Raw genomic sequence first — 57,671 nt, 5'->3', positions numbered from 1 at the left:
ATCAGGCTGAAGTTTTTCAGCAAACTGGTGAAGATTGGAATAATGTTAAACTGCGATTTTCAAATGCTGAACCGAATCAAAATAAAGATGTACCAGAATTGGAAACTTGGTATTTAGATTATGCTCGTTTCACTCAATTTAAAGAAAATGATATCTCTAACTTAGGGGTGAATCGCAATTCAGTTAAAGGTAGTGTAGTAGATGCTGAAACAGGAGAACCTCTACCTGGAGTTAATGTAATTGTTCAAGGAACTTCAATTGGAACTACTACAGATTTACAAGGTAACTATTCAGTAACCGTTCCAAGAGGATCTAATCAACTTGTTTTCAGTTATATCGGTATGAAAAATAAAACAGTTGGTATTAATTCTTCTATTATTAATGTTGGATTAGAAACAGATGTTCAGGAATTATCAGAAGTTGTTGTAACAGCTTACGGTTATGCTTCAAGAGGTGAAAGATTATCCAAATCAAAAAGAGTGCAAGATAAAGTAGCAGGAGTGAATATAAATAGTGCTGAAAAAATGACCTCAACAGTTGTTAAAAAACAAACCAATATTGAGTTTGAGGTTGAAGATGCATATACTATAAAATCGGGTAGTCCTCAAATGTTTATTGATTTGAAGGAATACGAGGTAAAGGCAGATTATCATTATGTAGCTATACCAAAACTTGATAAAAATGCTTATTTAGTAGCCGCTATTTCTAATTGGGACCAATATAATTTAATGGAAGGAGAGGCTAAATTATTTTTTGAAGGTGCTTTTGTTGGAACCACTATATTAAATGCGAATGCTACAATTGATACTTTACAATTATCATTAGGCAATGATAAAGGTATAGTAATTGAGAGAGATAAAATTGATGATTTTAGTACCCGAAATTTTATAGGACTTAATCAAAGTAAGAAAGTAGGCTTTGAAATAAAGTTAAGAAATACTAAATCTCAGCCTATAAAACTGAATTTATATGATCAAATACCGGTGTCATTAAGAGAACAGATAGAGGTGAACTTAGAGGAAAAATCTAAAGCGAAGTATATTGAGAAAACGGGAGAGTTAAAATGGGAATTGAATCTAAATAGTAATGAGTCAGTTAGCAAGAAATTTATTTATGAAGTAAAATACCCAAAAGGGGAGAAGGTTATATTGGAATAAAATTATTGATTTAAATGAATAAACCACTTTAATCCTTCTTTATGATTTTTAAAAACTTTTGTTACAAAAGCAGCTTCATCGTCATCTGACTCATATTCTTCCACTTTATTAGAGGCTACTTTGGTTGCTGGAGCTATTACAGCTTGATGAGTAAAACCAAGTTGTTCATATTGTGGATTTATATCACTTTCCAACCAATTAATTTCCTCCGCTCTAATGATTTCTAATTCAGTCACATCTGCAAAAAGTAAAAATTTAGATTGACCAGTTACTTTATGTTTCTTTATTTCTTCTGCATAAATAGACAGGGAAGTATCGATTAAATCTCGAAAAACTTCTGGGTTAAAAACTCCTCTCCAAACCTCTTTTATGTACGGGATATTATTAATTTCCTCTACTGTAATTCTCAATTTGGGATGAGTAAATAATCTCATAAAACTGTGTTTGTTCAGAACTTAATTTAAGCAATTATTTGAAATAAATAATTTTTTCTAAAATTAGTTTTTCTTATTGATAGTACTGATGTATCAATTCAGTAGAACTTTTACAGCCTGATTTTTTAAGGATATTACTTCGGTGTTTTGAGACCGTTTGAGTACTTATAAATAAGATATTCGCTATTTCTGAACTTGTTTTACCAGCCGCCAATAATTTGATGATTTCAACTTCACGAGTCGTAAAATTATTTAAGAAGTCTTTATTTACTTCAGTATGATTTTCTTTATAAAACTTTTGAAGAGCTACATTAATGGCAACATCTAAACTTCTTTCATTATAGGGCTTTACCAAGTATCCATAAGATTCCGTATCTGCTGTTCTGCTAACTAAGTTATGATCAGAATAGGCTGAAAGATATATGGTAGGGGTCTTTTTGATATTATTTAATTCTAATACTGTTTCAATACCGTCTTTTTCTCCTTCGATATTGATGTCACATAAAATCAGATGGACATCATTAGTATTGAATAATAGCATTGCTCTTTCATAATTCTTTGCAATGCCAATACAATTATAGCCCAAATCTTGTAGCAAATAGGAGAGATCCTGCGCGATTAATGATTCATCCTCAATGACTAAGATATTTTTATAATCATTCATTTCTTAATCGTTTTCCTTACTAATAAATTCTAATTTAAAATGAGGTCCATCTTTACAGCCCACACTTAACCTACCATCAATTTGATCAACTAATGACTTTATCATACTGATACCAAAAGAGCTACTTTGCTCAAAATGTTCTTGAGTTATACCGTCTCCATTATCTTTTAAATTGATCATTATTTTATCAGCGTTTGTTTTTGCAAGGAGTTCAATTTTCAATTCTTCTTTTCCGCTGTGCTTGAGTGAATTAGTGACAAGTTCATTCAAAATTAATCCAAGCGGAACAGCTTGATCTAGATTGAGTTTAAAATCGTCTATATCAAGGATAAACTCCACATTAGAATAGTTGCTTTTAAAGGCGATGGATAAATAGTCTAGAAGTTCTTTAATATAATCCTTACAGTTTACCTCGGTATACTTTTCGGTCATGTATAACTTTTGGTGTAATAATGATAGAGCTTGCATTCTTAACTTACCTTCAGTTAGAGCCATTTTTGCATCAATATTATCCGTACTTCTACTATGAAGATTAAGAATGCTTGATACCAATTGAAGATTATTTTTAATTCTATGATTTAATTCTCTTAATAGAAGTTCAATTCGGTTATTTCTGGAAAGTAATTTATCATTTTGGCTTTCAATTTCTTCCTTTTGAGCCAATACTTCTTCAGTTCTGTTCTTAACCAAACCTTCAAGTTTTCTATTTGTGCTCTTAATAATATTAAAGCGCCACTGAATGATTAAACCTATAATTAGGATTAATGAAAATGCAAGAATTGTTCTAAACCACCAGGATTCATACCAATAGGGTAATACAGTAATGGCTAAGGAGGCCTCCTCTTTGCTCCAGATATTTTCATCATTTACAGCAATTAATCTTAACTTATAATCACCAGCTGGTAAATTACTGAAACTTACATTTTTTTTAAGAGATGGAGACCGCCATTCAGTGTCTAAGCCTTCCATTTTTAGAGAATATTTATTTTTTTGGCCGTTTATGAGGTTTAGGGCATCGAAGTTGAAATTTAGTAAGAGATCGGTGGGCTGAAAGCTTAATAAACTAGATTCTGATAAAGTAGAATTCAATAAATCAGGTCTACTTGCCATGTTCACAACTGAATTATTAATAGATAATTGATCAAAATATGGCTTGGGTGGCATTTTATTATATTCTAATTCATCAGGATTAAAATGCACAATCTCTCTTGAAGTTCCGAAGTATAAATGATTATCCTCACTTTTAAATGCAGAACCAAAAATGAAATATTCTTCTCTTAAACCATCACTACCATCATATATTGAAAATTGCTTTTCATCATTCATTTTAGCAAGTCCAGAGGCTGTTGCTACCCAAAGATTTCCATTATCATCTTCTAATGTTCCACTAATAACATTGGATGGGAGACCATCTTTTTTATAGTAGCTGGTAAAAGTATTAGTTGTAAAACTGAAAAAATTTAATCCTAATTCAGTGCTGATCCATAAGCCATTTTTTGAACTATTAGCAATATGGTTAATATTTCCATTGCTTAAATCTCCTTTTTTTCTGGAAGGTGAAAATTTCTCAAACACGCCATCCTTTAATAAGTGAAGACCATCAGCAGTGCCAACCCATAACCTTTTATTATTATCTTCTGTTATATATTTAATATATTCATCACCACTATTTTCAAGATTTGATAAATCGCTTACGAAGTAAGGGTTTAATTTTTGCTTTTCTAGATCGTATTGATATAATCCTTTGAGGCTATTACCCAACCAAATGGTATTATTATGATCTACATAAATTCTTAAATTGAAATTTAAATTTGAGTCTCCAGAATCGTTTCTAAGCTTAGTAAGTTTCCTTTTATGATGATCCCAATGGTAAATGAAATTACCCCAAACGGATATTAGATACTCATTTTCATTATATCGAGTGATTTGAGACATTCTATTTACACTACCTTGGTCACCATTATTCATTTTAAAGATTTGATGAGAATTGTCTTTTTGATTCCATACGATTAGGCCAGAATAAGAAGTTATGAGTAATTCGTCATTACTATGTTGGATGTAGCTAGTATATCTGTTAAGGTATTTATCAGTATTAGCGGGAAGAAAATTATGATACTTAAATTTATTGAATGAAGGATGCGATTGATATACTCCTCCATTATTTACAGCGGCCCAAACCCCACCCAAATTATCTTCAAAAACATTATAAATGCTATTTCCACCTATATTGTCCACATCCTTTTGATGCGCTTCTACCCAAAAAAATCGTTCTTTCTTTTTATTGTAATAGTTTATTCCATTCATGGTTCCAAACCATATGATATCAGAGTTTTTGGGACTTTTATATATTGAAAAGCATACATTATGACTCAGGCCTTTACCATTTTCAGGATTAGCTGAAATATGTTTTACTTTGAATGATCGTAGATCAATTATTTCTAATCCTCCACCAGTACCAACCCATAGTTGACCATCATATTCAAGTAAATCGTAAACATAGGTATACCTCAGACCAGGTATACTATCGTTTTCCTTTCCTATGGTTTTAAATTTTTCAGTTTGGAGATCAAGTATGTTTACACCATTTCCAGTTGCAATAAATAGTTGTGAGTTATCCTTTGAGAGCTTGATAGTCCTTACTGTTAAATCAGCCAGTCCATCTTGAAGTCCGAAGTGTTGAAATTTCCCAGTTTCGGGATTCAGTTTGTCAAGTCCTTCATTAGTTCCAATCCATATATTTCCATCCGAATCTTCAGCTATCCCTCTAACTTTGTTGTCACTTAAAGAATTGGAATCTCCAGTAATATGAGCGTAGTTTGAAAATTGATCCAGTTTAGGATTATATTTTGATAGACCACCACCGTAAGTACAAGCCCAAATATTACCCTTACTATCCTCGAACAATTTCCATACAAAATCATACACCAATGAGTTTGGATCAGATATTATATGATGGTAATGTTTATATTCACTTCCGCTGTATCTCCAAAGTCCATTTTCTCCTCCAATCCAGATGAAACCACTATTGTCTTGAATAATGCTGTAAGGAAAAGGTTGATCCAAACCTGAAGCTTTATCATGATGTCTGAATTCTATGGAAACATCCTGAGCCAGAAGTATAAACTGCATAAATATAAAAAGAGCAGTAAAAAGGTACTTAATCATATAACAATAATTTGAATAATTAAATTATAAAACAATACCTATAAATCTGTATTTTTCGGATAGAATTAATCTATTATTATGATATGAAGTTCTAAAAAAGAATTTGTAGAAAATATTAGAAGTAGATGAATATAAAAAAAGGTGAGCTTTTCACTCACCTTTCAATATTTACAGGAATCAAAGAATGTTATTTCTTTTTACCTTTTGATTTTCCTTTTTTCGCTTCCTCACTTGCCTTCATTGCCTCTTGTAATCTTTGCTGAAATTTAGAAGTCTTTTTGTTAGCATTCTTTTTCTTGTTCTCTTCTAAAATCTTAATGATTTTATCCTCATCAATCATTCTTCTGATTAAAGTTTGCTGACCAAATGTGATAAGGTTTGCGATTAAATAATAGAAACTTAATGCTGCAGGGAAACTATTTAATACGAACATAAAAATGATTGGCATTAAATATTGAATGTTTTTCATTGGTCCTTGTACTGAGCTCACTTGACCTTGCGACCAAGTAATCAGTAGGGTAGATGCAGTCATTAAAATAGTGAATAAACTCACGTGATCTCCATAGAATGGTATTTCAAAGGGTAAGTTTACTATACTATCATAAGTTGATAAATCGCTCGCCCATAAGAATGCTTCTTGTCTCAATTCAATTGAACTCGGGAAGAAGTAGAACATGGCAAATAAAATAGGCATCTGTAATAGGAGAGGTATACAACCTGAAAGTGGATTTACCCCTACTTTTCTATAGAGCTCCATCTGATCTGCCTGAGCTTTTTGCATGTCACCTCCATGCTTTTCCTTAATCTCATCTAATTGAGGTTTCAATACCTTGGTTTTGGCCATTGAAACATATGATTTATAAGAAAGTGGCGATAATGCTAGTTTGATTAATAAAACTAGTATAATAATAATTACACCATAATTACTGATGTATTTCTCTAAAACATAAAATACGTTAATGATAACGTACTTATTAACTAAACTAATTGGGAACCATCCTAAGTAAACGTTTTCCTCAAAATCAGGAGCCACCTTTTGTAAGGCCTTGTAATTATTAGGACCAAAATAATATTTGAATTCAGCAGCTTTATTCTGAAACTCGCTATATGCGATCTCAACTTTTGCAGTACCTCTTTTAACATAATCATCTGAAAGATCTTCAATGTTAGTGCTAAATTCAGCTCTGTTCATCGGAATGTCAGTGATGATAGCCTCCATGAAGAAGTTTTGCTTGAATGAGAACCATTTTACAGCTTCAGTCAATTGTTCACTATCATCTTCAGATCTCTCACTTAAACCATCCATTCCTTCAGTTTCAGAATAATAGTTTACAGTGGCTTTAACTCTACTTTGCTCAAGGTCTTTTTCAAACTTGCGCATTTTTTTATTCCATCTTAGCGTAAGTTGATCGCCTAAAATTTCATTAGTAAAGCCATTGAAGGCAACAGCATAGCCTACTTCATATTGATTTCCTGAAAGTGTATAGATTTGCTCTATGCTTTTATTAGCGTCAATCTGAGCAACATATTTAAATTGAATAGTATCACCATCAGTAATTTGTCTTTTAGGTGCATCTACTAATTCAAAATAAAGATCGTACAAGTTTACAGGACCAGTAGCCGTATTAAAAATTAACTCTTTTTCTTCATCAGCTTGTTGCGTTATGGTAATTGGTTTTCCATCAAAAGTTTCAAAATCTTTTAGCTCAACTGAGTTGATTCTACCTCCTTTAGTATCAAAAGATATTTGAAGCTTATCTGTATTAAAGGTTGTGATTTCAGATTCACCTTTAGCCACAGTAGCAAAAGCACCATATTGGTTAATTAATTCTTGATTTACAGTAGAATCATTTTTAAATTCTTTGACTTCTGGAGTCCTTGTTGTTTCAATTTGACTTTCATCGATTTGTTCTATTTTAGTATCCTCACCATTTTCAGGTATTTTTGGTTCTTCTGCAAAAAACCAAAAATAAGCTATCATTAAAATAGAAATCAGGATAAGTCCTGTTGCTTGATTTTTGTCCATTTAAATTTTAATTATTCGATTCTGATAATATTTTATGTTCTAAACTAGCTTTTACAAATCGCACAAATAATGGATGTGGATTTAATACAGTACTCTTAAGCTCAGGATGAAATTGTGTTCCTACAAACCATGGATGATCTGGTATTTCTACAATTTCCACTAAATTTCTTTTTGGGTTTTTACCTGTGGCAATCATTCCCGCAGCTTCAATTTCCTGCAAATATCTATTATTAAATTCGTATCTGTGCCTATGTCGTTCAGTAATTTTTGTTTTTCCGTAAGCTTGATAGGCTTTTGTGTTCTTTTTGATTTCACATTCGTAAGAACCAAGTCGCATAGTACCTCCTTTTTGAGTAATGCTATGCTGTTCTTCCATTAAATCAATAATTGGATTTTTTGTTTTCTCATCAATCTCAGTAGAAGAGGCATCTTTCAGGCCTAATACATTTCTAGCAAATTCAACAACCGCACACTGCATTCCTAAACAAATACCAAAGAATGGTAATTTCTCTTCTCTACAATATTTAATGGTTTGAATTTTCCCTTCAATTCCTCTTTCACCAAAGCCTGGAGCTACTAATACACCATGAACGCCTTTCAAAATTGAGGCTACATTTTCTTCATTGATTTCTTCCGAGTGAATCCATTTTACATTTACTTTAGTCTCATTTTCTGCTCCCGCATGTATGAAAGCTTCAGTAATTGATTTATAGGCATCAGGTAGTTCTATATACTTACCCACTAATGCAATACTGATTTCAGATATTGGATTCTTTAATTTACCAAGGAAATTTTTCCATTGTGTTAATTCTGGTTCCAGTTTATGAGAAAGCTTTAATTTAGCTAAAACCCTTTCATCAAGTTTTTCTTTTCTCATTAGTAATGGAACATCATAGATTGAATCAGCATCCATCGCTTCTATAACAGAATTAATATTTACGTTACAGAATAAAGCTAATTTCTTTCTAATTTCTTGAGGTAACTTATGTTCAGTTCGGCATACTAAAATATCAGGTTGGATACCTGACTCTAATAACTGCTTTACAGCATGTTGTGTCGGTTTAGTTTTTAATTCGCCAGCAGCACTTAAATAGGGAATTAAGGTAAGATTGATAACTAGAAAATTGTTAGGTCCAACATCCCATTTTACTTGTCTTACGGCTTCAATAAAAGGTAGTGATTCGATATCCCCTACACAACCACCTATTTCAGTGATTACAAGATCATAATCATTTTTCTCGGCTACTGAATATATATTTCTTTTTATCTCGTCCGTAATGTGTGGAATAACCTGTACAGTTTTTCCTAAGTAAGCGCCTTCTCTTTCTTTGGTAATTACATTATAGTATATTCTTCCGGTAGTTACATTGTTTTCTTGAGAAGTATTTATGTTCAGAAAACGCTCGTAATGTCCTAAATCTAAATCAGTTTCAGCACCATCTTCTGTAACAAAACATTCTCCATGCTCATAAGGATTTAATGTGCCTGGGTCAACATTTATATAAGGATCTAGTTTTTGGATGGTAACTGAAAACCCTCTTGCTTGAAGTAATTTAGCTAAAGAGGCTGCAATAATTCCTTTACCTAAAGAGGAAGTTACACCACCAGTAACAAAGATGAATTTAGTATTTTTTCGAGATGCCATAAGTTAATTTTGAAATGCCTGCTATACTTATGGGATACAAAGGTAGTATAAGCATTTTAAATAATTCATCTATTTTGGATAATAATATAAATTTTTCTGATATGAATTCAGAAAGCTTTCATAGTTAATAGGTTAATCTAACTTAATACGATTATTGGATGATATTAATTTGATTATTCTCAATTTAAAACCTCAAATTCTTTAAGATTTGGATACATATTTAAAGAAGGCCATGTATTAAGTTCTGATATATTTATGGTCATTACACTTTCATGTGAAGTAGCAATCTTGGCACCTTCTGGCGTAGTATTCCAATCATCCCAAGTGAATTTCATTCCACCAATTGGAATTATTTGAACCCACATTTTAACGTATTCAGCTAAAGCCGTTTTTTTGTCAACCACCCAAAGATAAGAATCGCCCGGTGTAACACCTCCAGTTTGATAAGTTACCAATAAGCCTTCTTTATTTTCATCGGTTTGAGGGACATATTTTCTAATCGTTCCGTTATCTTTTATTTTTGTAATGGGATTTAACCAAAATGAATCATTTGCCCAAATACCATAAGCTTCATCTAGCAGTTTATTAGATACTTCTTCTCTTTCTATTTTTTTCTCTTTTGCAAATGCTACACCTTCTTTGGTTCCAAGTTTTATAAATACATCATAGTTATCCCATGATACTTTTGCCCGATGATTTACTTTGTCCCAAACTAAGTGACGCTGACCAGTAAAATTCCATTCTACTACTGCGATAGCATGCCAGGCGGAATCATTAACTGCCTCAAGCATTCTATTAGCTAATTCTTCAGCTTTTGGACCTTCTTCCCCTGTAGGTAAATCTTCATCTACTATTAGATAGGCGAAATAACCAATGAGTCCTAAGCTTAATAATATGATGATAATCCACTTTAAAACTTTCATATATAAATATAGTTTAGAATGGGACGAATATGATTTTTTTAGTATCAAAGAATTCTTCTTCGAAATAATCCGATATAGACACTTCTTGATACATTCTTTTAATTTCAGACATTTCTTCCTCTAAATCTCCACCTTTTAAGGCAATTACGCCACAATTATCTTCAGGCTTGTTTGAATAAATCTTTTGATTAACCCAATGTAAGAATGGCTTCATTCTGGTTACAGCTCGACTTATTACAAAATTAAATTTACCTTTTGTCTTTTCCGCTCTTTGATGAAATGCTTCAACATTTTCTAATCCCAATGCTTCAATTACTGCATTTACAACTTTAATTTTTTTGCCAATGGAGTCCACTAAAGTGAATTCTGCATCGGGAAATAAAATTGCTAAAGGGATTCCAGGAAAACCACCTCCAGTTCCAACATCTAAGATTTTTTTTTCAGATAAATCTTGAAATTTAGCTATTGCTAAAGCATGGAGTATATGCTTTTCATAAATGTTTTCAATATCCTTTCTTGAAACTACATTTATTTTGTCGTTCCATTCAGCATATAAACTTCCTAATTCTTTAAATTGGGCTTTTTGTTGCTCACTTAAATCAATAAAGTATTTTTCTATAATCGCACTACTATCCATCTTAGAATCTATTCTCTTTTCCTTCAATTAATTCTCTCATTAATTCTCTGGATCTATGTAATTGTGCTTTTATAGTTCCTAAAGGGGCTTCTAATTCAGTTGCAATTTCCTCATAAGATAGTTCTTGAAAATATCTTAGCTTCACTAATCGCTGATATTTTGCAGGAAGTTTATCAACGAACATTCTCATTAATTCAATTCGCTGTTCTTTAATAGCTTTATCTTGAGGGGTTAAATTCCCTTTATCTTCTACATCAATCTCTACAGCATCACCATTATCATCTTTATAAGACGAATGAATGCTAATGGTTCTTAATTTCTTTTTTCTAATAAAATCAATAGCATTATTGGTGGCAATTCTGAAAAGCCAGGTACTAAATGTATAATCTTTTTTAAATCTATGTAAACTTTTGAAAGCTTTTGAAAAAGCTTCTATAGTAAGGTCCTCTGCATCATCAACATTACGAACCATTTTTAAAACCATGTGATAAACTGGTTTTTTATATCTTTTCATTAACTCAGCATAGGCCATTTGGTCTTTGGCAATTACTGCTTGATCTATTAGTCTGAAATCTTTTAACGCCTTCTCTGAGAAATTTCTATTTTTATTTATTTCCATTTATGATGCTTAGTTAGTGAAGCATATACTCCCCATATCCAATAAAACCCTACAAAAAAGAATTCTGTGATAGGTAAAAAGTAATGCCTAAAAAGTATTCCAAAATTAATGCTAAGCTTGTAAAACACGACATATTGTCCTATCAACCTTAGTAAAAAAGTTAAACTTAAAATTAAAAATTCAGTACGACTTCCCAAGATTAAACTAAATATTAATAAAATCCATATTAATGTTTGGCTAAAATGAAATAGTCCGAGTTTAAACTTGTCTTTATTTTTATAATATTTCCCTACTGATAAATGTCTTTTCTTCTGATTTAAATATTCCTTCCAGTTCGATTTGGGAGTTGAAAAAGTAATCGCATCAGGCGAAATGCAAATTTCAGTATTATCTTTATTCGCATTTTTATTAACCCATAAATCATCATCTCCCCCCATTATTTCTTGGAAACCATCAAATCCATTTGTTTTTAAGAAAAATGATTTTCTATACCCAATATTTCTTCCTACCCCCATATAGGGAGAATTTTTATAGGCAAATGATAAATATAATAAAGCAGTTTGAAGCGTTTCAAAATTTATAAATTGACTTAAAAAGCCAGAACCCTTATGGTATAATGAAACGCCTAAAACGATATCTATTTTATTTGTAAATAAAGATGACATTCTGTCAATCCAATTTGAAGAAGATGGCTTACAATCAGCATCACTCAATAGCAAAATTTCATTATTTGCTTCTTTTACGCCAATTGTGATTGCATATTTTTTAGGATTATAATGATTTGGTACTTTGTCTATATCAATAACTTTAAGTTTTCGGTTTTGTAATTGAACCTTATTTAACCACTCTTTTGTGCCATCTTTTGAACGATCATTGACTAAAATAACTTCATAATCCTCATAATGTTGGTTTAAAAAGGAGATTAAATTGGTTTTCAGGTTTTTTAACTCATTATGAGCACAGATTATTACAGATACGGGCTTTTTTGATGACTTATTGAAATCATGATCTGACTTATGAAAAATAAAAGGTATAAAGTATTTTGACTGAAAGTATAATTGAATCAGAAATGAGAAAATAAATGCAATACCTAGTAAGCTCATTTCAGTCATTTTATAAATTGATTTTGCATTTCAACAAAGATATTAGAAAATAAAAACTATAAATTCTTCAGAAGCTATATTTTTGCAATCTTATGCAATTTACTATTTCAAATAAAGATAAAAACTCAAGTGCTAGGGCAGGAGAACTGACAACAGCACATGGAACTATAAAGACACCGATATTTATGCCGGTGGGTACGGCTGGATCTGTGAAGGCAGTGCATCAGCGTGAATTAAAGGATGATATTCAAGCACAGATTATATTAGGAAATACGTATCACCTTTATTTAAGACCGGGATTGGATGTTTTACAAAAAGCAGGGGGGCTTCATAAATTTAATGGTTGGGATAAACCAATTTTAACTGATAGTGGTGGTTATCAGGTTTATAGTCTTTCTGGCACTAGAAAAATTAAGGAAGAAGGAGTAACTTTTAAATCTCATATCGATGGTTCTAAGCATATCTTTAGCCCTGAAGGAGTTATGGATATTCAGCGAAAAATAGGCGCTGATATCATTATGGCCTTTGATGAGTGTACACCTTATCCATGTGATTATGAGTATGCTCGAAAATCTATGGATATGACTCATAGATGGTTGGATAGATGTATTCAGCAATTTGACAATTCAGAAGGCCTATATGGTTATGAACAATCTCTATTTCCTATTGTACAAGGAAGTACCTATAAAGATTTAAGAAAGCGTTCAGCGGAAGAAATTGCTTCAAAGAATAGAGCAGGAAATGCAATCGGAGGTTTATCAGTTGGTGAACCTGCTGAAGATATGTACGAAATGACTGAATTGGTTTGTGATATTCTCCCGCAGGATAAACCGAGGTATTTAATGGGAGTAGGTACTCCTGCTAATATATTAGAATGTATAGCACTGGGTGTTGATATGTTTGATTGCGTAATGCCAACCAGAAATGCAAGAAATGGAATGTTATTTACGACAGAGGGTATCATCAATATTAGAAATAAAAAGTGGGAAGATGATTTTTCTCCGATCGATCCTAATCTTGGTACTTATGTGGATACATTTTATACAAAAGCGTATTTAAGACATTTAATTCATTCTAAAGAAATACTTGGAGCTCAAATTGCGAGTATTCATAATTTAACTTTTTACCTTTGGCTAGTGGGTGAAGCTAGAGAACAGATTATCTCTGGCACATTTTATGATTGGAAGGAGAAAATGGTCAAAAAATTAATGACTCGTCTTTAAGAATCAATATGAAGTTATTAGACAAATACATACTTAAAAAATTCTTGTCAACATTCATTTTCGTGGTTTTAATCATCTTGGCAATCGTGACAGTGATTGATTATACAGAAAAGAATGATGATTTCATGGAGCATAATCTATCATTATTGGAAATACTACCCTATTATGGAGCCTTCATACCATGGATCGGAAACTTGATTACTCCAATTACCATTTTTATTGCTGCTGTATTTGTTACTTCTAAAATGGCTGGGCATACTGAAATCGTAGCCATGCTGGCTAGCGGTATGAGCTTCAGACGTTTTTTATTTCCTTACATGCTGGGAGCTGGTATTGTAGGATTAGCTAGTTTTTTCTTAAACGCCTACATCATTCCAGATGCTAATAAAACCCGAATTGCTTTTGAAACTGCATATGTAAAAAAACCATTCTATTTTACTGATCGAGATATACACCTCAAAATAGCCCCTAATACTTATGCATATATGGAAAGCTACAATAATCAAAGAGATGTTGGTTATAGGTTTACATTAGAACTAATAGAAGATAAAATATTAAAAGAAAAGCTAAGTGCTAGAAGAATTGAGTGGGACTCTGCCCAAAGTAAATGGAAAGTGAGAGATTGGGATTTAAGAAAGTTCAATGGAATGGAAGAAATAGTTGAAAAGGGTCGAGAAATGGATACCGTTTTGAATATCACTCCAAAAGATTTCGGTAACACTTATGGACTTCAGGAAACACTGACCCTAAGTGAGTTAAATGATTATATTAGCTTATTGAAAGAACGGGGTGCAGATAATGTGAAAATTTACCTAATTGAGCGCTATATTAGATTTATGGCTCCATTTGCGGCCATTATTTTAACATTTATTGGAGTAGTAGTTTCATCAAAAAAGAAAAGAGGGGGGACGGGGTTTCAAATAGCCCTAGGATTTGTGATTGCTTTTGTATTTATCATATTCTTCATTTTAAGTAAAGCAATAGCTGAAAACTCTTCTATGAACCCAATATTAGCGGTATGGCTACCGAATATTACTTTTTCTATTGTAGGCCTAATACTTTATAAATTCGTACCACGATGACAGAAGAATTAAAAAACTATCTACAGCTTCATTTTGTAGTTTTAATTTGGGGATTAACAGCTATTTTAGGATTGCTTATTAATGTTTCAGCTGTTGCGGTAGTTTTTTATAGGACGCTCTTTTCTACGATAATTCTTTTAGGGTTATTACTTCTTTGGAAAAAAAGTTTTAAGGTTGAATTTAAAGAGTTTTTCAAGATAATCGGGGTTGGGTTAATAATTGGATTGCATTGGATATTATTTTTTGCTGCTGCTAGAGTCTCTACGGCTTCCGTTTGCCTTGTGGGTATTGCTACATGTTCATTCTGGACTAGTTTAATAGAACCACTCATGAGTAGTAGAAAAATTAAAATCTATGAATTGTTATTAGGGATATTAGTTGTTCTTGGATTGTATATAATCTTCAGATTAGAATTTCAATATATCGAAGGTTTAATAATGGCAATTCTGGCTGCAATGTTAGCTAGTGTTTTTACTGTGCTAAATGGAAAACTAACTCATAAGCACAATCATTATGTTATAACTTTTTATGAAATGATGGGGGCATGCTTATCTTCACTTTTATTTATCCCTTTGTATCTCTATTATTTCGATACTGAAATTGTAAACTTCATTCCAAATCAATTGGACTGGGTATATCTTTTATTATTGGCTGGTATTTGCACAGTATTAGCATTTTCAATGTCAGTAAAAATACAAAAAGTTTTAAGTGCTTTTGTAGTAAACCTTACAGTCAACCTTGAACCTGTTTATGGAATTGTATTAGCTTTTGCTATTTTTGGTGAGAAAGAAAAAATGAGTGCTGGATTTTATTTAGGTACTGCCATTATTTTACTTTCTGTACTAAGCTACCCTCTAATTAATAGAGTAGTGAAAAGAAGAGCTTTACAAAGTGACATAATTAGGTGATTATATGAGTTTTAGAAATATTTTTTTATTCCTTTTAGTAAGTTTTTTAAGTACAAATTTAATAGCCCAAAATGATATTGAATTAGAATCACCAGCACTACTTGAAGCGAAAGTAGGAGAAGGGGTTGTATTCTTAGTTAAATATGACAGACAAAATAATCAAGACCTAAAGCTTACATGGAAAAGCAGTATTTTGGATGCTAATTTTGATGATCAAGAAGGTGAATTTTATTGGAAAACTGATGCAAATGATATCGGCTTACATTCAGTTTTTTTCTACTTAAAGGATTCAGCTGACCAGATCGTATCAACTTCTAAAACTTTGATTAAAATTAATGCCTATGAATCAGTACCTACCATTGAAATGGAACCAGATTCATTAGAGAGTAGAGCTTTTATAAAACTTTTACAGGGAGAAGAATACAATTTAGAGTTTGTTGCCACCACTGCAAATAGTTCAAATGAGGATGATGTCATTCTAAATTACATTTGGAATAATAATACGGATTTAAATTCAATCGATCAGGCTGAGACACATATTATTGGAAATAGATTGCTTTTGACCTGGACGCCAAGCCAAAATCAGGCTAGTAAAAAATATTTTGATTTAGATTTGATCGCAGTAGATAATACTAATGCGGTAAATAGACGAAAATATCGTTTTCAAATAGTAAGTCAGGAGTTACCTCCTCGTTTAAGAAATAATGTAAATGATTCCTACATCATCACAGCTGATCAAAAGTTGGACATTGATTTTTCTGTAAATGATCCAAATAATGATCCTATAGTGTATTCAGTTGATATTCCTGTTAATTTGGGGGCTCCTTCAATTGACCAGAATGGTATATTTAGTTGGGAACTGAGTGCTATTGAAATGAGTAATATTAGTTCTTATTTTCCATTAAAAATTACGCTTAGAGCTGAAGAAGCTGATGACTCTAAGAATTTTGTAGAAAAAGAAGTTACTATACTTAAAAGTGATAAAAATGACCCTCCTTCTATTACAAAATTAAGTAATCTTAGTATAAGAGAGGGATATGATTTAAAGAGAAGGATTTTTATTAAAGATAATAATCATCCGATTTCTGATTTAACATTTACATTAGAAAATGAACCAGATTGGTTATATGTTCAACAACAGAATGGCAGAGTTTTCCTTATGACTGATACCATTGGGTTTGATATTGTAAAAGCTGATGGAATACCAGTTCAATTTGATGTTTTATTTACTGTAACTGATCCAGATGGGGCTTCTGATAGTAAATTCTTTACAGTTACTGTAAACGAGGGTGTAAACACGGAAAAACTCTATGAACAGCTCATTGATTATCAAAAATCAACTGATGCTTTATTAGTTGGACTTAGAAAGCAGATTAAAGAACTGGATAGTAAAGTACAAAGAAATCAACGCTTAAAGAAAGGATTATTATTCACCACTTTTTTTCTGGGTACTTTTAGTGCAACAGGTTCATTCTTTGAAGATCATACTATTGCAAACAAATCTATACCCTATGCTGGGGCATTATTAGCAGTAACAAGTAGTGTTAATGCACTTGCTTTTAATCAAGAGGGGAAAATTATTAATTTAAGAGGGAGATTAGAAGATGTTGAAAAATCTATAGTTCGAAATAAAAGTTATTTGAACACCTATTCAATCGAAGATGAAAATGATGATGAACTTCGTAATAGTGAATTAGTAAATAGAGTCCAATCATATAGGCAAGCTTTAATTGAACAAAGAATTGAATTAAGGAGATTAGAAGATGAGTATAGGGATTTGAATTACGTTCAAAGAAAAGTAAGAAAGTTTAATAAGAAGGGGAAAGTTGATAATTTAAGATGGAATTTTATTGATAAGATTTAAGAGTTCCATTCTCCTGCATTTTTTATTCAATTTGAATACCAGTGACCTTTTATCTTCAAATGAGTTTATTTTAAAACTAGATGTAATCCTGTAAATAAAACATTATCAATCATTTACTGTTTCAATTGCTTACTAAAAACAAACGAGATGAAAAAGTTATTGAAAGTAGTTGTATTAAGTGTATTTGTATTAGGATTGTCATTCTCAGTTAAAGCTCAAAACAAAAATATTGTTGAATTAGCGGTAGGTACTGAGTCCCTTTCAACATTGGTAACAGCAGTAAAAGCAGCTGGTTTAGTAGAAACATTGAGTGGAGCAGGTCCATTTACTGTTTTCGCCCCAACAAATGCAGCATTTGAGGCTCTTCCAGATGGTGTTTTGGAGTCACTACTAAAGCCCGAAAATAAAGATCAATTAGTAGCAGTTTTAACGTATCACGTTATTGGAGCAAAGGTAATGTCAACTGATTTGAAAGAAGGTCAAAAAGCTAAAACTGTACAGGGTGAGGAAGTTAGCATTAGTTTAAAAGGTGGTGCTACTGTAAGCGGAGCGAATGTTGCGAAAGCAGATATTAAGGCATCTAATGGAGTAGTACATGTTATTGATGCAGTTGTTTTACCTCCATCAATGAAATAATTTGAATAATTAGATACCATGAAAACCTCAAAAATTAATTTTGAGGTTTTTTTATGTTTATAATTTTAATATTTGATCAGCCTTGATTGATTCAACGTCCGAGTTATCATTAAATAGGCCAAAAATAGTAGAACCACTGCCGGTCATGCTTGCATAAATTGCACCCAAATCATAAAGAGATTGCTTAATTCCTTTTAATTGAGGGTGCTTTTGAAAAACTGATTCCTCAAAATCGTTTTTAAGTTTATCCTTCCAATCCTGAATAGCGAAATTGTTAATCACTTCTTTTACTGATATTTCTGGTTTTTTGGGAATAATGCCGCTGTAAGCTTCTGCTGTTCCAATATGAATTCCAGGATAAATAATTCCTAAATACATACCAGAAAGGTCTAGATTACAATCCTCAAAAATTTCTCCTCGTCCACTTACAAACTTTGGTTTGTTTTCTATAAAAAAAGGACAATCGCTACCTAATTGAAGTGCCATTTCCTCTCGTTCTGAAATGGATAAATTCAAATTAAAATAATCATTTAAGAGATTTAACATAAAAGAGCCATCAGCCGAACCTCCACCCATACCAGCTCCCATTGGTATATGTTTATGAAGAATGATTTTGACATTGGGGATGTTATAACGTTCCTTAACAGTATTAAATGCTTTGATCACTAGGTTATGCTCATAATTTCCAGGGATTTCTAAACCAGTAGTCTGAAATTCCAATTTTTCAGAAGGGATTATTTCCAAGGCATCTTTGATAGGTATAGGGTAAAAACATGATTCAATATCATGATAACCATCAGCTCTTTTGGCTGTGATGTTTAGTCCTAAATTAATTTTAGCGTTTGGAAATACGAGCATCTGGTGATTTTGAAAACCTGTCAGGTTTTGATATTGATAAAAGGCAGTAGTTTATTATACTCCGCAATCAAATATAGGGTAAACCTGACAGGTTTATGGTAAATAGAATTTATTTCATTTCGTCAATTAGCTCCTCAGAGATTCCAGTGAATGAATAACCACCATCATGGAATAAGTTCTGCATGGTAACTTTTCTCGTGAAATCAGAGAACATCATAATGACATAATCTGCACATTCTTCGGCCGTGGCATTTCCTAATGGGGACATTTTTTCAGCAAAGTTATAGAATGAATCAAATCCACTAATACCAGAGCCAGCAGTAGTAGGAGTAGGGGATTGAGAAATAGTGTTTACTCTCACATTCTTTCTTTTTCCAAAATGATAGCCATAGCTACGTGCAATTGATTCTAATAATGCTTTGGCATCAGCCATATCGTTATAGAATGGATATGTACGCTGAGCTGCGATATATGATAAACCTAAAATAGAACCGTATTCATTCATTACGTCCATTTTATCTGCTGTTTGCATCATTTTATGAAATGACACAGCTGAAATATCATAAGTCTTTTGCAACCAATCATAGTTTAAATCATTGTAGGCTTTTCCTTTTCTCACATTTGGTGACATACCAATTGAGTGAAGAAGGAAGTCAAAGTTTCCACCTAATATTTCTTTTGATTCAGTATATAATTTAGTGATATCATCAACAGAAGTTGCATCGGCAGGAATCACTTCAGTATTACATTCTTTAGCTAGTTCCTGAATGCCTCCCATTCTTAAAGCAACTGGAGCATTGGTTAAAACAAATTGTGCACCTTGTTCTTTTGCTTTTAAAGCGACTTTCCAAGCAATAGAATTTTCATCTAATGCACCTGTTATAATTCCTTTTTTTCCTGCTAATAAGTTATTTGACATAGTTTTCTGTGTTGTGTTTGAGCAAAAATATAAATTAATTATTGAGTATAATATTTAATCCAGTAAAAATGAATGCATTTATTGATTCAAATTGGGATCAAATTTTTTCTTTGCGCCTTCCTTACCCTCAGTATAGTTGTAAAACACTCTTTGAGTTGGGTAAGCAAAATCTATATCATCTTGCTTTGCAAAATTATCTAATATTGCTTCCCATACATTATTTTCTACTACTCTTCTTTTTTTAGGCTCAGATAAAAAACGAATGGTTAATTCTACCCCGCTATCCTTTACTTGTGTATACACAATAGGAGTGAGGTTACTGTAAAATATCATATATTTCTTCGAAGCTTCCAGTAACTTTCGCTTTGCAGAAAAGGATAACTCTTCTGCATGGATATTGATGATATTTTCTAAAATCTCTTTAGCTTTTCTCCAATTGCTTTCAAAGGTTACTAATACTGGTAATTCAAGCCAAATATGACTAAAACCTTGATTATAATTCGCCTGACTTACTTTAAAAACTTCACCATTTGGGACGTGAATAATTCTTCCAGTACTTTGTTCTGCAGCTACCCAATTGCCAATTTCATTAATAGTAAATTGAAAAAAACGGATATCGATCACATCTCCAGAAACACCTCCGATTTCAATTCTATCCCCAACTTCAAAAGGTTTACGAACGACAATAAAGAGCCATGCTGCTAAATTTACTATGGGGACTTGAAGTGCAATGGCTAAACCGGCACTTACTAAACCTAGAAATGTACCTATTGAATCAATCTTATCAATCCAAATATTAGCTAGCGCAATAAGTAAAATGATATAATAGGCATTTTTAACCCCATTCTTCCATTGATAGCGATCTTTTACATCTTTAAAATTCTTGAAAATTAATTGAAGAGCTAAAAACCTGATAAGCAGTAAAACAAATAAAGCTAAAAAGCTATGAAATATTTTTAATTGCAAATCAGGGCTAATTTGCCACTCATTTTCGAAATATGACATGATGTTTTCGACCATATCGCAATATAGGAAAATGCAGATTCTATTAAGAAAAGTTTAGACTTAAGCTTCTAAAAAATATTAAAACCTTTTCAATGCTAAATCACTCACATGATCCCCAATAGATAGGGAAGAGGTAGCCGCTGGAGAAGGAGCATTGCAAACATTTACAGCATTGCTTTCCTCTAGTATCAAGAAATCATCAATTAAGCCGCCATTTCTGTCACAAGCTTGCGCTCTAACACCCGCACCACCAGGAGTTAAATCACTTTCAGTAATGTCGGGCAAAAGCTTCTGAAGAGCAGTTGTAAAGGCTGATTTAGAGAATGAACGATACATCTCCCCAAAGCCAGTTTTCCAGTATTTAGCGGCTACTTTTTGAAAACCGGGCCAAGCCAATGATTCTCCTAACTCAACTAAATTGAATAATGACTTTCGGTAGCCCTCTCGTTTGAAAGCTAGTACCGCATTTGGGCCTGCTTCAATACCACCATTGATCATTCTAGTGAAATGTACACCTAAAAATGGGAAGTTAGGATCTGGAACTGGATATACTAAATTCTTAATTAAATACTGCTTTTCTGGCTTAATCATAAAATATTCCCCTCTGAAAGGAATGATTTTTAAATCAAGCTTTTCCGTAGTGAGTTTAGCAATTTTATCAGAATACAATCCAGCACAGTTCACCACTAATTTGGTTTCATAGCTATTGTTATTTGTTATAACAGTAGTCACTCCACCTTTTTCTTGAATATCAGTCACTTTTTGACTTAGGATTATTTCTCCGCCTAATTCTTGAAATTTTTCAGCATACTTTAAAGAAACAGCAGTATAATCTATTATTCCGGTTTGAGGCACATAAATACCTGCGATTCCATTTACGTAAGGCTCTCGCTCTTTTACTTCTTCTTTAGTAAGTCTTAACAAACCCGACAATCCGTTCTGATTTCCTCTTTCCTCAATCATGGATAAGGTCGGAAGTTCTGATTTATCTGTAGCCACAATTACTTTACCACATAGTTCATATGGAACTCCTTCTTCATCACAGAATTTTAATAGTTGGTTGTAGCCATCAATGCAATTTTTAGCTTTTAAACTACCAGGTTTATAATAAACACCTGAGTGAATTACTCCACTATTATTACCCGTTTGATGTTGTGCTAGCTTTTCTTCCTTCTCCAATAATAAAACGGATAACTTTGAATTCTTTTGTTTGATTTTCAAAGCTGTGGCTAAGCCTACAATACCACCACCAACTATTATAATATCTTTCATTTTTTAGATTTTAGGATCTATTTTCTAGAGACTAGATTTTAGGATTTTTACTATAAAATTTTTCAGATAAATAACACCCTTTATTAAACATCCATTACTCAAATAGTAAAAATATTTATAATTATGGATTGAACTTTCAAAAGAGCCTTTAAATTTAATTTACAATAACTAAATAGTAATTCTTTTTACCCCTTTGCACTAAAATGTATTTTCCTTGAAGCAAAGTAAAATCAACTCCCGCATTAGCATCCTGAACTTTCTCTTTATTTACACTTACTCCTCCACCTTTAATCATCTTTCTGGCTTCACCTTTAGAAGGGAAGATTGTTCCTTGCGTTAGTTCAGAAAGAAAGTCTGTTACATTTTCAGTATTGTCTAAGTCAGATTTATTAATTGTGATTTGAGGGACCCCTTCAAAAACGCTTAATAAAGTTTCTTCATCAATACTCTTTAATTCTTCAGTGGTTGATTTTCCAAATAAGATAGAAGAGGCTTTCAGAGCCATATCTAGAGCTTCTTGTGAATGAACTCTAACGGTTAATTCTTCAGCTAAAGCTTTTTGAAGAACTCTTAAATGTGGTGCTTCATTATGCTCTTTTTCTAATGCTTCAATTTCTTCTTTTCCTTTTGTACTGAAGATTCGGATGAAGTTACTCATGTCTTCATCCGAAGCATTTAACCAAAACTGATAGAATTTATATGGGGAAGTTTTTTTAGGGTCAAGCCATATATTTCCACTCTCAGTTTTACCAAACTTTGAACCATCAGCCTTTTTAATCAATGGACAAGTAACCGCAAAAGCTTCCCCTTGCTCCATCTTACGAATCATTTCAGTACCAGTAGTAATGTTTCCCCACTGATCAGAACCACCCATTTGAAGCTTGCAATTCTTTTCTCTGTATAAATGAAGGAAATCATATCCTTGCACGAGTTGATAGGTAAACTCTGTAAAGCTCATTCCTTCGCTAGATTCAGATGACAATCTTTTCTTTACAGAATCCTTCGCCATCATGTAGTTCACTGTGATATGCTTTCCTACATCGCGGATGAATCCTAGGAAACTGAAATCTTTCATCCAGTCATAGTTATTCACTAGTTCAGCTTTATTATCAGCTTCATCATCAAAAACTAAGAAGTTTTGAACTTGAGCTTTTATAGCGGCTTCATTATGTCTTAAAGTAGCTTCATCCAATAAGTTTCTCTCTTTTGATTTTCCCGATGGATCACCTATCATTCCAGTAGCACCACCTAATAAAACGAATGGTTTATGACCAGCATCTTGAAAATGCTTTAACATCATGATTCCAACTAAATGACCAATATGAAGAGAATCAGCTGTAGGGTCAATACCCACATAAGCACTGCTCATTTCTTTTGCCAATTGTTTTTCCACGCCCGGCATCATGTCGTGAATCATGCCTCTCCATTGAAGCTCTTCTATAAAATTCTTTTGCATATTTCTATTGTTGAAAGTCAGATTACTTGTAGTGGCTGCAAATATAAAAGGCTTAGTAAGGAAATAATAGTGAATTTTAAATTAGATTTTGGATTATGAGTATGGAGATGATGAAATTAGAATTCTTTACATTTGATTTCTTAATTCTAGACTATGATCAAACAATCCTATAGAACACATAAAGCAGGCTCATTTAAAAGACTAAAATTAGTAGAAGAAGAAATATTAAATCCTAGTGAAAACGAGGTGCAAGTTGCCGTAAAAGCGGTAGGATTAAACTTTGCTGATGTCTTTGCCATTTTAGGTCTCTACAGCGCGACTCCTGAAGGTAGCTTTATTCCTGGTTTAGAATATTCTGGTGAAATCATTGCAAAAGGAAGTAAAGTCAAAGATTTTGAAATAGGAGATAGAGTTATGGGAGTGACTCGTTTTGGTGCTTACACTTCTCATATTAATATTGATCAAGCCTATGTAAGTAAAATTCCAGCTAATTGGACCTTTGAAGAAGGGGCTTCCTTTTTAGTGCAAGCCCTAACTGCATATTATGGCTTGTTTCATTTAGGGAATTTGAAAAAAGGAGATACCGTTTTAATACATTCTGCAGCAGGTGGTGTAGGACTTTTAGCGAATAGAATGGCACAACAATATGGTGCTTACACGATTGGAACTGTGGGTTCAGCTGCAAAAATTGATTTATTAAAAAAGGAGGGGTATCAGAAATATATCGTTCGCTCAAGTAAATTCAAGCATGATCTGGATGAAGCATTGGCTGGAAGAGAGCTTAACGTGATTATGGAATGCATAGGAGGTAAAATTTTTAAAATCGGATATGAAATGTTAGCCCCACAAGGAAGATTGGTGAATTATGGTTCTGCAAGATATGGCAGTACTGGTAATTCACCCAATTGGCCAAAGTTGGTTTGGCAGTATTTGACAAGACCCAAAATTGATCCTCAAAAAATGATTGAAACTAATAAAGCAATTCTTGGCTTCAATTTGATCTGGCTGTACGAGAAGAAAGATCTTATGAGGCAGATTTTAGCTGAATTAGAAAATCTAAATATGGAAGCTCCATATATTGGTCATCAATTTGAGTTCTCCCAAATGCATGAAGCTTTGAAACTATTTCAATCTGGAAAAACAACAGGGAAGGTTGTTTTAACTCTTTAGAAAATAAAAGTGAACTTAAGTTAACTTATTAGTAATTATTTTGTGGCTTTAAATACCTTGTTTTTTACAAATGACCAGAATTCTTTTCTTTCTTCCGATGAGGAAATTAATGCTTTCAAAGTATTGCCAAAATTAGCTGTTCCACTAACTTTTTCTTCCTTCTTAATATTTGGAAGAGGAGTAGGTTCCGGCTTAGGCTGAGGAGCAACTTCTGGTGTTTCTTTAGCATTATTAGTTTTCATCCCGAAGTTTTTAGGATCTAATTTTTCAGCATCTTTATAGTGTTCCTCCGCTCGTTTATGGTTTCCCATTTTTCCTAAAACTAAGCCTAGATTATTATGTGAAATAGCATCCTCAGGATCAAGTTCTAATGCTTTTTGGTAGTCATCCTTAGCGCCCGCTAAATCATTCATATGATCTTTTATAAAGGCTCTGCTTGCATAGCGAAAAGGATTTTCGGGCTCCATTTCCACTGCAGTATTGAAATCTGATATTGCAGCATCCTGCTGCTTAGCCATATAATAGATTAAACCTCTTTCAGCGAAAAGCTCTGCGCTGTCAGGTTTCAGTTTAATAGCTTTGCTTAAATCAGATTGAGCAGCTTGATAATCTTTAATTTTAAAATATGCTTTTCCTCTTTGGTAAAAAGCGATTGGGTTTTGATTGTTTTTGGTAATGTATTGAGAATATAAATGAATACCTTGTTTATAGTCACCGTTCTGGCAATAATTTGAAGCTGTAGTTAATAAGATATTAATATCTTCCATTTAAATATTTTTTTATTGGGAATAATCCTAATTGTAAAATTATATAAGTAACAACTATTGAGAAAGTCTAGAGTTTCTCAAATTATCACATTTGATGCTATTACTGATTTTGATTTATAAAGTTTTCTATCCAGTCGTATGCCTGATTGTTACTATTAATAAATTGCGTAATCATGGGCACATGCTTTTTCTTTTCTTGTAAATGATAATTTGGCTTAGGCTCAATTTTTTTATACTCCTTCATGAATCTCTCAGTGCTTGAAAGAATACCAGGCAATGTTTTTCCACCCATCATAATTAATAATGGCGGATCATTTTTATCCAAATAGTAAATAGGTGAAGTTTGCTTCCAAATCTCAGAATCATTCGTAAATGTCTTCAAATAGGAAGTTCCCGCTGGGTAGTTTCTCTTTTTTAAAAAGCCATACATGTCTAAGCCAGCAGCATCGATCAGAATAGCGCCTTTTATCGGATTCTCTGTATTGAGCTCATTGAAATAATCATCTTTTAAACTGATTAGAGTGGCCAAATGTCCTCCTGCAGAGTGGCCTGATATAAATATCTGGTCTGGATTTCCACCATATTCTGAAATATTTTCCTTTACCCACTTTGTGGCAGCTGACACTGCAAGTGCCATATCCGTAACAATGTAATCTGGACTTAATGGATAGTCGATAATAACTGCAACAATACCTTTTCGAGCCAATCTTTTTCCAAAGTAATTATAAAGTTCTTTCTTTCCTGAATTCCAACTGCCACCATGCACAAATATTAAAACTGGATTATTTTGACTGTTATTTTTGGGGCTAAATATGTTAAGGTTCTTTTCTGGTAAGTTTGCAATAACATTATCCTTCATATAGGGCACCTCTTTTGTTTTGCTGACTTTACAGGCAGAACTGTAAAGAATTATGAAAAGAATAAGTATAGTTGAGGTAAAATTTGAAAATGGATTTGAATGTATTTTTAACATTTATATTTAACTGTTTTCGGTTTTATAAGTTTGACTTTAAATAAATGATTAATATTATCTTTTTAATCAGCGAATCATTAGCCATAACAGTGATTAAGTGGCTAATAATTATATGACTAATTATTTAATCAATACAAATATATAAAGTATGATACAAGCTTGGATGAGAGGGGTGTTATTAATTGCCTCAGTTTACAATACTGCATGGGCAATATTTTTGTTTTGGAGTCCGGATAGTTATATTAAGTGGATGACAAATGGAGATCAGAGTTCTAATGATTGGGTTTTCTATCAGGCTATTGGAATACTGATTGTAGGGTTTATGATGTTCCTTGGTTTCTTAAAACCTTTAAGATTTAAATGGCTTATTCTGTTATCATTTTTTGCTAAACTGATAGGAGGGATTGCAGTTTATTTTGTAATCATGAATGGTGTTTTTACAAAAAAATTCATGTTTCATTTATTAATGAATGATTTAGTTTGGCTTATTCCTTTATTATCAATTGTGATTGCAACATTTAAACCAAAAAATAGCCGCTGAAAAAGGATTGGATTGATTTCAGTTTGATAATTCTTTAAATCGTTTGAAATTTAAAATTTTTATGAGAAATATATTCGCACTGATAATATTCATTTTTACTGTTCAATTATCCAATGCCCAAGTTAAAGAGGCAGTAAGTTCATCTGAAATTCTTCATCAGATGGAAAAGCTTAAAAATACCACTCGGGTTTTATATATGGCTGCTCATCCAGATGATGAAAACACGCGCTTCATAGCCTATGTAGAAAATGGAAAAAAATTTGATGCTGGGTATTTATCCTTAACTCGTGGAGATGGAGGTCAAAATGTAATTGGACCTGAGCTCAGGGAAGGATTAGGATTAATAAGAACTCAAGAATTATTGAAAGCACGTTCAATAGATGGTGGACAGCAGTTTTTTACAAGAGCAAATGACTTTGGCTATTCAAAAAATCCTAAAGAGGCATTTAATAAATGGGGTAAGGAAAAGCTTTTATCAGATGCGGTATGGGTCATTAGAAATTTTCAACCTGATATAATTGTAACTCGCTTTAATGAAACTCCCGGTATCACACATGGTCATCATACTGCTTCGGCAATATTGGCTCATGAAGCCTTTGGAAAAGCAGGAGATAAAAATTCTTTTTCTGAGCAGCTAAAATGGGTAAATGTATGGCAGCCAAAAAAGATTTATTGGAATACTTCATCTTGGTTCTTCAGCAGAAATGGTGGCTTCGATGAAGATAAATATATTAGCGAAGATGTAGGAGGATATGATCCATTATTAGGGATTTCATATACTGAATTAGCCGCATTAAGTAGAAGTAGTCATAAATCCCAAGCTTTTGGCACTGCTGGTTCAAGAGGAGAAGAGGTAGAGTATTTCGAATATTGGGAAGGGTCTGATTCAAAGCAGAAATTATTTGCTGACATAGATAATAGTTGGTCAAAATTAAAGGGAGGGTCAGGTATTCAAAAAGAAATTGAAAAATTAATCAAGGAATTCAATCCCAAAAAGCCTGAAAACTCAATCAATCAACTTTTCACAATAAAGGATTTAATTGAGGAATTAGATGATTCTGCCATTAAAAAAGATAAATTAAAAGCCTTAGAGGAGTTAATTATCAATTGTGCTGGATTGTACAATTTGTTCTACACTAGTAATCCTTATGGTTCACCCGAAGATAAAATCTCAGCAAATCTAGAATTAGTTAACCGTTCTTCAGCTGAAGTAGAATTTATTTCAGCTAGTTTGGCTAATGTTGAAGGTGTAAATAATGAATCAGTTGCACTTGAATATAATCAGGTTGAAATTAAGAAGCTAGTATTTAATATACCACAAGACTTCCCGTATTCAAATCCTTATTGGTTGAATGAGCCATCAGATAATGGTTTATACATTGTAAAAAATCAAGAACTAATTGGTAAACCTGAAAATGATCCTTCTTTCACAGCCACTGTTGTTTTGAAAATAAATGGCAAGGATTTTAAATTTAGTTCTCCATTAAAATTTAAATCTTCGGATAGAATTAAAGGGGAGATTATCCAGCCTTTTTATGTGGTACCACCAGTTTCAATTGAGTTTTTAGAGGAAGTTTCAATTTATACTTCAAGTGGCCAAGAAAAAGAAATTTCTTTAAATATTAAATCATTGAAAGATAATGCTTCAGGTGAGTTAAGTTTAGACCTGCCAAAAGGATGGGAAATAGTAGAAAATGACAAAAAGCTAATATTTGAAAATCTTCTTAAAGACAATTCTAAGACATTTAGCATAAAAATTAAATCAGGAACTAAGCCCGGAAAATTTTCTTTAAAAGCTACTGTACAGATAGGAAATGTTGAGGTCAACAAAAATGTGCAAGAAATTCAATACGATCATATTCCAAATCAAGTAATCATACAAAATGCGGAACAGCAATTGGTATTGGCTGATGTTCAAATTGCAGGTAGCAAAATAGGGTATATTGAAGGTGCCGGAGATGCCGTAGATGAGGCCTTGAAAGCTATGGGCTATGAGGTTGAAAATATTGATATTGAATCTATTAGTCCTGAAGAGTTGAAAAAATATGATGCTATAATCGCAGGTATACGTGCTTATAATGTTAATGAAGCTTTACAGATCCATTATGGTAAAATGAAAAATTATATGGAATCTGGAGGTGTTTATATGGTTCAATACAACACTACTTACAGTCTGCCTGATACTGATTTCTGGCCTTATCCATTAATTCTTTCTAGAGATAGAATTACTGTTGAGGAAACAGAAATGGAATTCATCAACCCTAAACATGAAGTATTGAATTACCCTAATAAAATTACAAATCAAGATTTTGAAGGTTGGGTTCAAGAGCGTGGGCTTTATTTTCCAAGTAATTGGGATTCTCATTATGAACCTATTTTAGTAGGGAATGATCCGGGTGAAACTCCAAAAAGGGGATCACTTTTAGTGGCAGATTATGGCAAAGGTAAGTTTGTTTATACTGGCCTAAGTTTCTTTAGAGAGCTACCAGCAGGAGTGCCAGGTGCATATCGCTTATTAGCAAATTTATTAGCCGCCAATCCTCAGCATTGATTATTTAAGTGCCATTAATCAAGAATTTTACACGATTGGTCGATTAAACGTTTAAACACGGGAACAAAATATATACATTCGTGTTTAATGTTACAACAATACAAAATGTAACAATTTATTAAGTAGTTAAATTTAAAGGTAAGATGAAGTTAGAAGAAGAAATTAAACAGTCGAAGTTCGAGACTGAAAGGCAAAAAGCCATTTTAAATGTTATCTATACTGCCAATTGGATTGGATCTGTTCAACATAAAATATTTAAAAAACATAAATTAACAGCACCTCAATATAATGTATTAAGAATATTAAGAGGTACATTTCCTGATCCATTAACTGTTTCTTCTATACAAGAAAGAATGCTTGACAAAATGTCTAATGCATCTAGGCTTGTGGATAAATTAGTAGAAAAAGGGTTGGCAGAAAGATCAATTTGCATGTATGATAGAAGGCAAGTTGATGTTGTTATCACTACTTCAGGTCAAAAGCTATTAAAAGAAATAGAACCTGAGTTATTTAACTTCCACAATGAGGCTATGGTCTTAACTGAGGAAGATGCAGCAGCAGTTAATAAAGCGTTGGATAAAATAAGAGGATAATTTTTTATATATTGGGTAGTTGTAATTAAGTTGAAATTATAATGAACCTAATATCTAATATAGGAAGATTCTTATTTGCTATTCCAATGATAATATTTGGGGTATTTCATTTTGTAAACACTAAAACTTTACAAAATGTGGTACCTTCTTTTATTCCTGGCCATACTTTTTGGGTTTACTTAACAGGGGCAGCTTTGGTTGCAGCGGGAATCAGTATCCTTATCAAAAGGCGAATACATTTAGTTTCTAATTTACTCGCCATTATGTTATTAATTTTTGCAGTATTTGTACATCTTCCGATGGCAATGGAGGGTAATCAACTGTCAGCTAGCTCATTATTAAAAGATATTGCTTTGGCTGGCGCTAGTTTTGTGATTGGTCAGTATTTTAAAAATGAATATACCTAATGAAGTTTCTTAAAAGGTTTCTTATTGCTTTAATTCTAATTATTGCAACTATTTTTATAATTTACAAATTAGGTCCTAAAATTCCTGAGCCTATCTTTTCTCATACATTACCTGAAATTCCAGCTGATATTATTACGTTAGATAATTGGGTTAAACAACATGAAAGTAAATATCCAACTCTTAAAGCTGGTAATGAAGCTAAAATAGTTTGGAATGATGGCATTTCAATATCAACTGAATATGCCATTGTTTATTTACCTGGCTTTGGGGCAAGTCATCAAGAAGGATTCCCTGTTCATACTAACTTAGCTGATAGTTTAAACGCTAACCTTTATTTAGCCCGTTTAAAGGGACAAGGTTTAAATTCTGAAAATGCATATAAAGGCTTAACTGCTGAGTCCTACATGGAATCAGCTATGGAAGCATTGTCTGTCGGGAAATTATTAGGGGAAAAGGTGATTATTGCAGCTACTTCTACTGGTGCTGCGCAAGCTTTATGGTTAGCATCTGAATTTCCGAATGATGTTGAAGGTTTGATATTATACTCGCCCTATATAGCTTTAAGACAAGCTTTTAATGAAAGGTTGGTTTTAGGTCCTTGGGGTAAGAATATTACCAAGTTGGTGATGGGCGGGGAAATTAATCATGAGGTAAGGCCAGATTCAATAGCAGCTTTTTGGTCTGAATATTATCATGTTGATGCCTACTATTCCTTGTTTAGTATGATTAATAAAAGTATGATTCAGGAAACTTTTCAAAAGGTGCAATGTCCTGTATTTATGGCTTATTATTATAAAGATGAATCTAATCAGGATAATGTAGTCTCAGTAGAGGCTATGAAAGAAATGTTTGCTCAATTATCTTCAAAAATTAAGAAAGAAATTCCATTCCCAGAAAGTGGTAATCATGTGATTGCCTCTAGACTTCGTTCCAAGGATTGGATAGGTGTTCAAGACAGCAGTTGGCATTTTATTAAAAATAATATTATAAATTAATATTAATTTATAAAACGCAGATATAAAGGGTTTTATGTCTTTTATTCTATAGTCTGATATAGAGTTTTATTTATAATTAACTTTCATTTTTCTCATAATTTATTTCTTTAGCATAATTCTTGTTTATTTGCATCTTGAAATAAATTGACAATATTAAAATAGCATTTCAATTCTAAAGGACTGAATGAAAAAAATAGATAAACTCATCTTAAGATCTTTTATAGGGCCCTTCCTGATAACTTTTTTTGTGGTAGTATTTATTTTACTAACACAATACATGTTAAAATATTTTGATGATTTTGTGGGGAAAGATTTAGGCTTCAGTGTTTTTGCTGAGTTAATAGCTTATTTCAGCATAAATATGACTCCCATAGCTTTCCCTTTAGCAGTTTTATTATCTTCTTTAATGACTTTTGGAAACTTAGGGGAGCATTTTGAATTAACTGCTATTAAAAGTGCAGGAATTTCATTGGTTAGAGTATTAAGGCCGCTCTTTGTTTTTGTTGTTTGCTTAAGTGCGCTTGTATATTATTCGAATAATTTTATAGTACCCAAAGCGAATTTAGAGGCATACAGTCTTTTATATGATATAAAACAAAAGAAACCTTCTATTGATATTAAAGAGGGTGCGTTTTATGGAGGTATTCCTGGATATAGTATTAAAGCCAATAAAAAATACGATGATGATAAATCTTTAGGAGATTTAATTATTTATAATCATTCAAAAAAGAAAGGGAATACTGAAATCATTTTAGCTGATTCAGCATTAATGTATACCATTTTAGGTGATAAATACCTTGTTATGGAACTGTTTGATGGAAGGTCATACACAGAACAAGATCCGAGTAAACCCGATAAACCATCCAATTATATAAGAAATATATTTCAGCATAATAAAGTGGTTTTTAGCTTAGCTTCTTTTGAAATGGAAAGGACTGATAAAGAACTCTTTTCTTCAAATAGATTGATGAAGAATGAAGCTCAACTAAGGAATGATGTTGATTCTATGCAAAATGACATCATAAAATCAAAAAGAGTAATTTATAGATATACGCCTCGCTTTTTTAATCTGCACATGAAGGAAATTGATGACATCAAACCCGAATCAGTAGCAGAATGGGAGGAAATGAAAGAAGATACTGTAAAAGTAGATTCCGACTCAGTTAAAATAGATGATATTGAACCAATAGAAAATCAAAATAGACCCAAACAAAAGTATTTAAATAAGGCGATCGTAAATAATAACAATACAGAAGAAGAAAAGGAAGTACCTAAAAGCGTCATTACTAAATATGACTCTACTTTAATTGCAAAAGCCGACAGTGCTTTTTTTAGTAGGAATAGGGGTTTTAACAGCATAATTGACAAACCTCGATTTGCAAAAAATAGATTGAAAGGCGAAAATACCAGGATAGAAAGAAGAGAATTTGAAAGCAATGTATATTCTATTGAAGCAAATAAGAAGTTATCTGATGCAGTGGCTTGTATTGTTATGTTTTTAATTGGAGCACCTTTAGGCGCTATTATTAAAAAGGGAGGTTTAGGATTTCCAGTTATAATTTCAATTATATTCTTTATTGTTTCCTATGTGATCAATACCTCTGGGATAAAATTAGGCAGGGCAGGAGATGTAAACGTATTTGCAGCGGTTTGGGCCTCTAATGTAATACTTCTGCCGTTTGGTTTGTTCTTCCTCAGACAAGCTAGAAATGATTCAAGATTATTTGAAGTGGATTATTATGCGGTAAAAATCGCAAAAATTTTCAAGTTTTTCAAAAGGAAAAAATAAATAGTCTTTTTGTTCCATCAAAAATACATGTATATTTGCGGCTGTTTTAAAATAATATAATAACGCTAACTATGTATTTAGACACAGAAAAGAAAAAAGAGCTGTTCAAAAATCATGGTCGGTCAAAAGCAGATAATGACACAGGTTCGGCAGAATCTCAAATTGCGCTTTTCACCTTCCGAATCAATCATTTGACGCAGCACTTAAAAGTTAACAAAAAAGATCACTCATCAAGAACTGGTCTTTTGAAACTTGTAGGTAAAAGAAGAAGATTGTTAGATTATCTTTACAAGAAAGATATTGAAAGATACAGAGCAATCATTGCTGAATTAGGATTAAGAAAATAAATCACTTTTCACAATAAAAAGGGAATCTATTAGGTTCCCTTTTTCCATTATTATCACCCCATTAAATACCACATCTTATTTAGGACGTGTATAGCAAATGCGGACAATTAACAACAAGACGAGAAAACAGTAAAAAAATTATTTATGGCTATACCAAATGCAATAAAAAAAACATTCAATCTACCTGATGGTAGAGAAATTAGTATCGAAACAGGGAAGTTAGCTAAACAAGCTGACGGATCAGTTGAAGTTAGAATGGGAGATACCATTTTATTAGCAACCGTTGTTTCAAATAAAGAGGCTAGAGAGGGAGTAGATTTCCTTCCAATGTCTGTAGATTACCAAGAAAAATTTGCTTCATCTGGAAAAATACCAGGTGGATTCCTTAAAAGAGAAGGAAAATTATCTGACTATGAAGTTTTAACTTCAAGATTAGTAGATAGAGCATTAAGACCTTTATTCCCTTCTGATTACCATGCAGAAACACAGGTTTTCATACAATTATTCTCTTTAGGAGAAAATGACTTACCTGATGCATTAGCGGCATTAGCAGCTTCAGCTGCACTTACTGCTTCCGATATACCATTTGCAGGCCCGATCTCTGAAGTAAGAGTGGCTCGTGTTGATGGTAAAATGATTGTTAATCCTGATGCTAAGCAATTAGAAGAATCTGACATCGATATGATTATCGCAGCCACCATGGATAATATCATGATGGTAGAAGGAGAGATGGAAGAAATTTCAGAAGAAGAAATGGTGGAAGCCATCAATTTCGCACATGATGCCATCAAAATCCAATGTCAGGCACAATTAGATTTAGCAAAAGATGCTGGTAAAACTGAAAAACGTGAATACAACCACGAAGAAGAGCCAGATGCTGAATTAGAAAAAGAAATTTTTGACAAATACTATCAACAGTTTTACGATATAGCGGCTAAAGGCTTGGCAGATAAGCATGAAAGAGCTAGACTATTCTCTGAAATTAAAGATGGATATTTTGAATCTTTACCAGATGAGACAGAAATAAGCTTAACATTAGCAAAAAGCTATTTAAATGCTACACAGAAAAAAGCGATTAGAAATGCTACTTTAGAAACGCGTAGTCGCTTGGACGGTAGAAAATTAGATGAGATCAGACCAATTTGGAGTGAGGTAGATTACTTACCATCGGCTCACGGTTCCGCGGTATTTACCAGAGGTGAAACTCAATCATTAACTACTGTTACATTAGGTACTAAACTTGATGAGCAGATGATTGATGGAGCTGTGCATTCTGGCTACAATAAATTCATCTTGCATTATAACTTCCCGGCATTCTCAACTGGAGAAGCAAGACCAAATAGAGGTCCTGGAAGAAGAGAAGTAGGGCACGGTAATTTAGCAATGCGTGCTTTAAAGCAAGTAATTCCTTCACCAGAAGAATTACCTTATACTATCAGAGTCGTTTCAGATATCTTAGAATCAAATGGTTCTTCATCTATGGCTACTGTTTGTGCTGGTTCATTAGGATTAATGGACGCAGGTATCCCTATTAAATCCGCAGTTTCAGGTATTGCTATGGGATTAATCTCTGATGCTGAAACAGGTAAATATGCTATCCTTTCAGACATCCTAGGTGATGAAGATCATATCGGAGATATGGACTTTAAAGTAACGGGTACTGAAAAAGGGATCACAGCTTGCCAGATGGACATTAAAGTAGATGGTTTGTCATCAGAGTTAATGATGGAAGCTTTAAACCAAGCAAAAGCAGGTCGTGATCATATCAGAAATGAGATGGCTAAAACAATTGCTGCTCCAAGAGAAGATTATAAACCAAATGCTCCTAGAGTGGTTAACATTGAGATCGATAGAGAAATGATTGGTGCTGTAATTGGTCCTGGTGGAAAAGTTGTTCAAGAAATCCAGAAAACTACAGGAGCAACTGTTGTGATTGAAGAAACTGAAAAAGGTGGTAAAATCAATGTATTTGCCGTTAATAAGGAATCTTTAGATGCTGCAGTTAAATGGATCAAAGGCATTGTTGCTAAACCTGAAGTAGGTGAGGTATACGATGGTGTTGTGAAAGCAATTCAACCATACGGTGCTTTTGTTGAGATTATGCCTGGTAAAGATGGTCTTTTACATATTTCAGAGATCAAACATGAGAAAATTGAAAATATGGAAGGGGTTTTAGAAATCGGAGAAGAAGTAAAAGTGAAGTTGATCGATATCGACAAAAAGACTGGAAAATTAAGATTATCGAGAAAGGTATTATTACCTAAACCAGAAAAAGAAGAGAAATAATTTCTTTTTTATCTAATAATTTACATTTTTGGTATAGGGAAGGAACTGTTTAGTGAATTCCCTATGTTAAGAGTTCGTTTAAGTTTAAATCAAAAAATAATTAATGAGACAGCTCAAGATTAGCAAGCAAATCACCAATCGGGAGAGTCAATCCCTCGATAAATACTTACAAGAAATAGGGAAAGTAGATTTGTTAACTCCGGACGAGGAAGTAGATTTAGCCGTTAGGATTAAACAAGGTGATCAACTTGCACTTGAAAAATTGACTAAAGCCAATTTGCGTTTCGTAGTGTCTGTGGCCAAACAATATCAGAATCAAGGTTTATCCTTAGGAGACTTGATTAATGAAGGAAACTTAGGTTTGATCAAGGCAGCTCAAAGGTTTGACGAAACCAGAGGTTTTAAATTCATTTCTTATGCAGTATGGTGGATCAGACAGTCCATATTGCAAGCATTGGCGGAGCAATCTCGTATTGTTCGTCTTCCATTGAATAGAGTAGGATCTTTAAATAAGATTTCAAAAACCTTCTCTACCTTGGAGCAAAAGTTTGAAAGAGAGCCATCTCCGGATGAGCTAGCAGAAGTTTTAGAGGTTACTTCTAATGAGGTAGTTGATACCATGAAAATCTCTGGCCGTCACGTATCAATGGATGCACCTTTCATACAAGGTGAGGAAAATAGTCTTCTAGACGTATTAGAAAATGACGGTGAAGAATCTCCTGATGATGAATTAATGAATGATTCATTGAGAAGAGAGGTTCAAAGAGCCTTATCTACTTTAACACAAAGAGAGGCTGACGTTATCACTTTGTACTTTGGATTGAATGGTGAACATTCGATGACTCTTGAAGAGATCGGAGAGAAATTTAGTTTAACTAGAGAAAGAGTTCGTCAGATTAAAGAAAAAGCAATTAGACGACTTAGACATACATCAAGAAGTAAAGCATTAAAACCTTATTTGGGTTAGTTTTTACGTAACATATGATACATAAAGAGGTCTTCTAGAAGACCTTTTTTTATTTTATTTATTAAATTTACATCTGTTTTTGCAGAGAACCGTAACATAACTCAGAAACTATTAAACGATATGACAGAGGAAAAAGTAAAAGTATTAATAATAGGATCAGGACCTGCAGGATATACTGCTGCAATTTATGCTGCAAGAGCAGGTTTAAAACCAGTTTTATATCAAGGAGGCCAGCCAGGTGGTCAGTTAACTATCACTAATGATGTTGAAAATTATCCTGGCTATCCGGAAGGGATTAATGGGCCACAAATGATGGTTGATTTCCAAAAACAGGCAGAAAGATTTGGAACGGATGTCAGATTTGGTTTAGCTACAAAAGTCGATTTCAGTGGTTATCCTCATAAAGTTATTATTGATGATAAGCATGAAATTACAGCTAATGCAGTGATTATATCTACAGGAGCTTCTGCCAAATGGTTAGGATTAGAATCTGAGCAAAGATTAAACGGTATGGGTGTTTCTGCCTGTGCTGTTTGCGATGGATTCTTTTACAAAGGACAAGATGTTGTAGTGGTTGGTGCTGGTGATACAGCAGCAGAAGAAGCTACTTATTTATCTAACATTTGTAATAAGGTTACAATGTTGGTAAGAAGAGATGAAATGAGAGCTTCTAAAATCATGCAAAGAAGAGTTGAAAAAACTAAAAATATAGAGGTACTGTGGAATACTGAAACGGAAGAAGTTTTAGGTAAAGATGCGGTAGAAGGTGTTAGAGTCGTCAATAATGTAACGGGTGAAAAATCAGAAATTAAAGCTACTGGTTTCTTTGTTGCTATTGGTCATAAACCAAATACCGAAATTTTTAAAGATTATTTAGATTTAAATGAGGCGGGTTACATCCTTACTAAAGCAGGAAGTACAAAAACAAAAGTTGAAGGTGTTTTTGCTTCTGGTGATGCTCAGGATTTTACCTATCGTCAAGCTGTAACGGCTGCAGGTACTGGTTGTATGGCTGCATTAGATGCAGAGCGTTTCTTGGCTGAAAAGGAAGATGAACTAGAACAGCAAGAAGTAACTGAGAAGGCTTAATCTTATTTAAGAATGTCTTAGTTTTTAGGGAATCCTTTAAATTTTATAAGGATACTAAATTTTAAGACATTCTTTTTTTATACAAAAATCAATGTTTAAACATCTTATGTAGTAGTATGTTTGTATAAGATGATATTACTTTTTAATTTATGAAATTAGATATACTAGCCTTTGCGGCTCATCCGGATGATGTAGAATTAGCTTGTTCAGGTACGCTTGCAAAACATGCTGAAATGGGAGAGAATGTCGGTATCATTGATCTGACGAGAGGTGAAATGGGTACTAGAGGAACTCCTGAAAAAAGAATGGAAGAAGCAGCAAAAAGTGCAGAAATATTAGGGCTTAAGGTAAGAGAGAACCTAGGTTTTAAAGATGCATTTTTTAAAAATGATTTGGAGCATCAAACTGAGATTGTAAAAAAGATTAGACAGTATCAGCCTAAAATAGTTTTGGCTAATGCTATTTCAGACCGTCATCCCGATCATGGTAGGGCATCAGAATTGTTATCTGAATCAGTGTTTTTAGCAGGCCTAAAGCAATTTGAAACTAAGGATGATAAAGGGAATATTCAAGAAGCATACAGACCTTCACAGGTATACCATTATATTCAAAGCATTCCTATTAAACCAGATTTTGTGGTTGATGTAAGCGAGCAGTGGGATAAGAAAATGAATTCTATTAAAGCCTTCGACTCACAATTCTATAAACCTGGATCTGAAGAACCAGAAACTTATATATCCAGCCCTAGATTTATGAAAATGGTTGAAGCCAGAGCTATGGAATTTGGTCAAATCATTGGAGTGGATTACGCAGAAGGATATACCATTGAAAGATATCTTGGAGTAAAAGACTTAAACGGTCTAATTTAATTACCAGAATCAATATCCAACTGTCTGTAAATTTTTAAAAGCTCTAAGGCAGTTGGATTTTGATTTATTTCATATCCTAATTCAATTAATAAGGCTGTTGCTTGCGAGATCAATAATTTTTCATGAAACTGATTATCTCGTAAATAGTGAACAAGTTTTAGCATTTTAAATCCATTAAACCATTCGAAAAACCTTTGCTTAAAATGGGTTTGATTCTTAGATTGAGATTGAATTTTATTTAATTCTGTTTCCAATCCATTTTCAATTAAGAATGATTTTATTGTTGAATAGAAATCGCTGATATTACTTTTGATATTGATTTCGTTCATAAATGCTTTTATGATCTTAAAACATTCAAAATCATAAGTTAAATTTAAGTCTTTGGTATTATTTTGATGCTCTTGCATGGCCCTTCCTGTACCAAAAGGAACGCGATCAGAAATTCTAGCTGAGGGAATCACCTTTGTAGAAGTGATGGTGTGAAAATTGCCTAAAGGAATGATTTTATGTAGAAAATAAAAGTCTTCTCCAGCTTTTCTTTGATTCATTCCGCCTTGTTTTTGATAAACGGATGACCTTGCAGCCATGCTCGAACCAATCGTATGATACGCAAAAGGATAATCGGTGTATTTTAATGCTTGTATGTAATAACGTAGATGAAGTTCGTATAGAATTATAGGTTCATTTAAATTTCCATCTTCATTAGTTTCTGGATGTTCATAATGGATAGAGGCAGCATTACAATCTGGATATTTTAAAAAGTGATTTTCTATTTCACATAAGTAATTCTTCTCACATAAACTGTCTGCATCAAAACACAGAATAACACCATCTTGATTTATGGAATTAAATCTATAGGCAGCTTCGTCCATTCCAATTTTACGAGCTAATCCAACCCCAGCTTTTTTTTTAGGGAGATCAAATGCTTTAATAATATGGATTACTAAATCTGATGTGTTTTGAATTATAAATTCGTTGATTTGGTCTACCGTTTTCCTACTATTTTCTTTGATCGTTTCACTTGCGTTTTCAGCATGGTTTATTACCAAAATCACTTCAATGCCTCTTTTTGTTGGATTACACTGAGCTAAAGATTCTAAAGTTGGTCTTATGTCAGGTTCATTGAATACCGGAATTACAACCCTAATGAAAGTGTCTGGCCTACTTTCTGACTTGATAAATCTTTTTGGGTAGGCATACCTATCGAAATATAAATCAGACATTAAGGTGCTAGTCTTTCAATCTTCCAACTATCGTTATCAATTAATGTATATTGAATTCTATCATGTAATCTACTGGGTCTTCCTTGCCAGAATTCTATTAACGATGGTTTTACAGAATAGCCTCCCCAATGTGGTGGTCGATCTATTTCTCTATCTTTAAATCTTAATTCAATTTCAGCTAATCTCTTATCTAACTCTTCTCTATTTTCGATTACTTCACTTTGAGGTGACACCCACGCGCCAATTCTGCTACCTCTGGGTCTACTTTGAAAATAAGCATCACTTACCTCAGAAGAAACTTTTTTCACTTCTCCTTCAATTCGTACTTGTCGTTCTAGTTCTGGCCAGAAAAAATTTAGAGAAACATTATGGTTTTTAATCATCTGTCTTCCTTTAGAACTATTGTAGTTAGTATAAAAAACGAATTCGCTATTCTCTACTCCTTTAAGTAATACAACTCTGGAGCTAGGTTTATCATTTGATATAGTCGATAAGGTCATGGCATTGGGCTCCATAATTTCAGCCTTTAAAGCCATATTAAACCAAATTAAAAATTGGTCAATAGGATTTTTATCAACTTCTGAAATGCTTAAACTTCTAGCATTATATTCCTTTCTTATATCTGCAATAGATTGACTCATTATATCTGACTTATTGATAATTCTTTAATGAAAAATTCCACAATCATTAGTGGGTTAATAATTTTAAAATTATTATTGTTTCAAATTGTTTCCAATAAAAGGGTCATAAATAGTTAAAGAAATTATCTAATGAAATTAAGAATTGATTTAAAAGCAGATAGTAGTCAAGAATGGGTAGATACAGTTATGGCAGATTTTGATAGTTTCTTACAAGATCATGCAAATTGTGAAAGAAAAGCTTCAGGAATGGCTATGAGTTTTGTGGCTAAATTTCCTGACAGACTTGAAATTATTCCAGAGCTAATTGACACTGCGGTAGAGGAATTGGAGCATTTTAGAGATGTCTACGCTATTATGGAAGCTAAAGGAATTCAACTACCTCATAAAATTGAAAAAGATTACTATGTTGATGATTTGATCAAAACCTGTAGATCGGGTAGGGAAGAGCGTTTTATGGATAGGCTATTACTGGCCTCTTTAGTAGAAACCAGAGGAGCTGAAAGGTTTAGATTAATCTATGAAGCTTTACCTGAAGGTGATTTGAAAAAATTTTATCATCGCCTGTGGGCATCTGAGGCCAAACATGGAGAAATTTTTGTCGATATGGCGTTACAATATTTTGAAAAGGAAGAAGTATATTCTAGATTAGAAGAAATGAGTGAAGAGGAAGCCAATATTTTAAAAGCCCTTCCTCTAAAAGCTGCACTTCATTAAATGGAATATTTTGAGTTTAAAAATATAGAACAACCTCAGAAAGGAGACCTTCTTTTATCTGAACCTTTTTTACCCGATCAAAATTTCGAGCGGACCGTGATATTGTTATGTGAGCACAATGAAGAAGGTTCTTTTGGTTTCGTATTGAATAAATTATCCATTCTTAAAGTAGATGAGGTTTTAGATGAGATTGGTCCCTTTGCAGCCGATTTGTTTGTAGGTGGACCTGTACAACAAAATACACTTCACTTTATTCATGATATAGATGAATTAAAAGAAGGAGGACAGAAAATTCGTGATGGATTGTATTGGGGAGGGAGTTTTGATGTTTTACAAGCCTTAATGCAAAAAGGTAAATTAGAAAATGAAAAATCCAGATTTTTTGTTGGGTACAGCGGTTGGTCAGAAAATCAATTGCAGGAGGAAATAGATCATAATAGCTGGATAATTGCCCGGGGTGTTCATCCTTCCTATATATTTAATAGCCCGCCCGAAACCCTTTGGAAGAGTATTTTAGAAAAAATGGGAGGCAGATTTAAAATTTATGCCAATTACCCTTCCGATCCCAATCTTAATTGATTGAAACTTTTCACATTTTTTAATTAATATTGTACCTTATAATTGATAAATCGAAAGTATTATGTTAGAAGAAAAAGGTACTTCTGAAAATCCACAAGAAAATAATTCTGAAAAGGATCAAGAGAAGGATAATGTGAATGCCACATCAGAAAATCAAGAAGCTGTTTCAGATAAAGAAGAAAAAACTGAAGAAATTTCCGAGCAGGAAAACGAAAAAATAGAAAATGCTTCAGATTCAGAAAATGAGGAAGAACAAGATCAAGATGATCATGAAGAGCTTCCAGACTATTCAGAATTCAGTAAGGAACAGTTAGTTGAGGTAATTAAAGAAATTTCAAAAAGCGATAATTTCAGAAAAGCAGATAGAATTATAAATGAAATTAAGCCGCTCTATGATGAAATGTATAATGCTGAAAGAAAAGAAGCATTAGACAAGTTTCTAGCTGAAGGTGGGGAAGAGGCTGATTTTGCCATGAAGCATGATGAGCTAAATGAACGTTTCGAAGCAAATTATCAATTATATAGGGATAGAAGAAAAAAACATTATAAGGAGCTTGAACACCAAAAAGACGAGAACCTTAAAACTAAACAAGCCATATTAGATCGCTTAAGAGAATTAGTCGATAGCGAAGAGACTATCACTGGTTTAAATGTCATTAAAGAAATTCAGAAAGAGTGGAAAGCAGTTGGTCCGGTTCCTGGAAATCAATCCAAAACACTTTGGGCTAATTATAATGCCTTATTAGATCGCTATTATGATCAAAGAAGCATTCTTTTTGAATTAAAAGAGTTAGATAGAAAGAAGAATTTAGATGCGAAATTAAAGCTTTGTGAACAAGCTGAAGAATTAGCACAGTCAGAAGACGTCCCATATGCTATTAAGCATTTAAATGATCTACATGAAGAGTATAAACATATAGGTCCCGTTCCGAAGGAAGAACAAGAGCCTTTATGGCAAAGATTTAAAGCAGCTTCAGATGCTATATATGAAAAGCGTAAGGAGTTTGTTAAAAATTTAAAAGAAATACAAACAGAAAACCTTGAAAAGAAAAAGCTAATAATTGAAAAATTGAATCCATTTACTGAATTTGATTCTGATAGAATTAAAGAATGGAATGCCAAAACAAAGGAAATATTAGCTATTCAAAAAGAGTGGGAAGCGACAGGGCAAGTACCTAAAGAAAATGCCAAAGATATTAATAAAGCCTTCTGGGGTAATTTTAAGCAATTCTTTACAAATAAACATGAGTTCTTTAAGCGTTTAGATAGTATGCGCGAAGAGAATCTTAAGAAAAAACAGGAATTTGTTAAAAAAGCGCAAGAATTATCTGAAAGTACAGAATGGAATAAAACAGCTGATCAATTAAAAGCACTACAGAGACAGTGGAAAGAGGTAGGTCCTGTTCCAGAGAAGTATAGAGAGAGTGTTTACAAAGAATTTAAGGCAGCATGTGATAAATTCTTTGAAAATAAGAGAGCAGGCTCAAAAGATGCTCAGAAAGAGTATGAGGAAAATCTTAAGGCTAAAAATGACATCATCAATCAAATTAATAATCTGGAACCTGGCGATTTAGACCAATTAGAAGCCTATGAGCAAGCTTATGGAAAGATAGGTTTTGTTCCTAAGGAATCAATTCAACAAGCGAAAGAAGATTTCTCAAATGCTATTCAAGGCTTTATTGAAAAATCTGAAGATGTATTGAATGATGAGCAGAAAGAAAAAGTGAAATTGATGGCGCAAATTACAAAGATTATGGCTGGCCCTAATTCAGATCGTAAGCTTAATCAAAAAGAGAATTCAATCCGTAAGAAAATTGGAGATTTGCAAAATGATATTGTGACTTGGAAAAATAATATGGAGTTTTTCGCCTCATCAAAGACTGCTGATAAATTCAAAAAAGAATTTGAAGAAAAAATTGAAGACGCAGAAAAAGAAATCTCTCTGTTAAAGAAGCAGTTACGAATCGTTCGTTCAATTGAATAAAAATTTCTTTAAAATTTTTCTGCAAATGGGTTTGCATTAACAAAAACGGCCTTTATATTTGCATCCGCATTCAGGGAATAACAAACGGTTACAAACTGAAAAAGCTAAAAAATTAAGTTTATGCCTCCTTAGCTCAGATGGTAGAGCAACTGACTTGTAATCAGTAGGTCGTTGGTTCGATCCCGACAGGAGGCTCTCTTTTTAAAGCCATTCGCACTATTGCGGATGGCTTTTTTTTATTGATTTCTTTTAATGAAAGATAGTCGTTAGAAATTGAGCTATCATGTTATTTGATTTTGAATCATAGTATGCAGTTGGCTTAAGTTAGAGGTAGAGAATTTTTCCTTTAATTCTCCTTCTTCATAAATCCCTACAAAAGGAAGGCTGTAAGCACCTATTGCATTTACTGAATTTGGATTTTCAGAAACATCAACATCTATAAATTGTATAGATTTTTTATTTTCTATTGCTATTGATTTGTAGGATGCTTCAAAAGCATTGCATAAAGCGGAATAATCGGAATATAAACGAACTACTACTCTTTGATTTGTAAAAAGGTGCAACCAAAGATTGTCATCATTTAATTGTTCTATCATAATTTTAGTATCTAAGTAAAATTACTTACGATAAAAATAATTCTTTTAGTTTTTAGATATTTGATAAGTTCTATTAATCGAATTGTAATCATCACCAAGTATTTATTAATTTCGACCAAATATGATTGATAACTACAATAAAAGCCTAAATTGATATTTTAAATCATATAGAATTTATTAGTTTTGGTATTTGAAAAAGTAAAATGTTGATTAGAAAGTTTATATATATAGGATTCATAGCCATTTCTTTTTTTAGCTGTGTTTCTAACAAAGATATCGTGTATTTACAGCATCCAGATGACCCTGAAAAAGGTGAGGTGTCAGAATCGGATAGTATTATCAGGACTTATCAGACCTACAATAAACCGTATGAACTTCAGCCTGAAGATATTATCTCGCTTCGTATTGCCAGTTTAACTCCGGCAGAGTTTGATTTTGTGAAGCAATATGAGGAGCAATTAGGTATTATAAGAAAATTAAACCAGTATAACCAGGGTACTCAAGATGGTGGAAATCAAAATAATATGCGTATGCAGGGAATGGGTGCTGTTGGTGAGGAAGGCTCTGGTTTAATGCCCATAATGTTAGATCGGCAGCAAACTGGTTTTACTATAGATCGAAAAGGTAATTTGGAATTGCCTGAAATAGGGGAAGTGCAGTTATCTGGTTTGAGCATACGTGAAGCGGAGGAATTGATTAAGTCAAAATTGATTAATTATTTTGAAACTCCTGTTGTGCGTATTCAGCTTTTGAGTTTTCATTTTACGGTATTAGGTGAAGTGAATAATGAAGGGCGCTACACTTCTTTTGATCCTGAAACCAATGTAATTGACGCCATTACTTTAGCTGAAAACCTGACTGATTTTGCAGATAGATCCCGATTGAAGGTAGTACGTTTTAGCGGGAGTGAAGCTCAAGTGTATTATGTGAATACTTTAAGAGAAGATTTAGTATCTCAGAAAGGCTTTTATTTACAACCAAATGATCTAATTGTAGTGCCAGCATTAAGAGCAAGACAATCAAGAAGATATTTATTACCAGCTACAACAAATATTATTGGAGTTACAGCTTCCGCTTTATCTCTCATTTTGATCATCTTAAATCAGACTCAGTAAGTAATGGATGGATTTGACTTTCAAGACGAGGCTGTAAAAGAAGACAAGCCGATAGATTTTCTAAAGTATCTGCTTAAGATATTAAGAAGGTGGCCTTTTATTATTCTCTTTTTTGCTTTTACAACAACATTAGGGATTCTATACAATCGATATGCAAATCCGGTTTATTCTATAAAAGGTCAGTTTATCACTAAGAAATTTACTGAGAACAAATCAATCTTACCTGGACTCGAAGATGCAAAATATTACTTAGGGTCAAGTCAGGAAGTTTATGAGGAAATCCCCCTGTTAAAATCAAATGATAAGATAGAGGAAACTCTCAACAGACTAAATTTTAGAGTAAGTTACTTTGCGCAAGGTTATATAAAAACAACCGAGCAAAAAAGTGGGAATGGATATCAAGTTGTGATTGATACCCTAATGGGAAATAATGTGCCCTATGGATTAAAAATATTTGTTAATAAGAAGTCTGAAAACCAATTTCAATTTAATGTTGAGGGAAATCAGGATTGGGCTTCTAAATTAGAGGGGAAGAATTTTAATTATAATACCCCTTATGTAATTGGGGATTGGAAATTTGTGATAGAAGGTGGTGGGTCTTCAGCCTCAACTGATCAAGGCAAATACTTTTTTGTAATCAATAAAAAAGAAAGTCTAGTTAGTCAGTATAAGAATCGGTTAAAAATTTCATGGCAACAGCAAGGGTCTGCGATCCTGAATATGGCTATGGAAAGTGTAATTCCTGAAAAGGATATCCTTTTCATGAATACCTATTATCAGGTAGTTGAAGAATTAGGGTTAAAAGAAAAAAATCAGAATCTGGAGAATACCATCAATTTTATTGATGAACAGATGGCGATGATTTCTGACTCAATTGTTCAATTTCAGGAAACAATTGATCAACTCCAATTGGAAAATAGAGAATTGACATTAGGAAGTCAGACTATATTTTCAAAACTCAATCAATTAGATCAACAAAAAGCTGAGGTTTTATTACAAGAGCGTTATTATAATTATTTAAAATCATATATACAGCAAAATAGAACTTCTGAAGTATTTGCTCCCTCTTTAATTGGGTTAGATGCCCCAATGCTAAATGATTTAGTCAATCAATATATTCAGCAGAAACAAAAAGACAAGATTTTTAGAAATCAGGAAAATTATAAAAACCCTTTAGTAAACAGAGAAGATAGCATAAGAAAAAGGCTTGAAAAAAATATTTTCGAAGCTTTAAATAGCTACCAGAAAATAAATCGAGATACACTTTCCGCAATAAATAGGAGAAGTAATTTTTTAATGGGTTCGATTAGTGAATTACAGGGTGATATGCGAGAACTCAATCGTGCGAAAAGATTATTTGAATTGAATCAAAATTTATTTGACCTTTTTATTGAACGTAAAACTGAAGCGGCTATTTCAAAAGCTTCCGCCACATCGGATTATCAACTAATTGAAGAGCCTTCTTATTCTAATAATCCAGTTCGACCTAATTCGGAGCGTAATCTACTAATAGCGATGGCAATGGGATTGTTACTTCCAGTGGCCTTTTTCTTTATTAAAGATTTTACTAATCCACGAATAATGGATAGGGATGATTTAGATAGAAATTCCGATATGCCTTTATTGGGAAATATTGCCCACAAAATTGATGAAACGAATACCATTGTAAAGGATAGACCTAAATCTTTAGTCGCAGAATCTTTCAGAGCTTTGCGAGCTAATATGAAATATTTACAGGGTAGAGATAAAAAGCAAGCCAAAACATTTATGGTAACTTCTTCAGTGAGTGGAGAAGGAAAAACCTTTTGCTCTCTAAATTTAGCTTATACTTTAGCGGCTTCTGGTAGAAAGACTATTCTAATAGGGGCCGATATGCGTAAACCAAACTTAACTGACTTTATTGAAGCTTATCCTGATCGGGGTTTAAGTGAGTACTTGGCAGGCTATGCAGAAAAAGATGAAGTGGTTATTAATGGTGAAACGAAAAACCTTTGGTTCGTAGGAGCTGGAGCTGTGCCACCAAACCCTTCTGAGTTATTAGCAGGTGACAAGATGAACGAGTTTATGGTAAAACTTCGTGAAGAGTTTGATGCTATTATTATTGATACTTCTCCAATCGGTTTGGTCGCAGATGCTATGGAATTATTGCCACATGTAGATCATACGCTTTTAATTGTAAGACAAGGAGTGAGTATGAAACAAGCATTGAATATGGTAAATGGTCTTTATAATGAAGGCAAGATAAAACCGATGTCGGTCATTTTTAATGATATCCAATTAAGAAGAAGAGGCTATGGTTATTATGGAGGATATATTTATGGTATGGGCTATGGTGGTTATGGCTATGGTTATTATGATGAGGACAGATTGAAGAAACGTAAAGGATTGTTCAGAAGAAAGGGTTAATTAAGAATTAAGAATTAAGAATTAAGAATTAAGAATTAAGAATTAAGAATTAAGAATTAAGAATTAAGAATTAAGAATTAAGAATTAAGAATTAAGAATTAAGAATTAAATTTTTTTATTAGCCATTATCTTCCTTGCTAGGAATGAAGCAATCTAACAGTGTTAAACCATTATTCATATTACATTTTATAGCTATCCCCTTGAGGGGATTATAGGGGTGTTCTATAAGTAGTAACTATAAACTTTTGGACTTTTTACTAATAGCAATGACGATATTAATGGCAAGTAGCGTCATTCTTGATTTGATCAGGGATCTTTTGCTTTAGCTTATTATATTCGATATATTCCAAGCTTTTTGCACTCATTAAAAACAGAAAATAAAATGATTTTTTCCTTTTTGCTTGAACAAAAAGAATCAGCTAGTAAGCGGACCAGCGAAAAATTCAAGAAAGTTTAATGCTTCAAAGCACAAGGCTAGCGCTGGCCCGCTAAACTTTCGTCCAGCCCGCTTTTCCGAATGCTTCGGAAATTATGATATTAGCTATGTTTTTTTGTTGCTGATGGTTCCTACTTTCATTCCTGCGTAACCTGTCCCGTTCTGAAGGTCGGGAAGCAGGAATCTCACTTTAAATAAATATTTAGTCTAGTAAATTATTTGATGGAATTCTTTTAATACCACTCCAGAAAAAATTTTAGCGAAATTATCTCTCAACATAATAATATCAATCCCTGCAACTATCCCCTTGAGGGGATTATAGGGGTGTTTATTTTCTAATGCATTTATATGACTTCCCTATTTAAAAGCTTGTTGTTGTATCTCACTTCTTAATACTTTTTTCATTGATAAAAAAGTATCCAAAAAATCTAGGTGAAATGATGCTTCCACGCTTCTAGGCCGCCGCTGGCCCGCCATTTCACCGTTGCCTCGCGCTTTTTCGCTATCGCAAAAGTTGGGCGAATTAGCCAGAAAAATGGAAGTGACTAATTTGGAATTTTATAGGGAAAACTGCTTTCTTAACCACGATTGATCGCTAGAAGAAAGCGGGCAGGAGGACAAAAAGGCGGGGAGGGAGCTGAATTGCAGCGCGGAAGCATCTTTTTGTCATGATTTTTTCTTTCTTTTTGATCTAGCAAAAAGAAAATACAAGTATAAACTACTTGGGGTAGTAAAGGAATAAATTAAGTTTAATGTCTTTTATTACCGATTAAGCTAGACTTTTAACAGTTTTGATATTTACTTAATACTTTTTCCAATGATGAAAAAGTATGCAAAAAATCTGAGTGAAATGAAGCTGTCAGCCCTCAAGGCCTACGTTGGCCCGCCATTTCACCCTTCCTTACGCGCTTTTTCGTTTGCAGCGAAATTTGGTCGTGCTATCTTTTAATCTTCATCTGAATTAAATTCAATTCATAGAAATTTAATCAAATTAATAGGAATATATTTGTTCGAAGCGTGTGGGTGGGAAGACAAAACAGCGGGCCAGCGCAGCAGCTTTGTTTTGTCATGATTTTTTCGCTTGTCCGCTTACTAGCTGATTCTTTTTGATCTAGCAAAAAGACAAAGTAAGTCTATGAAACGATTTAATCTTTGTGAAAATAATTAAATGTATATAATCTCTTACATCTTCCCTACAATTTTTCCTTAGCTTATTGCAATTCTTTAATCTATCTACTACTTTTATTATTGAGTAGTTATTTTACTCGTTTTTTATTTAAATTTTGGCTAATTATTAGATGACAATACCTTAATTATTTGTTACCAATATTACTGTGTGAGACTATCCCCTTGAGGGGATTATAGGGGTGTTTCCTGAGAAAATCTCATTAGTACTAGCCGAATTGTTGATTTAGTTAAAATCACACAGAAAAAGCATTTTGCTAAGTTCTAATTGGGACTGAAAGGGCGAAGCTGTAAATAATTACGAATTAGTAATTGATTAATTAAGAATTGAGTTGGTTCAGTATTAAATTGAAATTGATAAAATCATACAGAAATAGTAAATTATTTAAAACTGTTGAAGGCCGAACATCCTACATCTTTCATCTAACTATTTATAAATCGCTAAAAACCTGATCACTTGACAACTTAAACACTGAATAAGTGTTAAACTTGACAACATACATTGCTCGACACCCTCATCACTTCTAAAACCCGTATTAAACTTCTGCTTAAGTTCTTCTTGAATGCGCAGACTAAGAGCTATTTGCGTTCCTTGGAAGGGGAATTCGGAGAAAGCACCAATGCCATTCGCCTAGAGCTCAATAAATTTGAGGAGGCTGGGATGTTGAAGGCAGATATCGAAGGCAATAAAAAATTATATCAGGCGAATACAAAGCACCCGCTTTTTGAAGATATTCACAACATTATCAAGAAATATATTGGAATAGACCGCGTAATAGAGCAGATCATTGGGAAAGTAGGGCAATTAGAAAAGGTATATTTGATTGGTGATTATGCGAAAGGAATAGATGGCGGAATAATAGACTTCCTATTAGTTGGTAATAAGTTTAATCATGAATACATCGCCAATATGACCGGCATAGCCGAAAAGAGAATTGATCGTAAAATTCGCTTTTTATTTATGGAGCCCACAGAGTTTGTAGGACAAGTTCCAACTGCTGAGGCGGGTTTATTGCTTTGGGAAAGTTGATTAATTATGAATAACGAATTTTGGAATTACGAAATGGTGTGCTTTAGCCTTTCCCGATTAAAATGCGGGACAAGCTATTCCTGCGTTACCTGTCCCGCACTGAAAGTCGGGAGGTAGGAATCTTAAAATACTTTATTGGAAAAACGTATAATGTAAATCTAAGTAAACAATATAACTTGAAAACCTGTCAACCTAAACACCCGACAACCTAACTAATGCTCTTTAACTCCTTTGAATTTGTTCTCTTCTTACCGCTCAGCTTTTTGCTGTATTGGTTTGTATTTAAGAAGCACCTAAAGGCACAGAATTTCTTTTTATTGGCCATTAGCTATTTATTTTATGGCTGGTGGGACTGGCGTTTTCTATCTTTGATTGCTTTTAGCTCTTTGGTAGATTTTATAGCTGGGCAGCAAATAGAAAAGAGTAGTACTAAGGCTCGAAAAAAACTTTTTCTGTGGATAAGTATTTGCACCAATTTAGGCTTTCTAGGCTTTTTTAAATACTTCAATTTCTTTGCCGAGTCTTTTGCCGATATGATGAACATGATAGGGGTGCAAGCCAACCCATGGTCATTAAATGTGATATTACCTGTAGGGATTAGCTTTTATACCTTTCAGACTATGAGCTATACGATTGACCTCTACAGAGGACAAATGAAGGCCGAAAAGGACCCAATTGCATTTTTTGCTTATGTGAGCTTTTTCCCACAATTAGTGGCGGGACCAATTGAAAGAGCAGTAAACTTATTGCCTCAATTTAAGATCAAGCGTGAGTTTACCTATGAGCAAGGAGCAGATGGCATGCGACTGATTTTGTGGGGCTTGTTCAAAAAAGTAGTGATAGCCGATAACTGCGCACTTTTTGTAAATGAAGTATTTGCTAACTACCAAAGTGCAAGTGGCCTTGAACTGATTTTAGGAGCAGTATTCTTCGCTTTTCAGATTTATGGAGACTTCTCCGGTTATTCTGATATAGCCATTGGTACTGCCAAGCTTTTTGGATTTAATCTCATGACTAATTTTAGGACACCTTATTTTTCTAGAGATATGGCAGAGTTCTGGCGCAGATGGCATATTTCCCTTTCTACTTGGTTTAGGGATTATGTGTATATCCCTTTGGGTGGCAGCAGAGTAGGCAAGGGCAGAGCCGTTTTCAATACTTTTGTGATTTTTGTAGTCTCAGGTTTTTGGCATGGTGCTAACTGGACTTTTATTGTTTGGGGCGCTTTAAATGCAATTTATTTTCTCCCACTTTTACTAATGGGTAAAAACAGGAAAAATACCGATACCGTAGCTGAAAATAGATTTCTACCCAACCTAAAAGAACTCTGGCAAATGGGGACTACATTTGCATTGACTTGTCTGGCTTGGGTGTTTTTTAGAGCCAATTCGATAGTAGATGCTAATAATTACTTTTTTGAAATTTTTCAAAGTGAATTTTTACCGTCAAATTTCTCATTATTTAAATATTATTTACCAATTATATTTTTACCATTTATATTAATTGAATGGAAAATACGTTCAAAAGGTTTTAATTCTACTGTAAAAATTCAAAATGTTATTAGTAGGATTGCAGTCTATTTTCTAATAGTAATTTTTTTAATTGTTTATGGGAATTTTAACCAAACTGAATTTATTTATTTTCAATTCTAAAAACAGATGAAATTATTTATAAAGCGATTTTTATTAGTTTCTTTTGTTTCAGTTTTAATAATACCTCCATTTATATATCTATTACATATATTATTTCCGAGCCCATTTTTACCAAATATTAACTATAAAAAGAATGGTTCAGGTCTATTAGGTGCTAAATTAGCTGAAGCTGATACGACTAGAGATATTGATGTTCTGGTGATTGGTTCATCCCATGCTTATCGGTCCATAAATACTCAAATTTTTAAGAGTATAAGTATTTTAAATTTAGGTTCTAGCGGACAGACTCCTATCCAGTCAAATTATTTATTAAATAAGTATCTAGCAGAATTAAAACCAAAAGTCATTTTATGGGAAGTTTTCCCTGGATTGTTAAATTCCGATGGGCTAGAATCCTCAATTGATTTTATATCCAATATTGAACCAAGGGTTTCTGAAATTGAAAATCAACTATTTCTAGATTCCAACGGAAAGGAAATAATTACTTTGACATATATAATTAATGTTTTTGAATTTTTTTTTAATCCAGTTAATGCTAAAACCGAAAATGAAAAAGAAATGTATTTGCCCGGAGGATTTATTATGAAAAAAAATTACCAAAATGCACATGGATTGAAAGATAGAAAAACCTATTTTGATTTTCCTCCAAATCAAAATGACAAACTGGAAAAAGGAATTTCTTTTATTCATAATACCTTGCCTGAAACTAAAATATTTCTATTTCAAGCACCAATAACAAATTATTATTTTGAGGCTATTAATAATATGCCAGAATTTGATTCATTTTTCGAATCATTGACACTAGCAGAGAATAATTTATTATACAAAAATTTTAATTTAACTAAGCAAAATAATTATAATGATTCAATCGATTTTTATGACGCAGTCCATATGACCTATATAGGTGCGAATAAATTCAGTGAAGCATTACAAAAAGATTTAAGTGTATTGATTAATGAAAGATAAAAATATTTTAATAACAGGGGCAGATGGCTTCATTGGAAGCCATCTGACTGAAAAATTGATTGATGAAGGCTATAAAGTGAAAGCCTTTGTATATTATAATTCTTTCAATTCTTGGGGGTGGTTAGATACTTTACCTAAAGATAAATTAGCGAAAATAGAACTTTTTGCTGGTGATATTCGTGATCCGAACGGGGTAAGAACGGCAATGAAGGATGTGGATATTGTTTTTCATTTGGCAGCCTTAATAGCCATTCCTTTCAGCTACCACTCACCAGATTCGTACATAGATACAAATGTGAAAGGAACGCTTAATGTTATACAAGCAGCTAAAGATTTAGGGACTGATAGGGTATTGGTTACCTCTACTTCAGAAGTATACGGAACAGCTCAGTTTGTACCTATAACCGAAGAGCATCCTAAACAACCGCAATCACCTTATTCAGCAAGTAAAATAGGAGCTGATTGTATTGCTGAGTCATTCTACAGGAGTTTTGATTTGCCTATTACCATTGTAAGACCTTTTAATACTTACGGGCCAAGACAATCGGCTCGAGCCATCATTCCCACTATTATTTCTCAGTTATTAAAAGGAGAGACAGAAATCAAGTTGGGGGATTTAAGACCAACTCGCGACCTTCTTTTTGTAGAAGATACAGCAAATGCGTTTATTGAAATAGCGAAATCAGAAAAAACGATAGGCGAGCATATTAATATCGCAACTGAATCTGAAATATCAATGCAAGAGTTAGCTCAAAATTTAATTGATATTATAAATCCTGAGGCTAAAATTATAACAGATGAAGATAGATTAAGGCCTGAAAAAAGTGAGGTATTTAGATTATTTGGCTCATCTAAAAAAATCAAAGAACTGACCAGTTGGAAAGCTCAGCATGATTTAAATTCTGGATTAAAAGAAACGATTGAATGGTTTTCAAAAGAAGAAAACTTAAGAAGCTATAAATCTGATATCTATAATATATGATTAAGCCACAAAGAACGATTATAATTGCGGAAGCCGGGGTGAATCACAATGGGGATTTTGAAAAGGCAAAGCAATTAGTCGAAGTAGCAGCTAAAGCTGGAGCTGATTTTGTAAAGTTCCAGACTTTTAAGGCGGATAAAATTGTAAGTAAAGAAGCTAAAAAAGCGGATTATCAAAGCAGAAATATTAATGACGGAGATGATTCTCAATATAATATGCTCAAAAAGCTCGAAATGTCGGAGCAATGGCACTTTGACTTAATCGAATATGCTGAAAAATTAGGAATTAAGTTTCTTTCAACAGGTTTTGATGAAGAAAGTATTGATTTTTTAGATTCGCTGAAACCGGCTTTATTTAAAATTCCATCAGGGGAAATTACAAACAAACCTTATATTGAACATATTGCCAGTAAGAAAAAACCTATTGTTTTATCAACAGGAATGGCTACAATCGATGAAATCAAAGATGCTGTTGAAACGATTGAACGAATTGGCGTAAAACGTAAAGATATTACAGTGCTGCATTGCAATACAGAATATCCAACGCCAATGGAAGATGTTAATTTAAAGGCCATGTTGCATATTCAAAAGGAACTGGGTGTTGAAATAGGTTATTCAGACCATACCTTAGGAATTGAAGTGCCAACTGCAGCTGTAGCATTAGGTGCAAAAGTAATAGAAAAACATTTTACTTTAGATAGAAATTTACCAGGACCTGACCATAAAGCTTCCTTAGAACCAGATGAACTAGTATCAATGGTGAAAGCTATTCGCAATATTGAAATTGCCATTGCAGGGAGTGGTATTAAAGAGGTGAGTAAGAGTGAGGTCACTAATAAAAAGCTGGGACGTAAAAGCATTCATATAAAGAATCACATAGGGAAAGATCAGCACTTAACCGAAGAGGACCTAATAATGCTTCGACCAGGAGATGGAATTTCTCCTATGGAGTTGGAAAGCATAATAGGGAAGAGAGCAAAGAAAGAACTTGACCCAGGATCTAAACTATCATATTCAGACCTTTATTGATATGGAATTAAAGAAATATAAACCTTCAGACGAGCTCGAAATATTAGAACTATTTTCTTTGGCTTTTGGAAAAAACATGACAAAGGAATTTTGGGAATGGAGGTATTTAAATAATCCCACTCTTAAAGAACCTCTAATTAATTTGATGTGGGACATGGATAAGTTAGTGGGGCATTATGCAGTTTCTCCTGTTATATTAAATATCAAGGAGGAAAAAGTATTAACCTCTTTATCGATGACCACCATGACGCATCCAGATTATGGTGGGAAGGGGATTTTTACTGACTTAGCAGAAAATTTATATCACGATATTTACAAGAATAATGGTATACAGGCTGTCTGGGGCTTTCCTAACTTAAATTCACATTATGGATTAATAAAAAGATTGAAATGGAATGATGTGAGCCTTGTGCATTCTTTAAGACTTTTTAGTGAGGTATTTAATAAATATGATAAGGTAAATTACCGTACTGCTTATGATTTTTCAGCGCAACATGCTGCAAAAATAAAAGAGAATAATAAAGGAGAAATTTCGGTTCATAAGGATGCTAATTATTTAAATTGGAGGTATAGAGATCATCCAGATAATGAGTATCATATTATAGAATTGGCGGATGCTGATCATTTAGAATTTGTAGTAATAAAAATTATTGATTCATTTGATTCTGCTGGCACTAAAGAAGTAGATATACTTGAGCATGGTTATGATGCAAATCCTGAGGTTATTAATGAAGTAATCTCAGCAGTTTTAAGTTTTCTTTCGGATAAAGGAGAAACTATCATTTCTTTGAATACCTGGATGCCAATATTTGACCCAAGACATAAATTATTGGAGCGGAATAAATTTAGACCAGAAAAACCTCTCACTTTTATGGGCTATCGTGCATTCTCTGAAAAATGTGAAGTCTTAAAGTATTTTAATTCATGGGACTTAACCATGGGAGATTCCGATGTTTTTTAAATGATGAAGAAGCGAAAAATTATTGCCGTAACGGGTGCTCGTTCTGAATATGATTTAATGTTTAGTATTTATGAAAAACTAAACCAAAGAGATGATATTGATTTTAGTATCATTATTACGGGGCCGCATTTATCAGAGAAATATGGACTGACGGCTGAATATATTGAAAGAGATCATTTCAGGATTTCTGAAAAAATATATAGTTTATTAGATTCAGATCAAAAATTGGCTAGAATTGCCTCTATCGGTAATCAAATTCCTTTGTTAGTGCAGACTTTATCAAGAGAAAAGCCAGATATAGTATTGGTTGCAGGCGATAGAGAAGAAGCGATTTCAGTAAGCATGAGTTGTGCTTTTATGGATATTGCAGTTGCTCATTTTTTTGGCGGAGATATAGCAAAGGACGGAAATATTGATAATTCGGTAAGATATGCAACCAGTAAGTTTGCGCATCTTCATTTTACAACTTTGGAAGAGCACAAGAAAAATTTATTGAAATTAGGAGAGGAAGATTGGAGAATCACGGTGATGGGAAATCCTGCCTTAGATCGATTTTTAGCAATAGAAACTGTTTCAAAAAATGATGTATTAAAGCATTTTGGCATCAGTGAAGATAAAGACTACTGTGTTTTAATTCAGCATTCTATTATTACTGAAGTGGAAGAGCAAAGAAAAAGAATTCTTATTACTTTAGAAGCAATAGCTGAATCCGGATATTTTTGCTTTATCAATTATCCTAATTCTGATGCTGGAAGCTCAGAGATTATAAGAGCATATGATGAGTATATCATGAAATACCCAAAGCAGTTTAAAGTATTCAAAAATTTAGATCGTTTACAGTATGTAAATTTACTTCGAAATGCTGATTTTTTATTGGGCAACTCTAGCTCCGGCCTATTAGAAGCTCCTTCTTTAGGATTAGCTGCTATCAATATTGGAAGCAGGCAAAGGGGAAGAGTACATGGAGATAATGTGATATTTGTTGATAATAATAAAGATCAAATTGTGAAAGCAATAGATTTTGTCAATACAAACGAAGAGTATCTTGCAAAAGTAGCCAAAAAGCAAAATCCTTATGGCGATGGAAATTCAGCAGAAAAAGCAGTTGAAGTGCTAACTTCTGTTGAAATCAATAAGAATTTGATTTATAAAAATATTACCTATTAATGAAGAATGTAATTGTAGTTTCTGCCCATCCTGATGATGAAACTATTGGAGCTGGCGGTACATTAT

50 protein-coding genes and 1 tRNA gene (2 of these 51 cut by a window edge) are annotated in these 57,671 nt (G+C 33.1%); 32 read left to right on the top strand and 19 right to left on the bottom strand.

Going from position 1 to position 57,671, the window contains the following annotated elements; translation table 11 throughout:
* Positions 1-1,157, top strand: the 3' portion of a protein-coding gene (locus QYS48_RS16095; RefSeq protein ID WP_308356822.1) for a mucoidy inhibitor MuiA family protein. Its footprint begins 733 nt before the window's first position; only the last 1,157 of its 1,890 coding nucleotides appear in the window; its start codon lies off the left edge, out of view; its stop codon occupies positions 1,155-1,157.
* A gap of 2 nt (positions 1,158-1,159) precedes the next feature.
* Here QYS48_RS16095 and QYS48_RS16090 read toward each other — a convergent pair whose 3' ends face one another.
* The 9 genes from QYS48_RS16090 to QYS48_RS16050 all read right to left on the bottom strand — a co-directional run bounded on the left by QYS48_RS16090 (position 1,160) and on the right by QYS48_RS16050 (position 12,373).
* Positions 1,160-1,591, bottom strand: a complete 432-nt coding sequence (locus tag QYS48_RS16090) for a hypothetical protein (protein WP_302125688.1) — start codon at positions 1,589-1,591, stop codon at positions 1,160-1,162.
* Positions 1,592-1,664: 73 nt separating this feature from the next.
* Complete coding sequence (locus QYS48_RS16085; RefSeq protein WP_308356821.1) at positions 1,665-2,255, bottom strand: response regulator transcription factor; 591 nt, start codon at positions 2,253-2,255, stop codon at positions 1,665-1,667.
* Between the two features lie 3 nt (positions 2,256-2,258).
* On the bottom strand, positions 2,259-5,420 hold the full coding sequence (locus QYS48_RS16080; RefSeq protein WP_308356820.1) for a two-component regulator propeller domain-containing protein: 3,162 nt from the start codon (positions 5,418-5,420) through the stop codon (positions 2,259-2,261).
* Between the two features lie 187 nt (positions 5,421-5,607).
* A complete protein-coding gene (gene yidC, locus QYS48_RS16075) occupies positions 5,608-7,446 on the bottom strand; it encodes a membrane protein insertase YidC (RefSeq protein ID WP_308356819.1) in 1,839 nt (612 codons plus the stop codon).
* A gap of 7 nt (positions 7,447-7,453) precedes the next feature.
* Positions 7,454-9,091 carry a CTP synthase gene (locus tag QYS48_RS16070; protein WP_308356818.1) on the bottom strand — a complete coding sequence of 546 codons (1,638 nt, stop codon included), beginning with the start codon at positions 9,089-9,091 and terminating at the stop codon, positions 7,454-7,456.
* 179 nt (positions 9,092-9,270) lie between these two features.
* Entirely contained in the window at positions 9,271-10,014 is a 744-nt protein-coding gene (locus tag QYS48_RS16065; protein WP_308356817.1) for a hypothetical protein, read from the bottom strand.
* Positions 10,015-10,027: 13 nt separating this feature from the next.
* On the bottom strand, positions 10,028-10,651 hold the full coding sequence (gene rsmG, locus QYS48_RS16060; RefSeq protein ID WP_308358439.1) for a 16S rRNA (guanine(527)-N(7))-methyltransferase RsmG: 624 nt from the start codon (positions 10,649-10,651) through the stop codon (positions 10,028-10,030).
* A gap of 1 nt (position 10,652) precedes the next feature.
* Positions 10,653-11,270 (bottom strand): sigma-70 family RNA polymerase sigma factor, encoded by a 618-nt coding sequence (locus QYS48_RS16055; RefSeq protein WP_308356816.1) that lies wholly within the window; start codon positions 11,268-11,270, stop codon positions 10,653-10,655.
* Positions 11,261-12,373 (bottom strand): glycosyltransferase, encoded by a 1,113-nt coding sequence (locus tag QYS48_RS16050; RefSeq protein ID WP_308356815.1) that lies wholly within the window; start codon positions 12,371-12,373, stop codon positions 11,261-11,263. The genes QYS48_RS16055 and QYS48_RS16050 overlap by 10 nt, the downstream gene beginning before the upstream one ends.
* Positions 12,374-12,465: 92 nt before the next feature.
* Here QYS48_RS16050 and tgt point away from each other — a divergent pair, with 92 nt between their 5' ends.
* The 5 genes from tgt to QYS48_RS16025 all read left to right on the top strand — a co-directional run bounded on the left by tgt (position 12,466) and on the right by QYS48_RS16025 (position 18,086).
* Entirely contained in the window at positions 12,466-13,596 is a 1,131-nt protein-coding gene (gene tgt, locus QYS48_RS16045; RefSeq protein ID WP_308356814.1) for a tRNA guanosine(34) transglycosylase Tgt, read from the top strand.
* Positions 13,597-13,604: 8 nt separating this feature from the next.
* On the top strand, positions 13,605-14,678 hold the full coding sequence (locus QYS48_RS16040; RefSeq protein WP_308356813.1) for an LptF/LptG family permease: 1,074 nt from the start codon (positions 13,605-13,607) through the stop codon (positions 14,676-14,678).
* On the top strand, positions 14,675-15,586 hold the full coding sequence (locus QYS48_RS16035) for a DMT family transporter (RefSeq protein WP_308356812.1): 912 nt from the start codon (positions 14,675-14,677) through the stop codon (positions 15,584-15,586). The genes QYS48_RS16040 and QYS48_RS16035 overlap by 4 nt, the downstream gene beginning before the upstream one ends.
* 4 nt (positions 15,587-15,590) lie before the next feature.
* The gene (locus QYS48_RS16030) at positions 15,591-17,450 is read left to right on the top strand and encodes a hypothetical protein (RefSeq protein ID WP_308356811.1); all 1,860 of its coding nucleotides are present in this window, start codon (positions 15,591-15,593) and stop codon (positions 17,448-17,450) included.
* Positions 17,451-17,597: 147 nt separating this feature from the next.
* Entirely contained in the window at positions 17,598-18,086 is a 489-nt protein-coding gene (locus QYS48_RS16025; protein ID WP_308356810.1) for a fasciclin domain-containing protein, read from the top strand.
* A gap of 57 nt (positions 18,087-18,143) precedes the next feature.
* Here the strand turns inward: QYS48_RS16025 and ispE are convergent, their stop codons facing one another.
* From ispE to tyrS, 5 genes are all read right to left on the bottom strand, one after another.
* Positions 18,144-18,944: a 4-(cytidine 5'-diphospho)-2-C-methyl-D-erythritol kinase gene (ispE, locus tag QYS48_RS16020; protein ID WP_308356809.1), complete on the bottom strand. Its 801-nt coding sequence runs from the start codon at positions 18,942-18,944 to the stop codon at positions 18,144-18,146.
* A 109-nt stretch (positions 18,945-19,053) separates the two neighbouring features.
* Positions 19,054-19,863 (bottom strand): enoyl-ACP reductase, encoded by an 810-nt coding sequence (locus QYS48_RS16015; RefSeq protein ID WP_308356808.1) that lies wholly within the window; start codon positions 19,861-19,863, stop codon positions 19,054-19,056.
* A gap of 78 nt (positions 19,864-19,941) precedes the next feature.
* Complete coding sequence (locus tag QYS48_RS16010) at positions 19,942-20,868, bottom strand: mechanosensitive ion channel domain-containing protein (RefSeq protein ID WP_308356807.1); 927 nt, start codon at positions 20,866-20,868, stop codon at positions 19,942-19,944.
* Between the two features lie 78 nt (positions 20,869-20,946).
* A complete protein-coding gene (gene lhgO / locus QYS48_RS16005; protein WP_308356806.1) occupies positions 20,947-22,140 on the bottom strand; it encodes an L-2-hydroxyglutarate oxidase in 1,194 nt (397 codons plus the stop codon).
* 154 nt (positions 22,141-22,294) lie between these two features.
* Entirely contained in the window at positions 22,295-23,596 is a 1,302-nt protein-coding gene (gene tyrS, locus QYS48_RS16000) for a tyrosine--tRNA ligase (protein ID WP_308356805.1), read from the bottom strand.
* 153 nt (positions 23,597-23,749) lie between these two features.
* Here tyrS and QYS48_RS15995 point away from each other — a divergent pair, with 153 nt between their 5' ends.
* Positions 23,750-24,766, top strand: coding sequence for a medium chain dehydrogenase/reductase family protein (locus QYS48_RS15995; protein WP_308356804.1), 1,017 nt, complete (start codon positions 23,750-23,752; stop codon positions 24,764-24,766).
* A gap of 35 nt (positions 24,767-24,801) precedes the next feature.
* On the opposite strand, the gene QYS48_RS15990 is transcribed toward QYS48_RS15995, so the two are convergent.
* Together QYS48_RS15990 and QYS48_RS15985 are read right to left on the bottom strand one after the other, a co-directional pair.
* Positions 24,802-25,533 carry a tetratricopeptide repeat protein gene (locus QYS48_RS15990; RefSeq protein WP_308356803.1) on the bottom strand — a complete coding sequence of 244 codons (732 nt, stop codon included), beginning with the start codon at positions 25,531-25,533 and terminating at the stop codon, positions 24,802-24,804.
* Positions 25,534-25,633: 100 nt separating this feature from the next.
* Complete coding sequence (locus QYS48_RS15985; RefSeq protein WP_308356802.1) at positions 25,634-26,506, bottom strand: alpha/beta hydrolase; 873 nt, start codon at positions 26,504-26,506, stop codon at positions 25,634-25,636.
* Positions 26,507-26,654: 148 nt separating this feature from the next.
* Between QYS48_RS15985 and QYS48_RS15980 the strand changes: the two genes are divergently transcribed.
* The 11 genes from QYS48_RS15980 to bshB1 all read left to right on the top strand — a co-directional run bounded on the left by QYS48_RS15980 (position 26,655) and on the right by bshB1 (position 38,940).
* Positions 26,655-27,047, top strand: a complete 393-nt coding sequence (locus QYS48_RS15980; RefSeq protein WP_308356801.1) for a hypothetical protein — start codon at positions 26,655-26,657, stop codon at positions 27,045-27,047.
* A 61-nt stretch (positions 27,048-27,108) separates the two neighbouring features.
* Complete coding sequence (locus tag QYS48_RS15975; protein WP_308356800.1) at positions 27,109-29,598, top strand: PIG-L family deacetylase; 2,490 nt, start codon at positions 27,109-27,111, stop codon at positions 29,596-29,598.
* A gap of 143 nt (positions 29,599-29,741) precedes the next feature.
* A complete protein-coding gene (locus QYS48_RS15970; protein WP_308356799.1) occupies positions 29,742-30,191 on the top strand; it encodes a MarR family transcriptional regulator in 450 nt (149 codons plus the stop codon).
* Positions 30,192-30,232: 41 nt separating this feature from the next.
* On the top strand, positions 30,233-30,598 hold the full coding sequence (locus QYS48_RS15965; RefSeq protein WP_308356798.1) for a DoxX family protein: 366 nt from the start codon (positions 30,233-30,235) through the stop codon (positions 30,596-30,598).
* Complete coding sequence (locus QYS48_RS15960; protein WP_302125644.1) at positions 30,598-31,593, top strand: carboxylesterase; 996 nt, start codon at positions 30,598-30,600, stop codon at positions 31,591-31,593. Before QYS48_RS15965 ends, QYS48_RS15960 begins: the two co-directional genes overlap by 1 nt.
* Before the next feature lie 184 nt (positions 31,594-31,777).
* Positions 31,778-33,382, top strand: a complete 1,605-nt coding sequence (locus QYS48_RS15955; RefSeq protein ID WP_308356797.1) for an LptF/LptG family permease — start codon at positions 31,778-31,780, stop codon at positions 33,380-33,382.
* A gap of 71 nt (positions 33,383-33,453) precedes the next feature.
* Entirely contained in the window at positions 33,454-33,729 is a 276-nt protein-coding gene (rpsO, locus tag QYS48_RS15950) for a 30S ribosomal protein S15 (protein ID WP_302125635.1), read from the top strand.
* A 144-nt stretch (positions 33,730-33,873) separates the two neighbouring features.
* On the top strand, positions 33,874-36,015 hold the full coding sequence (pnp, locus tag QYS48_RS15945) for a polyribonucleotide nucleotidyltransferase (protein ID WP_308356796.1): 2,142 nt from the start codon (positions 33,874-33,876) through the stop codon (positions 36,013-36,015).
* Positions 36,016-36,118: 103 nt separating this feature from the next.
* Positions 36,119-36,982, top strand: a complete 864-nt coding sequence (locus QYS48_RS15940; RefSeq protein ID WP_308356795.1) for an RNA polymerase sigma factor RpoD/SigA — start codon at positions 36,119-36,121, stop codon at positions 36,980-36,982.
* A 120-nt stretch (positions 36,983-37,102) separates the two neighbouring features.
* Positions 37,103-38,071 carry a thioredoxin-disulfide reductase gene (trxB, locus tag QYS48_RS15935; RefSeq protein ID WP_308356794.1) on the top strand — a complete coding sequence of 323 codons (969 nt, stop codon included), beginning with the start codon at positions 37,103-37,105 and terminating at the stop codon, positions 38,069-38,071.
* Between the two features lie 149 nt (positions 38,072-38,220).
* Positions 38,221-38,940, top strand: coding sequence for a bacillithiol biosynthesis deacetylase BshB1 (bshB1, locus tag QYS48_RS15930; RefSeq protein ID WP_308356793.1), 720 nt, complete (start codon positions 38,221-38,223; stop codon positions 38,938-38,940).
* On the opposite strand, the gene QYS48_RS15925 is transcribed toward bshB1, so the two are convergent.
* Together QYS48_RS15925 and pdxH are read right to left on the bottom strand one after the other, a co-directional pair.
* Positions 38,937-40,163, bottom strand: coding sequence for a glycosyltransferase (locus tag QYS48_RS15925; protein WP_308356792.1), 1,227 nt, complete (start codon positions 40,161-40,163; stop codon positions 38,937-38,939). The genes bshB1 and QYS48_RS15925 overlap by 4 nt on opposite strands.
* Complete coding sequence (gene pdxH / locus QYS48_RS15920; protein ID WP_308356791.1) at positions 40,163-40,804, bottom strand: pyridoxamine 5'-phosphate oxidase; 642 nt, start codon at positions 40,802-40,804, stop codon at positions 40,163-40,165. Before pdxH ends, QYS48_RS15925 begins: the two co-directional genes overlap by 1 nt.
* Before the next feature lie 129 nt (positions 40,805-40,933).
* Between pdxH and QYS48_RS15915 the strand changes: the two genes are divergently transcribed.
* The 4 genes from QYS48_RS15915 (at position 40,934) to QYS48_RS15900 (ending at position 44,276) form a co-directional block, all read left to right on the top strand.
* A complete protein-coding gene (locus QYS48_RS15915) occupies positions 40,934-41,518 on the top strand; it encodes a tRNA-(ms[2]io[6]A)-hydroxylase (protein ID WP_308356790.1) in 585 nt (194 codons plus the stop codon).
* Positions 41,519-42,097 (top strand): YqgE/AlgH family protein, encoded by a 579-nt coding sequence (locus tag QYS48_RS15910; RefSeq protein ID WP_308356789.1) that lies wholly within the window; start codon positions 41,519-41,521, stop codon positions 42,095-42,097.
* 61 nt (positions 42,098-42,158) lie between these two features.
* Positions 42,159-44,081, top strand: coding sequence for a DUF349 domain-containing protein (locus QYS48_RS15905; protein WP_308356788.1), 1,923 nt, complete (start codon positions 42,159-42,161; stop codon positions 44,079-44,081).
* 122 nt (positions 44,082-44,203) lie between these two features.
* A tRNA-Thr gene (locus QYS48_RS15900) sits at positions 44,204-44,276 on the top strand.
* An 86-nt stretch (positions 44,277-44,362) separates the two neighbouring features.
* Here the strand turns inward: QYS48_RS15900 and QYS48_RS15895 are convergent.
* Positions 44,363-44,677 carry a thioredoxin domain-containing protein gene (locus QYS48_RS15895; RefSeq protein WP_302100501.1) on the bottom strand — a complete coding sequence of 105 codons (315 nt, stop codon included), beginning with the start codon at positions 44,675-44,677 and terminating at the stop codon, positions 44,363-44,365.
* A 278-nt stretch (positions 44,678-44,955) separates the two neighbouring features.
* Here QYS48_RS15895 and QYS48_RS15890 point away from each other — a divergent pair, with 278 nt between their 5' ends.
* The 10 genes from QYS48_RS15890 to QYS48_RS15845 form a co-directional block, all read left to right on the top strand.
* Positions 44,956-45,792, top strand: a complete 837-nt coding sequence (locus QYS48_RS15890) for a polysaccharide biosynthesis/export family protein (protein WP_308356787.1) — start codon at positions 44,956-44,958, stop codon at positions 45,790-45,792.
* A gap of 3 nt (positions 45,793-45,795) precedes the next feature.
* On the top strand, positions 45,796-48,198 hold the full coding sequence (locus tag QYS48_RS15885; protein WP_308356786.1) for a polysaccharide biosynthesis tyrosine autokinase: 2,403 nt from the start codon (positions 45,796-45,798) through the stop codon (positions 48,196-48,198).
* 2,213 nt (positions 48,199-50,411) lie between these two features.
* Positions 50,412-50,849 carry an ArsR family transcriptional regulator gene (locus QYS48_RS15880; RefSeq protein ID WP_308356784.1) on the top strand — a complete coding sequence of 146 codons (438 nt, stop codon included), beginning with the start codon at positions 50,412-50,414 and terminating at the stop codon, positions 50,847-50,849.
* Between the two features lie 215 nt (positions 50,850-51,064).
* Positions 51,065-52,501: an MBOAT family O-acyltransferase gene (locus tag QYS48_RS15875; protein WP_308356783.1), complete on the top strand. Its 1,437-nt coding sequence runs from the start codon at positions 51,065-51,067 to the stop codon at positions 52,499-52,501.
* Positions 52,502-52,507: 6 nt separating this feature from the next.
* Positions 52,508-53,467 (top strand): hypothetical protein, encoded by a 960-nt coding sequence (locus tag QYS48_RS15870; protein ID WP_308356782.1) that lies wholly within the window; start codon positions 52,508-52,510, stop codon positions 53,465-53,467.
* A complete protein-coding gene (locus tag QYS48_RS15865; RefSeq protein WP_302100511.1) occupies positions 53,457-54,449 on the top strand; it encodes an NAD-dependent 4,6-dehydratase LegB in 993 nt (330 codons plus the stop codon). Before QYS48_RS15870 ends, QYS48_RS15865 begins: the two co-directional genes overlap by 11 nt.
* A complete protein-coding gene (gene neuB, locus QYS48_RS15860; RefSeq protein ID WP_308356781.1) occupies positions 54,446-55,477 on the top strand; it encodes an N-acetylneuraminate synthase in 1,032 nt (343 codons plus the stop codon). The genes QYS48_RS15865 and neuB overlap by 4 nt, the downstream gene beginning before the upstream one ends.
* A 1-nt stretch (position 55,478) precedes the next feature.
* Entirely contained in the window at positions 55,479-56,438 is a 960-nt protein-coding gene (locus tag QYS48_RS15855) for a GNAT family N-acetyltransferase (protein ID WP_308356780.1), read from the top strand.
* Positions 56,439-57,605 carry a UDP-N-acetylglucosamine 2-epimerase gene (neuC, locus tag QYS48_RS15850; RefSeq protein ID WP_308356779.1) on the top strand — a complete coding sequence of 389 codons (1,167 nt, stop codon included), beginning with the start codon at positions 56,439-56,441 and terminating at the stop codon, positions 57,603-57,605.
* Positions 57,605-57,671: the beginning of a PIG-L family deacetylase gene (locus QYS48_RS15845; protein ID WP_308356777.1), read on the top strand. It continues 605 nt past the right edge of the window; 67 of the gene's 672 nt are visible here — the first part of the coding sequence; it begins with the start codon at positions 57,605-57,607; its stop codon lies beyond the right edge, outside the window. Before neuC ends, QYS48_RS15845 begins: the two co-directional genes overlap by 1 nt.

Source organism: Marivirga arenosa, assembly GCF_030503895.2.
Classification (GTDB): domain Bacteria; phylum Bacteroidota; class Bacteroidia; order Cytophagales; family Cyclobacteriaceae; genus Marivirga; species Marivirga arenosa.
This window is presented reverse-complemented; position numbering and strand designations above follow the sequence as displayed.

Coding starts and splice junctions, on each gene's coding strand:
- QYS48_RS15975 (WP_308356800.1), top strand. CDS start 27,109: ATGAGAAATATATTCGCACTGATAATATTCATTTTTACTGTTCAATTA.
- QYS48_RS15925 (WP_308356792.1), bottom strand. CDS start 40,163: ATGTCTGATTTATATTTCGATAGGTATGCCTACCCAAAAAGATTTATC.
- QYS48_RS15870 (WP_308356782.1), top strand. CDS start 52,508: ATGAAATTATTTATAAAGCGATTTTTATTAGTTTCTTTTGTTTCAGTT.
- QYS48_RS15875 (WP_308356783.1), top strand. CDS start 51,065: ATGCTCTTTAACTCCTTTGAATTTGTTCTCTTCTTACCGCTCAGCTTT.
- neuB (WP_308356781.1), top strand. CDS start 54,446: ATGATTAAGCCACAAAGAACGATTATAATTGCGGAAGCCGGGGTGAAT.
- QYS48_RS15995 (WP_308356804.1), top strand. CDS start 23,750: ATGATCAAACAATCCTATAGAACACATAAAGCAGGCTCATTTAAAAGA.
- QYS48_RS16065 (WP_308356817.1), bottom strand. CDS start 10,014: ATGAAAGTTTTAAAGTGGATTATCATCATATTATTAAGCTTAGGACTC.
- rsmG (WP_308358439.1), bottom strand. CDS start 10,651: ATGGATAGTAGTGCGATTATAGAAAAATACTTTATTGATTTAAGTGAG.
- QYS48_RS15905 (WP_308356788.1), top strand. CDS start 42,159: ATGTTAGAAGAAAAAGGTACTTCTGAAAATCCACAAGAAAATAATTCT.
- neuC (WP_308356779.1), top strand. CDS start 56,439: ATGATGAAGAAGCGAAAAATTATTGCCGTAACGGGTGCTCGTTCTGAA.
- QYS48_RS15855 (WP_308356780.1), top strand. CDS start 55,479: ATGGAATTAAAGAAATATAAACCTTCAGACGAGCTCGAAATATTAGAA.
- QYS48_RS15965 (WP_308356798.1), top strand. CDS start 30,233: ATGAACCTAATATCTAATATAGGAAGATTCTTATTTGCTATTCCAATG.
- QYS48_RS16070 (WP_308356818.1), bottom strand. CDS start 9,091: ATGGCATCTCGAAAAAATACTAAATTCATCTTTGTTACTGGTGGTGTA.
- QYS48_RS16040 (WP_308356813.1), top strand. CDS start 13,605: ATGAAGTTATTAGACAAATACATACTTAAAAAATTCTTGTCAACATTC.
- QYS48_RS15970 (WP_308356799.1), top strand. CDS start 29,742: ATGAAGTTAGAAGAAGAAATTAAACAGTCGAAGTTCGAGACTGAAAGG.
- QYS48_RS15985 (WP_308356802.1), bottom strand. CDS start 26,506: ATGTTAAAAATACATTCAAATCCATTTTCAAATTTTACCTCAACTATA.
- QYS48_RS15980 (WP_308356801.1), top strand. CDS start 26,655: ATGATACAAGCTTGGATGAGAGGGGTGTTATTAATTGCCTCAGTTTAC.
- rpsO (WP_302125635.1), top strand. CDS start 33,454: ATGTATTTAGACACAGAAAAGAAAAAAGAGCTGTTCAAAAATCATGGT.
- QYS48_RS16010 (WP_308356807.1), bottom strand. CDS start 20,868: ATGTCATATTTCGAAAATGAGTGGCAAATTAGCCCTGATTTGCAATTA.
- QYS48_RS16025 (WP_308356810.1), top strand. CDS start 17,598: ATGAAAAAGTTATTGAAAGTAGTTGTATTAAGTGTATTTGTATTAGGA.
- QYS48_RS15885 (WP_308356786.1), top strand. CDS start 45,796: ATGGATGGATTTGACTTTCAAGACGAGGCTGTAAAAGAAGACAAGCCG.
- ispE (WP_308356809.1), bottom strand. CDS start 18,944: ATGCTCGTATTTCCAAACGCTAAAATTAATTTAGGACTAAACATCACA.
- QYS48_RS16055 (WP_308356816.1), bottom strand. CDS start 11,270: ATGGAAATAAATAAAAATAGAAATTTCTCAGAGAAGGCGTTAAAAGAT.
- QYS48_RS15960 (WP_302125644.1), top strand. CDS start 30,598: ATGAAGTTTCTTAAAAGGTTTCTTATTGCTTTAATTCTAATTATTGCA.
- tyrS (WP_308356805.1), bottom strand. CDS start 23,596: ATGCAAAAGAATTTTATAGAAGAGCTTCAATGGAGAGGCATGATTCAC.
- QYS48_RS16050 (WP_308356815.1), bottom strand. CDS start 12,373: ATGAGCTTACTAGGTATTGCATTTATTTTCTCATTTCTGATTCAATTA.
- QYS48_RS15955 (WP_308356797.1), top strand. CDS start 31,778: ATGAAAAAAATAGATAAACTCATCTTAAGATCTTTTATAGGGCCCTTC.
- QYS48_RS16080 (WP_308356820.1), bottom strand. CDS start 5,420: ATGATTAAGTACCTTTTTACTGCTCTTTTTATATTTATGCAGTTTATA.
- bshB1 (WP_308356793.1), top strand. CDS start 38,221: ATGAAATTAGATATACTAGCCTTTGCGGCTCATCCGGATGATGTAGAA.
- QYS48_RS15895 (WP_302100501.1), bottom strand. CDS start 44,677: ATGATAGAACAATTAAATGATGACAATCTTTGGTTGCACCTTTTTACA.
- trxB (WP_308356794.1), top strand. CDS start 37,103: ATGACAGAGGAAAAAGTAAAAGTATTAATAATAGGATCAGGACCTGCA.
- QYS48_RS16030 (WP_308356811.1), top strand. CDS start 15,591: ATGAGTTTTAGAAATATTTTTTTATTCCTTTTAGTAAGTTTTTTAAGT.
- QYS48_RS16090 (WP_302125688.1), bottom strand. CDS start 1,591: ATGAGATTATTTACTCATCCCAAATTGAGAATTACAGTAGAGGAAATT.
- lhgO (WP_308356806.1), bottom strand. CDS start 22,140: ATGAAAGATATTATAATAGTTGGTGGTGGTATTGTAGGCTTAGCCACA.
- QYS48_RS15865 (WP_302100511.1), top strand. CDS start 53,457: ATGAAAGATAAAAATATTTTAATAACAGGGGCAGATGGCTTCATTGGA.
- pdxH (WP_308356791.1), bottom strand. CDS start 40,804: ATGAGTCAATCTATTGCAGATATAAGAAAGGAATATAATGCTAGAAGT.
- QYS48_RS15915 (WP_308356790.1), top strand. CDS start 40,934: ATGAAATTAAGAATTGATTTAAAAGCAGATAGTAGTCAAGAATGGGTA.
- QYS48_RS15940 (WP_308356795.1), top strand. CDS start 36,119: ATGAGACAGCTCAAGATTAGCAAGCAAATCACCAATCGGGAGAGTCAA.
- QYS48_RS15990 (WP_308356803.1), bottom strand. CDS start 25,533: ATGGAAGATATTAATATCTTATTAACTACAGCTTCAAATTATTGCCAG.
- QYS48_RS16015 (WP_308356808.1), bottom strand. CDS start 19,863: ATGTCAAATAACTTATTAGCAGGAAAAAAAGGAATTATAACAGGTGCA.
- QYS48_RS16085 (WP_308356821.1), bottom strand. CDS start 2,255: ATGAATGATTATAAAAATATCTTAGTCATTGAGGATGAATCATTAATC.
- tgt (WP_308356814.1), top strand. CDS start 12,466: ATGCAATTTACTATTTCAAATAAAGATAAAAACTCAAGTGCTAGGGCA.
- pnp (WP_308356796.1), top strand. CDS start 33,874: ATGGCTATACCAAATGCAATAAAAAAAACATTCAATCTACCTGATGGT.
- QYS48_RS16035 (WP_308356812.1), top strand. CDS start 14,675: ATGACAGAAGAATTAAAAAACTATCTACAGCTTCATTTTGTAGTTTTA.
- QYS48_RS15910 (WP_308356789.1), top strand. CDS start 41,519: ATGGAATATTTTGAGTTTAAAAATATAGAACAACCTCAGAAAGGAGAC.
- yidC (WP_308356819.1), bottom strand. CDS start 7,446: ATGGACAAAAATCAAGCAACAGGACTTATCCTGATTTCTATTTTAATG.